Below are 57,671 nucleotides of genomic sequence, written 5' to 3'. Positions count from 1 at the left end.
ATTTATTATAGTCGATAAGACCTGTCTCTTTTACTACTCCGTAAAATAAAGGCTGATAGAGTTTACCTGAAAAGTTAACCGGAGAACCATGTGTAAGGTGACCACCGTGAGATAAATCGAATCCTAAAATTTTATCGCCAGCTTGCAAAACTGCCAACATAACCGCAGCATTTGCTTGGGCACCAGAGTGAGGTTGAACGTTAACCCAAGCGGCTCCAAATAATTGTTTAGCTCTATCGATAGCAATCTGCTCTACCTGATCTACCACCTGGCAACCGCCATAATAGCGCTTTCCTGGTAGGCCTTCTGCATATTTGTTGGTTAATACTGAACCTGCAGCTTCCATCACCTGCTTGCTTACGAAGTTTTCTGATGCAATAAGCTCTAGGCCATGTTCTTGACGGCTTAGCTCCTTATCGATGAGTTCAAAAATTTGGTTATCTCGTGTCATCCTTTATAATAGGTTTGTGTTTTTTTCGCAAAAGTAAGAAATTTATTGATAGCATAGGGATGTGAACAAATCTTTCGGCAAAATTCATTTTGTATTTATGTAATAAGCAAGGCTTTAACAAAATTTCTCTCGCAAATGCGAAAAATTATCCATTCATATTCTCCATTCTCGTTTTTAAAGCCCTATTCATTTCATCCATTATATAAAAACAGACAAAATATGACGTTCTACGATGTTAAATTTGTCTAATTAATACTATAAAGCCAAACAACCTTCATAATCAGTGATTTTTCCTCAAAATTTTAGGGAAAAAGACAAATTAATTAACAAAACAGAAACAGTTAATTAACAAACTGACATGAAAAGACATAATTGATGATTTTTTCCTTAACAAACTGAAGCACTTGAACCCATAAAACGCATAAAACATGGAAAAGCACACTATAATCGGTATCACACCCTTCGAAATCCCAGATGTTCCTTTAGTTTCAAGTCTTCATCAAGCAGACTTTTTCCCTGTACTGAGCCTTGGATATGATCAAGCTGAAGCCGAAGCAGCAATTCGGGAGGTTGACCAGCAGCAAATTAATTTTGGCGTATGCTTCTCTACAGCATTTACCAACCTGGCTTTGCCCCCATCCGTAAGTACAATTATTGCTCCTTTCGGGCTTACCGTAAATAAACATGCCTCTGCCAGGATCATTTATCAGGTATTTGATTTAGAATCGGCCCTACTGGCTCAAAAAAGCGGCGCCGACGGACTCATTATTAAGGGCAATGAAGGTGCAGGTAAAGTTGCCTATGAATCTTCATTTGTACTTTTCCAGAGGGTTATACAGGCCATTACCGAAATTCCGGTTTGGGTGCAAGGAGGTGTTGGCGTTCATACGGTAGCCTCACTAATGGCGCAAGGGGCAGCCGGTATTGTATTAGATAGCCAGCTGGTTTTATTTCCAGAGTGCAGTGCTCCCACAGAGATCAAAAATATTTGCAGCAAACTAAGCGGAACGGAAACCAAACTCATTGACGATTGCAGGGTTTTGGTTCGACCAAATTCGCCGTCATTACCGGATGATGTGAAGCTTGATGAATTAAAAAAATATTTTGGTGGATTTGATTTAGAAAAAAACTATCTGCCAATGGGACAAGATATTGCGCTTTCTATTGATTTAGTTACAAAATATAAAAAATTAGGTAAACTGGCTTATGGTATCAAGGAGGCCATATACGGCCACCTTAAGCAAGCCAAGGCCATTAATATTATACAGCCCAATAATCCATTGGCTACAGACCTGAACATTACCTACCCTATTGCACAGGGGCCTATGACGAGGGTGAGTGATGTTGCTCCATTTGCCAATGCGGTATCTGAAGCAGGCGCACTATCTTTTATTGCGCTTTCATTGCTTAAAGGAAGCTCGGCCAAAAACCTTATCGAAGAAACTAAAAGACTGGCTGGCGATAAAACCTGGGGAGTTGGCATTTTAGGCTTTGCACCGCAAGAGCTGCGGGATGAGCAGCAGGAATACATTCTGGAGGCTAAACCACCTGTGTTGCTTATTGCAGGGGGCAGGCCTTCGCAAGCAAAGCCTTTTGAAAAAGCCGGAATTAAAACGTTTTTACATGTTCCATCTGCAGCGCTTTTGGATTTATTCTTAAAAGAAGGCGCAAAGCGGTTCATTTTTGAAGGCCGGGAATGTGGTGGCCACGTTGGCCCATTATCCAGTATGGTGTTATGGGAAAAGCAAGTGGAACGACTTTTAAAGGAAGAAAATCCGGAAAGCATCAGCATATTTTTTGCCGGCGGTATTCACGATGCCTTTTCTACAGCCTTTATCTCTATCATGACTGCTCCCTTGGCCGCGAAAGGGATGAAAATTGGTGTTTTAATGGGCACTGCATATTTATATACCAAAGAGGCTGTAAGCACTGGTGCCATATTAAACAAGTTTCAACAGGAGGCCCTTCAGGCATCAGAAACAGTTTTACTGGAAACCGCTCCTGGCCATGAAACCCGCTGTTTAAATTCTTCTTTTGCTGATTTCTTTAATGAAGAAAAATTAAGGCTACAGGCACAAGGCATAGATAAAAAGGAAATCTGGGCTAAATTAGAATCGCTAAATGTAGGTCGCTTACGTATTGCAGCTAAAGGCATTGAACGGCGTGGCGACGAACTGGTGCAAATTAACGAGCAAGAGCAAACTGACCTGGGCATGTACATGATTGGGCAGATTGCACCAATGCACAAAGAAATATTCTCGCTGTTAGAACTGCATCAGGAGGTAGCTGAAGGCAATTTCAGGCACATTAGCAAGGCCTTACTTCCTGCTCCACCAGCCAATCCGGCTAAATCTCTTGACGTAGCTATTGTAGGTATGGCTTGTATTTTCCCTGGTGCAAAGAATCTGGAAGAATACTGGAAAAACATTATTTCAGGTAAAGATTCGGTAACGGAAGTACCTGATGAGCGTTGGAATAAAGCACTTTATTATAATCCGGAATCAACTGCCGGAGATATGTCGCACTCTAAGTGGGGTGGATTTATCCCCAGAATTGACTTTGATCCTCTTGAATTCGGAATTCCACCACAATCACTCGCCGCTATTGAGCCTACCCAACTATTAACCTTGCTGGTAGCTAAACAAGCCATGCAGCATGCCGGTTATGCCAATGGAGGGGTTGACAATGAAAATGTATCGGTTATTATTGGTGCCGAAGGTGGTAATGATTTAGCCAACAGCTACAGTTTTAGAGGATATTACAAACAAGTTTTCGGCGAGATGCCTGCTGAGCTGGATGCCGTACTTCCTAAAACTACAGAAGATTCTTTCCCGGGTATTTTAGCCAACGTTATTTCTGGTCGCATCACCAACCGCTTAAATTTAGGCGGAAGAAACTATACTGTTGATGCGGCCTGCGCTTCATCATTAGCGGCCATTGATCTGGCTTGCCAGGAACTGTTCTTAGAAAAATCGGACATGGTACTGGCCGGAGGTGCAGATCTGCACAACGGCATTAACGATTACCTGATGTTCTCCAGCACCCATGCACTTTCTAAAAAAGGAAGATGCGCTACTTTCGATACAGAGGCAGATGGAATTGCCCTGGGTGAAGGTATTGCGATGGTGGTTTTAAAAAGACATGAAGATGCCTTGAGAGATGGTGATACGATTTATTCCGTTATTAAAGGGATTGGCGGATCAAGCGATGGGAAGAGCCTGGGCTTAACGGCTCCACGAAAAAACGGACAAATCAATGCCTTAGAAAGAGCTTATCATCAAGCTGGTATTACGCCTTCGCTAATTGGATTGGTAGAAGCACATGGTACAGGTACCGTTGTTGGTGATAAAACAGAAATCAGTGCTTTAACCGATATGCTTAATCAATCGGGCGCTGTGGCTGGCCAAACGCACCTCGGCTCTGTTAAAACCCAAATTGGCCATACCAAATGCGCCGCAGGTTTGGCGGGGTTAATCAAAGCATCATTGGCTTTGTATCACGGAGTGAAGCCTCCAACCATCCATTTAAAAACACCCAATGCCATTTACAAACCAGAAACCAGCCCATTCGCCTTCAATACAGAAGCAGGTTTATGGTCAGAAGAAAAACGTTACGCCGGAGTAAGTGCATTTGGTTTTGGTGGTACCAACTTCCATGCAGTACTCGAAAACGGTACTGTACCGCAGCAAGCTACCATTCTACAATCGTGGCCAGCAGAGTTATTTGTTTTTAAAGGCGATACTTATGAGGAAGCCAGAACCCGTTTAAGTGCCGTTAAACAAATCTTGGAAATCAATGATCAGATTGAACTTAAAAATATCGCTTTCAGTTTAGCTACCGGAGATCAAAAACCGGTTCAACTGAGTATCATTGCAAGCAGTGCCGAAGATCTGGCCATGAAAATAGATCTGGTACTTTCTGGCGTAGAGAGTAAAGATACTTACCGCACACAAAAGAAAGCAGGTAAAGTTGCCTTTATGTTCCCGGGCCAGGGCAGCCAAAGGGTAAATATGGCCAGAGAACTTTTTGTGGTTTTCCCTCAAATGAGAAAACTCATCAAGGATTATCCGGCCTATGAAAAAATTCTTTTCCCAAGTGCTGTATTCGATGCCGACTTAGCTAAAGATCAAAAGGAGCGCATTAAGGACACCCGAATGGCGCAACCCTTATTGGGGATTGTTGACCTTGCCATTGCCAATTTCCTGCAATCCTTAGGCATCCAGCCTGATATGGTTGCGGGGCATAGCTATGGTGAACTTCCGGCATTGTGTTTTGCTGGTGCTTTTGAAGCCGATCAATTGGTAGCGTTAAGTGCAAAACGTGCTCAATCCATTTTGGATGCGGTAGAAAATGGCGATCCCGGAACCATGCTGGCAGTAAGCGCTAAACCAGAAGAACTTGCTCCATTTATGAATGGCTTAGCTGTATATCCGGTTAATTTCAACTCGCCTTTACAATGTGTGGTGGCTGGAACAACAGCAGATATTCAGAAACTTTCGGCATTACTTAAAACGGCAAAAGTTTCTTTCAGGCCCCTGGAAGTGGCTTGTGCCTTCCACAGCCCAATTGTTGCCAAATCAAAAGACCTTTATCAGGAAGTACTGTCTACCGTGCCTTTTAATGATTTGCAGATCCCGGTTTGGTCTAACACCACGGCAAAGCCTTATCCGCTAGAGGCTTCGGCCATTAAAACACGTTTAACCGATCATTTGGTAAAGCCCGTGTTATTCGTTGATGAACTGAATGATATGTACGAAGCAGGTGCCCGCATCTTTATAGAGGTTGGTCCAGGCAAAGTACTTTCGGGCTTAACCAAAGCTTGTATTGGTAAAGACGAAGTGATTTTACATACCGAAGATCAAGGATTAAACAAGGTTAGCCACCTTTTGGCCACGCTGGCGGCTTATATGGCTACCGGACGCCAAATCAATTTAGCGCAGTTATTTGAGGGCCGCTCTACCCAATTTATTAAACTCGATGAACCAGGCAGCTATAAAAAAAGCCCTGCTATTTGGTATGTGAACGGACAGCAAGCAGTTCCATCAACAGGCAAGCTTCCGGCGAATGGTGCATCACCTATTACCCAACCCATTGTTATGAAAACAAACGCTACCCATACAGAAAATACACAGATTAGTGGTTCTGCCAAAGATTTAATGATGCAGGAATATCTTCAAAGCATGAAAGCATTAATTCAGGCGCAAAGAGATGTTATGCTGTCTTTCCTTGGTCAGGTACCGAATGTAACGTTCAGTCAAGCTCCCGCTGTAACTCTACAGTCACCAGCCCCCATCAGCATACAAACGCCTGTAGTTGTCAATGAAATGGCAGTTGCCCAGGCACCAACCGCAGTTGCTACGCCAGTGCAAAAGGACTTCAAGTTGGTGCTCTTGCAAATTGTAAGTGATAAAACCGGTTATCCGCAAGAAATGCTGGGAATGGATATGGATTTAGAAGCCGATTTAAGCATCGACTCAATTAAACGTGTGGAGATTATTGGTGCCCTACGGAATGAACTGGGCGGATTCTCTGCGCTTAATCAATCTGAAGATAAGATTATGGAGCAATTGGCTGGTTTAAAGACCTTGAGCAGCCTAGTAACCTGGATTGCCGAAAATTCAGCTCAGCCTGCTACTGCAGTTGCAGAAGCTCCCGCTGTATCGGCTACAAAAGCAGAAACAACTGTAAAGTTTTCTGCCGATGAATTAAAAGCAGCCATATTGGAAGTGGTAAGTGAAAAAACCGGATACCCAAAAGAAATGCTGGGAATGGATCTTGATCTCGAAGCCGATTTAAGTATCGATTCTATTAAAAGAATGGAGATTATTGCCGCCCTGAAAGAAAAAGTAGGTTTTGGGGCTCAAAATGACCAAGCTGATGATTTAATGGAAAAGCTAGCGGCTATAAAAACATTAAATAGCCTGGTGAACTGGATTGCCGATGTGGAAACTGAAAGTGCGGAAGTGCTTACGGAAGCCAAAAAAATTATTGAAGAAAGTATAGAAGATCAGACTGTTCAGGAAAAGCTATCCAGATTACGTTTCGAACTTACCCCTGCAGCTCTTACCGTTACAGAAGCGGCTATTTTAAAAGGACAACGCTTTGCCATTACCGATGACGGTGCAGGACAAGCCATTAAAATTAAAAACCTGCTCGAGAAACATGGCTCTACTGTCGATATCATCAATTTTGATGATGCGTTAACAGATTATCAGGGGCTCATTATCCTCAACATGTTCGAAGCACAAAAGAAAGCGGGAATTATTGATCATTTCTCGATGATTAAAAAAATTAATTTTGAGGCTGTAAAATGGGTTTACCTGATTTCTGACACCAAGGGTTATTTTAACGATCAATCGGATATTTCTTTCTTGCGTAACTACCAGGGCTACTCTGGCTTCTTCAAAAGTTTAGATCGGGAATACGAGCAGGTAAAATGCCGTTTCATCAGTTTAGAAACTAAAATGTCGGCAGATGAAGTAGCCAACATGACTTTGAATGAAATCTTAAATCCTGATAAACCTTCTGAGATCATATATAACGATCACAAAAGACACATCATGGAATTAGTACCTAGCCAGTTGAGTACCACGAGCGATGATGAACATATCAAGCTGGATAAAAATGCGGTAGTTTTGGTTTTAGGAGGTGCGCAAGGTATTACTGCCGAGTTAACGATTCACTTCGCCAAAGATTATCCTTGTAACTACATCCTGGTAGGCCGCTCTGCTAATCCACTCTTATCTGCCAATGAAGCTACCTCTTCTTTAAGCAGCAAGGACGAGATCAGAAAATATTTAATTGACCTGGGCGAAATTAAAAAGCCTGCAGAGATTGAGCAGGAAACCAATAGGATCTACAAAAACAATCAGATTTTAAAAAGTATTGCCACGTTGCAGGAAGGAGGCTCTACTGTTGTTTACGAATCACTTGATTTAAGAGATGAAGCAGGCTTAACCCGACTGATTAATGATGTTTACCAGGAATATGGCCGAATTGATGGCGTAGTTCATGGTGCGGGCTTACTGGAAGACAAGCTATTTCAAAACAAAACCTCTGAATCTTTTGAACGTGTTTTCGATACGAAAGTAACGCCATTGAGAGTACTTGCAGAGCAACTTCGCCCGGAAACCCAATTTGTAATCCTTTTCTCGAGCATTGCCTCCGTTTACGGAAATCGTGGACAAACCGATTACGCCGCAGCCAATAGTGTAATGGATAAATATGCCTGGGCACTAAAACAACGCATAAAAGGCAAGGTGATGGCCATTAACTGGGGGCCTTGGAAAGGTGCCGGAATGGTCTCCCCTACGCTCGAAAAAGAATATCAACGCCGTGGTATAGCCTTAATTCCTTTAAAAGACGGAATGGAAACTTTCTTAAACGAGCTTAAATATGGTAAGGAAAGCCAGGTATTAATTATGGCGGGAAATACCTGGACTTAAAACGCTTCTAAACTGAACAGCAAATGAAGAAAGACGACGTAGCTATTATAGGAATGTCTTGTGTTTTCGCTGGTGCGAAGGATGTGGCAAGTTTTTGGGAAAATATCATCAATCGGGTAGATGCTACGCAAATAGTTCCGGCAGACCGAATTGATCCGGTTCATTTTGATAAAAATGTAACTGGCGTAGATCGTTTTTACTGTAACCGTGGCGGCTTTATTCCCGATTACGAGTTTGATCCGCAGCGCTTTGGGATTTTACCCCTGGCGGTTAGTGGTACAGAGCCTGATCATTTAATTACGCTAGATCTGGTTCATACAGCATTAGAAGATGCAGGCATTTTCGATAAACAGGTAAGCCTGGATAAAACAGGTATTATTATCGGCAAGGGTAATTATGCCGGAGCGGGAGCTACACGGGCAATCGAAATTGTACGTACGGGAGAGCAGATTTCCAGCTTACTGAAAGATTTAATGCCTCAGCTTTCTGCACAGGAAATTGAGAAAGTAAAGCACGAATATCAATTGCGCAAAGGCAGGTTTAGCGCCGATACGGCCATGGGACTTATTCCCAACCTTGTAGCCTCATTGGTAGCCAACCGTTTTAATCTGGGAGGCTCGGCCTTTACTGTTGATGCAGCCTGTGCAAGTTCTTTAATTGCTGTAGACCACGCCGTGCAGGAACTGCATACCGGAAGATGCAATATGGTTATTGCAGGGGGTGTACACCTGGGCCAGAATGCTGCTTTCTGGAGTATCTTTTCGCAGCTCGGAGCCTTATCCCGCCAGGAAAAGATAAAACCCTTCGACCAAAATGCCGACGGATTAATTATTGGTGAAGGTTGTGGTTTTGTGGTGTTAAAACGCCTGGAAGACGCACACAAAGATGGCGATAAAATATATGCCGTAATTAAAGGTACGGGAGTGAGCAGCGATGGTAGCGGCACCAGTGTAATGAGCCCGGCTGTAAAAGGACAAATTAAAGCCATTCAACAAGCCTGGGAAAACGCCGGTGTAGAAAGTAAAGACATTGGCTACCTTGAAGCGCATGGAACAGGAACGCCACTGGGCGACAAAACTGAAATTGAGACTTTAAAACAGTTTTTCGGTCAGGATGCAGGCTTAGCTAAAGCGGGGATTGGCTCAGTAAAATCAAATATTGGCCATGCCATGCCCGCAGCCGGCATTGCCGGTTTAATTAAAACAAGCCTGGCCTTATACCATGGCATTATCCCACCTACCTTAAATTGTGAGCACCCCATAGATCAACTTTCAGAAACCAGATTTGCAGCCGTTCAACAACCTATTGATTGGGATCAATCGGGTTTACCCAAACTGGCCGCGGTAAACGCCTTCGGCTTTGGGGGAATTAATGCCCACGTAGTGCTAGCAGCTTTTGATCGCCCTAAGAAAGATCCTGTTTTGGTTATCGCCAGACAAACGCATCAGGAATTAATCGAAGCTTTAGAGCACGAAGATTATAGTAAAGGTGAGGGCAATTATCGCCTTGCTGTGTTTAACCCTACACCTGATCGATTAAAAAAAGCGCTAAAAATTGCAGTCAAAAATACACCTTGGCGCAATAAACAAGATATATGGTACACCAATAAACCGCTGCTAACAACAGGTGGAAAAGTAGCATTTGTATTCTCGGGCTTAGATGGGCTCTCGGGAGGTGAAGTTGAAACTGTAGCCCAATATTTCAACATTGAAGTTGACGAAAAGGAAAATCAGGAAGGCTTATTAAGTGAGGCTTTAAAAGTATTAAACAAAAGCAGCGTTTTAGACCAGGCCTTAAAGCAGCTTGGGGTAAAATCAGACATGAACGCTGGCCATAGCTTAGGAGAATGGCTGGCTGCCAGATCTTCTGAACTGGCAGAAGAAAGTTCGGTGATGAATTTATTGAAGGTGCTCAACCCGGAGACTTTCGATTTAAAGGATTCCAGATTTATTGCTGTGGGTTGCGGACTCCAAATTCTTCAACCCATAGTAGAAAGTATCCCTGATTTATACCTTTCTAACGACAACTGTCCGCAACAGGTAATCTTGTGCGGAAGTCAGTCTGCACTTACGGAACTGGTGCCGATATTAAAAGCCAAACAAATTTTCCACCAGATATTACCCTTCCAATCGGGATTCCACTCTCCTTTCGTTGCCGATAAGCTGGAATTGATTTTGGATGGAATGCAAAATATGCAATTCCGGAAAACGACGACCCCACTTTGGTCGGCAACCACTTTGGAGGTTTACCCGGAAGGTTTTGAAGCCATCAGACAGCTAAGTGCCGAGCACCTCATTAAGCCAGTACGTTTCCGGGAGTTAACAGAAAAGCTCTATGTAGAAGGTGCACGGGTGTTTATACAGGTGGGTTCTGGAGGATTAACGGGTTTTATAGACGATACCCTAAAAGGAAAAGACATCAGTACCATAACAGCCAATGTACCTATCCGATCGGGAATTACCCAATTGCAACGGGTTTTGGCTGCACTCTTCATTGAAGGGAAGGAAATAGGCTTAGAATTTTTAGGAAATATAAAATCGAATCCCAATAAAAACAGCAAGGGTATTAAGCTCGAACTGGGATCACCCATTATTCATGATCTCCAAAGTTTAAAAGGGATCACCATTAAACAGCCACAGCCAGCTGCGCCAGTTAATTTCCCGGCACATTCCAGCAATCCTGTTTTACAGGCTTTCAATGAGAATATGGTAGAGATGATGAATATGCAATCAGAAATTATCCAGCTTTTTGAAAACCCTGCTCTGCAACCAGCCATTCAAAGAGATTTAGCCGTAGAAAAAACATTCCCGCCTAAGCGGATAAATTTTGAAAAGCTTTTGGATGTAAGCCTGGATAATTGCCCTTACCTGATAGATCACGCTTTACTCAGACAGCCTAAGGGATGGCCCACAGTAGAAGACATGGATCCCGTTATCCCCATGACCATGATTTTTGAACTCTTTGCGGAAATTGCACATGAGCAGTCTCCCGCAGAAAAAGTTCAGAAGATTATGAACATCCGTGTTTTTCAATGGATGAATGTAGTTAAGCCTTTCCGCGAAACGGTAACCGGAGAATGGAAGGATCAGCAAAAGGTTTACCTCAACCTGGAACGTTTTGCCAATGCAGAAGTACAACTGGTGGCAGAGTTAAGCACTGCTCCTACCCGCAATTTTGATATCGGAGAACCATTAAACATCGATCGGACTACCGAACAAATATACGATGCACACATGTTTCATGGCCCGGGTTACCAGGGAATAAAAAAATTAACCGCTGTGGGAACCAAAGGAATTACCGGGATTATTGCAGCAGGAAATGGAAAAGGCTCTTTACTGGATAATGCCGGACAGCTTTTCGGGCTTTGGCTACAGCTTACTTTAACCAAGGATAGAATTGCCTTCCCGGTTAAAATTCAGGAGATTGAGTTTTTTAGCGATCTATATGATCAAAAAGGCGATTTTCAATGTACTTGTGTGCTCACAGAAATTAACGATGAATTTGCTACGGCAGATATTGTGATGAAGCGCGATGGGCAAATCTGGGCCATCCTTTCCGGATGGCAAAACAGAAGACTGGAAATAGACGAACCTTTGTGGAACGTTTCCATGTCTCCACTGCACAACCGCTTATCAGCAGAGATTGCCCCTGGCGTTTTTATGTTTAACAATGCCTATACACGGGTAGTGTCCTGGGATTTCATTTTAAAACGCTATTTCAATCAAACAGAAAAGCAACATCATCAAAATTTATTACCCAATAAACGAAGAACCTGGATGATCAGCCGGGTGGCCGTTAAAGATGCGGTAAGAAATCTGCTCAATACCCAGAAACAGCAAGCCTGTTATCCCATCACTTTCGAGATTTACTCAGACGAGTTCCGTAAACCTTATGTTAAAGGTGGCCTCACGGATGGAATTCAGGTTTCTATTGCACATAAAGGAACAGATGCAGTTGCTATTGCCCGGCTGGATGAAGCGGTGGGCATCGACATCGAGTTGATTGAAGCACGAAGTCCGGCTTTTTTCGATCTGGTATTTACGGAGATTGAAATGCTCTTACTCGAAGGCCGGTATAAAACCGAGTGGGCAACCCGTTTTTGGGTAGCTAAGGAAGCATATGGAAAGTACTTAGGCAAAGGCCTTCAAGGGAACCCAAAAGCTTATACAGTTTCTCATATTGATGGCGAGGAACTAACCATTAACAACAAAGTAATTAAAACAATTAAACACCATAACTATATCATCGGATGGACACTATAACTACAGCAACTAAAATGAACAGTGAAGAGATTTTTAATCTCATGAAGCAATTTATCACTGAGGTGATCGGAGAAGAATTTGTAGAAGAGATGGATATCACTCCTGAAAGTTCTTTCACTAAGGATTTAGAGATGGACAGTATTGAAATTGTATCCTTCTCAGAAAAAATTAAAGCCCATTTTGGGGATCAGATTGATTTTACAGGCTGGCTTTCTGAAATGGATTTAGATCAGCTGATCAATCTAAACTTAGGGATGATCATTTCTTACATTGAAACATGCCAATCCTGAAAATAAACGATAGAGAGGTTCATATCCAGGAGCTGAACAAAGCTGCGGCAGAAACCGTAATTCTTGTTCATGGGATGTTTAGCAACCTTTCTGTTTATTATTTCAGCATTGCTCCAATTTTAGCTACACAATTTCACGTAGTACTATACGATTTAAAAAGCCACGGCATGAGCGAGAAAACCCTGCATGGTTACGATCTCAATAGCATGACCGATGATTTACTGGCTTTAATGGAGGCTTTGAACCTTAAAAAAGTTCATTTAGGCGGGTACAGTTTCGGAGGCCTGATTGCCTTAAAAATGGCCACCCGATTTCCTGAGCGGATTAAAAAACTGGCTGTTATTGAAGCTCCAGACCCCAGCGATGAAAAAGCCAGAGGTATTATTGATGAATATAGCCGTGAATTTTTAGAACATTATGTAGAAAACTTTACCGATACCACAAAGGTGAAAATGGGTAAAAGGCAGATGGAAAAGAACCACCGCATGTACGAATACCTCTTCTATCAAACCAGTATTAAACAGGATATGATTAATGAGCAGGACTTTTTTGGCGCAGGCGGATTAACCCGGGTTCCACATGAAACGTTTTTGCTTTATGGCTGGTTCTCCAATTGCCTGGATGCAGGCAAACTGCTCAATAAGAAGATCAAAAACTCACGCTTACTGGCCATTGAAGGCGACCATAACATTCCCATACAACATCCGCAGCAGGTTGCAGATGAACTTTTAATCTTTTTCAAACAACCGTAAATCTATTTGCTATGGCCAAATTCGCATTCATTGTACCCCCTTTAACCGGGCATATCAACCCTACGCTGAGTATGGGCGCAGCACTTTTGCAACGCGGACATCGGGTAGCCTGGATCACCCTGGATGAATCTTTAGCACAAAAATTACCAGTGGGAGGTGAATTGCTGCATATTCAATATGATCAGAATGATCAGCAAAAGAAAGATTCAGAAAAATACCTCGATATCATCACCAAAAAAATTGTTTACGGTATTGACAGCATTAAATTCCTCTATGAAGAGGTACTCATTCCCTTAAACAGACACAGCTATGAAGGTATTGTTAACCTATTAGATGAATTTAAGCCTGATTTGGTGATTACCGATCATCAGATGTTTGCCGGAGCCATTGCTGCAGTGAATAAAAACTATCCTTATGCCACCTCTGTAACTGCTCCGGCAGCTTTAAAAATCATGGACGAGCTGCCTAAAGTGCATGAATGGGAGGTTAATCAAATTGTAACCTTGCAAAAGGAACTAGGTCTTGAAGGAACAGATTCTATCGCTTGTTCTGAATTATTAACCCTAGTTTTTACTTCTCAGGCATTTTTTGGAGAGATGGAACTCTCAGACAATTTCAGCTTTATAGGCCCCGTGCTAAATAGCCGAAAGGTTGCCATCCCGTTTAACTGGGAAGAGTTCCACGCCAATAACAAACCTAAAATATTAGTGAGTATAGGCACTACCTTTGATCACGAGCATAAGAAAAGCTTCTTTGCCAAGGTAGTAGAAGCCTTTTCGGATGAAGACTTACAAGTGATTGTGGTTTCAGACCCTAACCTATTTGAAGAATGGCCCGCTAATTTTACCGTTCAGCAACAGGTACCACAATTAGATCTTTTGCCTCATTTAACAGCTGTGGTTTGTCATGGCGGCCATAATACCGTTTGCGAAACCCTAATGAACGGGCTTCCGATGGTGGTTATCCCCATTGCTTATGATCAAAGCCATGTGGCAGGTCGTGTATTTCGCGTAGGTGCAGGCGAACGCTTAAACTTCAATCGTTTTAAAGCCCATCACCTCAAAGAAGCTGTACACAAAGTGATAACTGAGCCCAGCTACCGGGCAGCTGCCGAATACATCAAACAATCGTTTATTGATGCCGGCGGAACACCTACTGCCGCAGATCTACTCGAAGCCTATGCCCAAAAAACTCCTTCTTTATTGATCAGTTAAATCTACTATTATGTCAAAATTCCTATTCGTTGTTCCTCCTTTTTTCGGCCATATTAGCCCAACGCTAAGTATTGGAGCCAGTTTGCTTGCCCGCGGACATGAAGTAAAGTGGTTGGGTATTACTCCCCTTGCTCAAGCCCATCTTCCAGAAGGTGGCGAGTTTATCTACCCCGAGGCCGATTTAGCAGAATACCAGGATGAAATCCAGCGGATTCTGAAACGTCAGGACGATGGACCAGCCTGCTCCGGCCCCGAAGTGATGAAGCTTGCCCTCGAAGAAACTTATGTTCCCTTTGCCAAAATGATGATGAAGGGCTTGAATAACTTTGTCGATCAATGGAAGCCCGATGTAATTGTGAACGACTGTATCACTTTTGCAGGTTCATTGTGTGCTATATTAAAAGGTATTCCAAATGTAACCACCACTCCTGTTCCTCCAGATGTTATGGGTGATACAGCCTCCAGTGCGCCAAAAATATTCGAGTGGCAACAGAACCTCATTAAAGGTCTTCAAAAAGAAGTAGGCATTTATGATGATGATATCCATATTCATTCACACGAACTCAATATGGTTTTTACCTCACAGGCGTTTGCCGGTTTTGAGGAAAAGCCTCCACATATGCAATTTGTAGGCCCCGTTAAAGGAAGACCAAATCTGGCTCCATTTGACTGGGAAAGACTTGCACAGGCCAAAACGCCCAAGGTTTTTGTTTCCCTGGGAACCTTATTAGTTGATATTAGGAAAGAATTCTTTCAGAAGCTGATTACGGCCTTTGAGCATGAACCCGTAACGATTATTGCAGCAACTAACCCTGATATTTTTGAGCAATGGCCAGATAATTTTATCGTCAATGGCTTTGTTCCACAATCTGAGTTAATGCCACACATGGACGCTGTAATTTGCCATGGCGGATTTAATACCGTTAACGATACCTTCAGCAATGGCCTGTCCATGTTAATTACGCCTATTGCCTACGATCATTTCCATACGGCCAAACTCATAGAAAAAGCGGGTTGCGGCGTAAGTATCCGCTACAAGCGATTACGCATCAGCGACTTGCGAAATACCGTTTTCGAATTGCTCGATAACCCTAAATATCGCCTTGCAGCAGAAAAAATTAAACAAACCTTTATTGATGCCGGCGGAAACGACAAGGCGGTACAACTATTGGAAGATTTTGCAATGGAAGCAGTGAAGGATGGATTGATTGAATGAATTAATTAGTGAATGAGTGAATGTTTTGGTACGATTGAGGGGCATTCTATCATTCAAAACTTAATCATTCTAAATTAATAAATGAGTGAAGGAAGGAATGAATGATTGATTGATTGAATGAATTAGTGAATGTTGGATTGGCCGATTGAGGGGAAATATTCTATCATTCAAAACTCAATCATTCAAAATTACAAATTAGTGAATGAATGAATTAGTGAATGAGTGAATGTTAGATTGACCGATTGAGGGGAAATATTCTATCATTCAAAACTCTATCATTCAAAATTACAAATGAGTGAAGGAATGAATTAGTGAATAATTGAATTAGTGATTGATCGAATGAGTGAATGTTGGATTAGCCGATTGAGGGGAAATATTCTATCATTCAAAACTCTATCATTCTAAATTACAAATGAGTGGATGAATGAATTAGTGAATAATTGAATGAGTGATTGATCGAATGAGTGAATGTTTGGTACGATCGAGGGGAAATATTCTATCATTCAAAACTCAATCATTCAAAATTAACTACTATGAAAAGAAAGTTATTTTTCGGCGAGCGGATGTTGTATGGCGATGGAAAAACGCCTTTCAACTGTGTTATACCCATTAAAATTCGGGGATATATTAGTGAAGCTTTGTTAGGCCAGGCCCTAAAACGTGTGCAAAAGAAACATCCCTGGTTAACAGCGGGCATCCGCCTGGACGAAAAAAAATGGCCCTGGATGGTAACCAACCTGACAGAAAAATTTCATATCCCGGTAAGAATTGTTGAACGATTAAATGACGATCAATGGCAAGTGGAATCTAAAAAGGAATGGGCTACCGCTTTTGAAGCCAGTAGTAATCCTTTGGTTCGCATCGTTTGGCTTCGTTCGCATACCCTTTCTGAGATTTTACTCGTGGTTCATCATTGCCTCTGCGACGGCACTTCTGCCATGAGCATCCTTAAGGAATTGGTAGTGTTGTTAGACAACCCCGAAGCAGATATCGGCAAAGAAATTCCCATTCAGAGCCTGGAAGATATTATCCCCGCTAAGGTATTATCCAGTTATCGCAGTAGAATTAAATCCGGGTTAATCGGTAAAATGACTACCATGGCCTTATGGCTGATTCCAATTAAAAAAATCCCTTTTGAAAGAAAGGAAGATTTTATTTTAAGCTGGAAATTCAACGAAGAAATAACCGCAGGTATCGTTCAATTCTGTAAAAAACACCAGTTTACAGTCAATACATTATTGAGTGCAACCTTACTTACTGCCTTTAAAGCAGTGAGAGGAGAAAAGGCATTTAATAAAATTTCGCTTCCTGTTGATGTCAGAAATTATAACAAGGCCATAAAAGCCGATCATATTTTTGCCTTCGGATTAATGATTGTTCTTTCGGCTTACCCAGAAAAAGACTTTCTAAGCAATGTAAAGTCGATCCAGCAAGATGCCAGCCAGAAACTTGCTAAGCTTAATCCATACAGCCTCATGCTAATGATGGAAGCTTGCCATTCGGCCTTAACCAATTTCACCAACCTGTTAAAGTATGGGAAATCAAGCAACGATTGTATGTTCTCTAATCTAGGCAGGCTAGACATTCCGCATCAGTACAAAAACTTTGAAATTGAAACCATATACAGTCCTTCCGTGATGGGGCCTCTGGGTAATACCACAACCTTGGTTGTCTCTACCTATCGCAATCAGCTGGATTTTTCATTTATGGCAAGTGAAGGCTATCTCCCACGTAATGAAGCCGAAGCCATTAAGGAAAAAGTAATGGAAATTCTTTTGGCACAAATTAAAATCCCTGCACCAGAACTTGAGCACGCATGAAAAGAAGATTAATTTTAGGAGAGAGAATTATGCACGTAGATGCCAAAACACCATTGAACTGTGTTTTTGGAGCGAAGGTTTCGGGCTATATTGACGATGTTAAGCTAAATACCGCACTACTTAAAATTCAACACAAACATCCATTGCTTCGCATGAAAATCGATCATAGCGGTAAAGATCCTTATTTCGTGCTGAATGAACAGATGGCGAAAATTCCTGTTAGGATAGTTACCCGCATGGGAGACTACGATTGGCAAAAGGAATCTAAAAAAGAATGGTATAAATTATTTGATCAGGAAGACCTGCCCCTAGCCCGCTTGGTTTGGTTAAAGGGTGATACTTTTTCTGATCTGCTATTGGTTTTACCGCATTGTATTTGCGATGGTACAACCATTCTCAATCTCATGCGCGAGCTGATGAGCCTCATTGATCATCCTGAACAAGAACTACCTTCTTATGCGTCCTTTTCATCTGTACGCGATTTGCTTCCGGCAGATTTTATGCACAACCGCATCAGTCACTTTAAAGGCAAAGTATTTTCGGCCATATCAAAGCTTTTCTTTTTATTCAAATCCACGAAGTACAAAAACATTGAACAGAATAATTACGTATTAAACTGGAAATTTTCAGAAGCGCATACGCAGGCACTCCAACTCCAATGTAAAGCAGAAAAAACGAGTATCCATGCAGCGCTTTGTATTGCCTTTTTAGAGGGATTTAAAACGGTTAAGGCTGAAAAAGCGCATGGTAAAGTAATCTCTCCGGTCGATATCAGAAGATTCGTTCCGGTGATTAAAAAAGACACTATGTTTGCCTTCGCTCCCATTGCAGAGTTAAAAATAGATCCAACCATTTCTGATTTTTGGGATAAAGCCCGAAAATTAAAGGCCGATTTAGAAGAAAAAATTGCTGAGATGAAGGTATTCGATTTATTAAACATGAGCGAATACTTCCACTCTTCTGTAAATAAAATGGTAAGCTTTTTAAAATCAACCGAAGGTTCTCACGATGTTACCCTAAGCAATATGGGCCGTTTAGATATCCCTGCTGTTTACCAGGATTTTAAAATTGAAACCATTTACAGTCCTACGGTAGCCTTTCCCTGGCGAAATGCAAATACCCTGGTAGTAAGCAGTTTTAACAACCAATTGGATTTTTCTTTCTTGTCTAATGCGTCTTTTCTAACAGAGTTTGAAGCCTGGCAAATTAAAACCGAAGCCATGATTGTACTCACCAACCATTTAAACAAACCTGTACATGCTTGAGGAAGTAGAAAACGAACAGTTGAAAAAGCAAAAGTGGCGACGCTTTTTGATTAAAAACCTTTTAATCTACCTGGCTCCCAATGTCATTTTCAATGCACTGATCCCCTATATTGTTTTTAAACAGCAGGGTAGCGTTCAGTTGCTGGATGGAAAGGAAAATCTCGTACGCTTCTTACTCCCCATGTCGCTGTTGCTACCTTTTATCCTCACCTTCGACATTTTAAAAAAAACCATTGAAGCCGCCTTAAAAAAGCAGTTTCACATGGAAGTAGATGAAAGCTTCCCTAAACGCCGCTTTATATTCAGGTTAGCAACCTGGCACGCCCTACTAACTTTCCTAACCGTTTCACTTTTTGTACTGAGTTTGCACTTATTCATGCCTCCAGGCTACCAATATGATATTACTATTTCCTCTCTCTTTATCGGAACATTAGCAGGGGTTTATTCCCTGCTATTTCCAGTTTTGTCTATAAATAAGTTGAAGAAAAGCGGACACCTGATTTAAAATTATCATTTAAACACAAAATCCATTAAGAAGGGGCCGAGCACACACAGTATTTTTATCCTGAGCATGCCGATGTAAAATCTACTAAGTCTTCGACAGGCTCAGACTGACAAATCTCAATCTCTTGTAGGTCGTAGCGAGACGCTACAACCAGTTGAAGCTCCATCATACTGCCTAAGAAACAGCGCTTACATTAAAATTATTATAACCACTACCAATCTTAATCTGTACAATCTGCTGCTGCAGCATCTCTAAAATGGCCAAAAAGTTATAAACGAAATGCACCTTGTTTTCTGAGTTCTTCAGCACCAAAGCAAAATCAATCTGTTTGTTGATATCAAGCAAATTAGCCATAAAATGCTTTTGCTGCTCAATGGTATAAGGGTATTGAACTACGGTGTGCTTTACCTCTTCGCTTCGCAAATCATATTTCTGCATGGTACGGTGATAAACCATCAACAGCTTATAAAGATCCAAAGATAAAAGCTCATCCTGATGGCTGGAAGATTCGGCTACAATATTCAGGTCCTGATCAATATTTCCCCTTCGCTCCTGCTGCATCCGCGATTGTTCAAAAACCCTGAGCTCCTCTGCGGCCGACTTGAATTGCTTATAGGCGATAAGTCGGGCAATTAAATCCTGCTCCGGGTTAACTTCATTCCCGGCTTCATCCAGTTCAATTCTGGGCAAGAGCATTTTAGATTTGATCCGCATCAAGGTAGCGGCCACTAAAATAAACTCACTGGCAATCTCTACATTGAGGGCTAACAATTGATGAATATAGGCGAGGAAGTCGTTGGTAATTTTCGATATCTCCACATCCTGAATATTCAACTCATCCCGTTCAATAAAGAAGAGTAAAAGATCAAATGGACCTTCAAAAATCGGGAGCTTGATTTCAAAATTTTCTGCCTGCATATCCTAATCGGCAAAAATACTTAAAATTGTTTACATGTTTACCATGGTCAGGAACAACAAAAACAGGCCTCAAACTTCCAAAAATCCATTATTTGTCTCTTCATTACCATAATGAAGCCCCATCCCTCAAGTACCTTCATTATTCTTTTCTATTTTAAAACAAAAATCCCTTACTTTGTATCTTGTTTTTTACCCAAAATTGAATGCAAGTAAAAGCTGGTCCCCTTTTATCTAAAATTAACTATCCTGCTGATTTAAAGCAATATAGTGAAACTGACTTAGAACAAATAAGCCAGGAGTTAAGGCAATATATTATTGATGTAGTGAGTGTTAATGGTGGGCATTTCGGTGCCAGCCTGGGTGTGGTTGAACTAACTGTTGCCTTACATTATGCATTAAATACCCCTTACGACAAGTTAGTCTGGGACGTTGGCCACCAGGCTTACGGCCATAAAATACTTACCGGCAGGAGAGAATTATTCCATACCAATCGTATTTACAAAGGAATTAGCGGTTTCCCAAAAATTTCGGAAAGCGAGTATGATACCTTTGGCGTAGGGCACTCCTCTACTTCTATTTCGGCTGCCTTGGGTATGGCTGTGGCTTCTCAAATTAAGGGAGAAACCAACAGGCAACACGTAGCCGTAATTGGCGATGGTGCCATGACTGCTGGTTTAGCTTTTGAAGGCTTAAACCACGCCGGTATTGAAAATAGCAATGTACTCGTTATCTTAAATGATAACTGCATGTCTATTGACCCTAACGTTGGTGCTTTAAAAGAATACCTCACCAGCATTACCATCTCCAAATCTTACAATCGCTTCCGCGATGATATTTCAAATGTATTGGTAAGCCTTTCTAAATTGGGCCCTAATGCACACAAATACGTTAAGAAAATAGAAAAAAGCATTAAAGGCACGCTTCTTAAACAGAGTAACCTTTTTGAGGCTTTAAATTTTAGATATTTCGGTCCTGTTGATGGCCACGATGTTAAGCGTTTAGCACAAACCATCAAAGAACTTAAAGACATACCAGGCCCTAAGCTATTGCATTGCGTTACCGTTAAGGGTAAAGGCTTTGCCCTGGCAGAAAAAGATCAAACCAAATGGCATGCACCGGGCTTGTTCGATAAAATTACCGGAGAAATCAAAAAAAGCATTCCAGATAAGCCACAACCTCCAAAATATCAGGATGTTTTCGGACATACCATGGTAGAACTGGCAGAGGCTAATGATAAGATTGTAGGGATTACCCCTGCTATGCCTTCGGGTTCTTCATTGAATATCATGATGAAAGCCATGCCTAAGAGAGCTTTCGATGTGGGTATAGCAGAACAACACGCTGTAACCTTTTCTGCAGGCCTAGCCGCCCAGGGATTGGTTCCTTTCTGCAATATCTATTCGAGCTTTATGCAGAGGGCTTATGATCAGGTAATCCACGATGTTGCCATACAGAAACTGAATGTAGTATTTTGCCTAGATAGAGCTGGATTAGCAGGTGCCGATGGCGCAACCCATCATGGTGCTTACGACATTGCCTTTATGCGTTGCATTCCCAATTTGGTGATTTCTTCTCCTATGAATGAAGAAGAGCTACGTAACCTCATGTTCACCGCACAACAAGAAGATATGGGGCCGTTTGTGATTCGCTATCCGCGTGGCAATGGTGTTATGCCAGATTGGAAAAGACCATTCAAAGCGCTGGAAATTGGAAAAGGACGTAAAATCTGCGATGGCGAAGATGTAGCAATCCTCACTATCGGCCACGTTGGGAACTTTGCTGTAGAGGCAACTGCCGAATTAAATACTGAAGGATTTTATCCTGCACATTATGATCTGCGTTTTGTAAAACCGCTAGACGAACAGCTGCTTCACGAAGTATTTACTAAATATAAACATGTAATTACTGTAGAAGACGGCTCCTTACCCGGTGGAATGGGATCTGCAGTTTTAGAATTCATGACCGACAATCAATACAACACCAACGTAATCCGTTTAGGTATTCCAGATCAGTTTATCGAACATGGGGAACAACCTGAGCTATGGGCTGAATGTGGGTATGATAAAGCCGCCATTATTGAAGCGGTGAAGAAAGTTGCCGTGAAGAGAACGACGAATAGTTTGGCAGGGTAATTTAGTCTGGAGTCTGTAGTCCTAAGTCTGAAGTCTGTGGAACGAAACTAGTTTGGAGTTGGGAGTCATTAGTTCGGAGTCTGCCTTACGAAATTAAAACATCTGAACCGAGTCATGATACTTGATACTTGATGCTCGATACTTGATACTTGATACTCTATACTCAATACTATTTACCAATCCTGTCCGTCGAGTTCCGCAGGAGTTCTACGGATTGTTTAATGGAGGAGAGTCTTGGACTCGGTTTAATTAATGTGAGTTATGAAACTCAACGGTATGTTGTAATCCGTAGAGGCGCTGCGCTTAACTCTACGGACAGGGTGGGTAATTTAGTCTGGAGTCGGTAGTTCGGAGTCTGCCTTGCGAAATTAAAACATCTGAACCGAGTCATGATACTTGATGCTCGATACTTGATACTCTATACTCAACACTATTTACACTAGCGTGCAGCAGGCCTTTGCTTCTTGTTCTTTATTCTTTGTTTCTCTTTCATGGTCCTGCGGATTTTCCATCCAGTCGGGTTTAGTTAAGACAGGCCAGTATTTTAAAGCACTTGAAGCCTGCGTCATCTATTTTCGTTAGTAGAATTTCACCTCACTTTGAATTGAAATATTCCTGAATCAGAAGTATTTCCTCTTTTATCTTTAGTGACTACTTTCCAATAGTAAGTGGTGTTAGCAGAAATTTTCACGTTTTCTAGCAACATGCTTTGTAAGTTGCCCGATAAAAGGCCGGGGTTATTGCTTGTTCCAAAATACACATCATATCCCGCAATGTCTTGGTCAACATCCATACCCTTCCATTCTAAACGGACTTGTCCTTGTCCAAAACCTACATCCTGACCTATAATTGGAAACACTACCTCAGCTGGAAAAGGTGCATAAGATGAAATTCCCGGTCCGGAATTATAGAATTTCCAAGTCTCGCTACTTATCTTTCTACTGTCTGAAACAGCATATGATACAACAAACCATGAATAGGGTGTATTTACATCCAAAGCGAAGGAAGTGGAAGTAGATTCGGTCTTTTTTGAAATAACCTTACCTGTTAAAAGATTTTTAACATTAACCTCATAAGCCCCTGTGTTATCGGTAGCCGACCAAGAGAAGGACACACTACTTTGTGAGGGTGTAAGGATCAAACCGGTTGAACAAGCTTCATTTCGAGCAGGGACGATTAAAGTGGCCGCTGTTGGTGGAGGAATTTCTACCTGTGTTCTTTTGCAGCTGAATAATGTAGACAATGCCAGGGCTATAGAGAAAATCCTTTTCATTATTGTTTAATTACCTTAAAATATGACTGTGAATTATCTGATTGAAGCTTTACAACGTACATCCCACTCGCTAAATGACCTAACTGTAGTTCAATCAAACCAGTATTTTTCTTAACGTCCAAGGTATGCACCAGTTGTCCGTCCAATCTTCTGATCTCAATTTTGCCGCTTTCTGAAGGAAAATACACATTTAAGATATTTGTGAAAGGATTTGGATATACAGACGGTCCTGTTGTTTTGAACACCTGCTCAAACACTCCCTGGCAAAGCTTATCTGTAGTAATGCTAACCCTATTATCCCCTTGCTGTAGTGGCACAATAAGTTCCGGACTTGATGTATTGAAGGTTCGATTATTCACAACAACATGGTAAGTATTTCCACCTGATAATTTCAAGTTCAATGATCTACTATCCTGGCTCATTATTGCATATACGGTTAAATCCTCTGGCTCAGTAATTACTACGTCGTAGCATTGCTTGTATTCGGGCTCTCCATTAACAGTGATGCACAACGAATAATTACCCGCACTCAGATTATTTATATTCAACTCATTTGTAAAGGAGTAATTGGTTTGGTTGGATACTCCGCGCAAAACTGCTGCATATGAGCCAACCTTCTCTGATGTAAGCAGAATACGTCCATTGTTACTTTGCCTACAAGTCTCTCCTACCAGGTTAACTTTAAAGTTATTTGCTGGCAGTGTGAATATCACTTTAACAACAATCTCATTAGAATAAACCTGTATTCCTTCATAACTAATAGCGCATTTATAGTTTCCCGATGTGTTTGCATTATAAGTTTTACTTAATGCACCATTAACAGGTACTCCATTTTTATACCAATTTACGCTCCAGCTCCCCTCAACTGATGAACTTAAGTTAACACTTCCACCAATAGTAAAGGTGGTTTGACCTTCCGCAGAAATTACAGGGACTGGTATGATTATAAAATTGGCATATTTGCCTTTTCCACTAGGAGTTGTAATTTCAATATCTCCACTAAGTGCATCATTTAGAACAACTTTAACGATTGTAGGTGAAATGACGCTAAAGTCGGTTATACTTTTCCCTCCAAATGTAACTATACTTGCGCCCGTAAAATTAGTCCCATACAGATAAATAGTGCTTCCCAGAGCTGCGCCCCTGGCACTTACCGATGTGATTACTGGAGGTGGAACTACAACATGAGTTAGGGCCAGGCTATAGGTTACAGACGGACTAGCATCACCGTATCGGTTATGTACCCTAACATAATAGGTTGCACCAATCGAAAGATTTGTCAGCACTGCGGTTTTAATTTGCTCATAACCAGCAATCCCTCCGCAGTAAATACTATTGAGCGCATTTTCAGTTCCACTATATACCTGAAGCATGAGTTCATCAAAACTAATTGGGTCTAATGAAACGTTATGTGCGGTACTCGTGGCCTTAAACTTATACCAAACATCTTTAGCATCAAAACCTGTTTGATAACAAGGTGGAAATGTAGAGGTAGCATACTCCAAGGAGTAATTAGCTTTGGCATTCATAGCCAAGGTTATAGCTCCCGAAGGCTCATCATTAGCTGGCATTGGCCAAGAGGTAACGTATGTATTAAATTCTGTTGATACCGAACTTCCATTCTTCAAATAAAGACGATAATAATAGGTTTGACCCGGAGTGAGTCCAACGAGTTCAGTGGTATTATTAGGAGAGTCTCGACAGAGTATTGATGTGAGGTTCTCACAAGATCCGCTAAAAAATTGTGCAATAAAAGGCATACCATTTATACTTCTGGAGATCACTTGGTGACGGGAAGCAGTAGCTGTAAATTTAAACCAAATATCTTTTGCAGATAGACTGGTACACGGTTCCATAGAAACGGTAGCGCCCAGGTTGTTAAACATTCTCATATGGGCTATTTCTCCTGCTATGATGTTAATAGCACCAGTACACTCATCGTTCTCAGGCCCTTTATTATCCTTCAAATCTAAATTAAAGGTTACCGATGGACTGGCATCACCATACCGATTGTGCACACGTACATAATACGTATTGCCAATTACCAGGTTAGTCAAAGCCGCTGTTTTAATCTGTTCATATCCTGCAATTCCAGAACAATAAATTGATGTGAAATTATCGGGTGTTCCACTATAAACCTGAAACATTTGTTCGCCGAAGCTCACAGGCGTTACCGAAAGATTGAGAGATGTACTGCCGGCCACAAATTTATACCAAACGTCTTTCGCATCATATCCTGTTGCATAACAGGGGGTGAAGGTTTGGGTGGCATAATCTAATGTTGCCTTCAGGGTACTATTCAAACTGATTAGATAGGCACCACCAGGTTCATCATTCGCAGGCATAGGAGGCGATGTAACATAGGTATTAAAGTCGGTAGAGGCGGGATTCCCATTTTTTAAGTACAGGCGATAATAATAGACTTGACCGGGAGTTAGCCCTACCAACTCTGTAGTTCCGTTAGGAGAATCGCGACATAGGATAGAAGTAAGATTTCCACATGATCCACTAAAAAACTGGGCAATAAAAGGAGCGCTGTTAATAGCCCTGGAAATAACCTGATGCCGGGTTGCAGTTGCAGTAAATTTAAACCAAATATCTTTAGCTGCCGAACTGGTACAGGCAGGCATAGACAAGGTGGCACCCAGATTGTTAAACATATCCATATGTGCTGTTACGCCGGCGATTCGTTCTATGGCACCACTACACTCATCGTTAACCGGGCCGGCGTTATCTTTTAAATCAAGCTTGAAGGTTACACCCGGATAGGCATCTCCATATCGATTGCGTACACTTACATAATATGTTTGTCCAATCACAAGATTATTCAATGAAGCCGTTTTAATTTGCTCATAACCCGCCACTCCCGAGCAAAAAATAGAACTTAAGTTTCCTGGCGCACCCGAAAAAACTTCAAACATGAGCTCATCATGGCTAATTGGATTTACTGAAAAATTCAACGTTGTATGCGTAGCTGTAAATTTATACCATACATCTTTAGCATCAAATCCGGTGTCGTTACAGGGTACGTAGCTTTGAGTAGCGTATCCAAGGTTAGTGTTCAATGTAGTATTAAGCGAAAGCACTATTGCCCCGGTTGCCTCATCATTTACTGGCGCAATTGGAGAGGTTACATATGTACTAAAATTGGCAGACAAATTACTTCCACTTTTGAGGTATAGTCGGTAATAATAGGTCTTTCCGGGCACTAAATTTGCCAGTTCTGTAGTGTTGTTTGGCGAGTCGCGACACAATATGGAGGTCAGATTTCCACATTCTCCACTAAAAAACTGCGCAATAAATGGTTCCCCATTAATACTCCGCGATATTACCTGGTGTCGTGAAGCAGTAGCAGTGAATTTGAACCAAATATCCTTTGCAGCAGAACTGCTACAAGGAGGCATTGATACTGTTGCATCAACATTCGAAAACAAGTCGGTGTAAGCACTCGCATCCGGAGTACGGTTAATCGCACCTGTGCATTCATCGTTAACAGGATTAGCATATACCCACCGAACGTTTAATAGACAACAAACGAATAGGGCAAGCACGAAGAAGTATCTTTTCATGGAGAGGTTAAAAGTTGATTTAAAGATAAATATAATCGGTTTATCAACCAAAATTTCGTTGGCTTAATTAAAAAACAGGCAAAAAGAATAGAGTTAATACCCCTGATAAGCTATCCAGTAGTAAAAGGTATACAACTACCAGAGATTGTTATACAAATAATGTGTATTTAGCTTCACATAACATTAAATTAACACAAAATACTATTTATCAATCGTTTGATTCAGTATATTTGTTCACGTGTTGAAGAACATGAGATCACTTGTCATCTTTTTTTAAGCTTTATCCCGTCGTTTATGCAGGTTTATCCATGAAATCTCAGGCCTCTTCGACATTTAAATAAAAAATTTAAATTAAGTCAAACTTTTTTCTTAATCATTTGTTTACCTAAAGCATCCCGTAAAAATTGATTATTATGGAAAATAAAATCTACACCCTATGACCGCTCTCAAAAAAACAATCGAAATCAGTAAACTGATCATTAACTTCTTAGGATTTCTATTCGACGAAGGTGTTAATAAAGATAAAATAGGTAAAAGATTGAACTAATCGTTTACCTACCTATCCCTGGTTAATCTGAAATGCATTTGTAAAGAATCGCTTTACGAAACTGGATTTTATTATATTTTTTGTCATCCCTGAGCTTAACTATATAAAATCTAGACAAGTTCTCAGAAAAAAGACAATCCACGACCTTGTCAATCCTGAGCTTGTCGAAGGACAATCAACTATCTTGTGATACTGAGCCTACTGAAGTAAGATCGGGATAATTTGTCAAAGAATTGTGATATTGGAGAAAAGTAAAATGTATTGTTCATCCTGAAGGTTAATTTATTTCATACAAATCAATACAAGGGAACTTTACCCTTCTATACACTCTTCGTCTCGCCGCCTTCGAAGTCACTTTCATATCCTAAAACCGCTTTAAGATTCCCTCCTGCGAGGGAATGACCACCGCCGAGGGTTATGCTCCATGCTAATTGCCGTTAATACAGAACTATCAATGCCTAGTAAGACCCCGGCCTAGCAGCATTTCGCAGGATAGGACAGTCGAATGCTTGCAGTTTCAAAGGGGTATCCACTCACCAAGGAAATAAGCAGCGAGAGCTGGCCTAAAGAGCAAAGGCCTAAGCCTCTTATTTCCGCCATCAGCATTAGGATGTTCTAGCCAAGAAAGGATGCAAGCCTTGGGTTTTGGGTACCTTTTTGCCAAGAAAAAGGTACGAGCCCTTCCGGCGGAGAGGAAAAGAGAAAAATTATTAGGTTGTAGCGAGACCCTATAACTAGAAAAGAGAGCTTCCGATATAAAAGCTGGAAAAGTATGTCGATGAATTTTGACATAGGAAAAAAGTAAAATGTATTGCCCTTCAACTACTTGTCCCGATTTCACATCGGGAAGCTCAGGGAGACAATATATTTTACTTTTCTATATTTTAAGCCTAAAAATCGTGATAAATATTTCTGAATGAGCTTCTTAACCCGATCGTAAATAAGCCTGCCTTATTTGCACCTAAGTCATTACGCTCTTGTCTTATCGTTCCTGCAACCTCAATACGTAAATTATACTTCGGATTAAGCAGATATCCTACCTGTCCCTTAACGTAATACAAATCGGTTGCAATACCTTGCCCTACGTGGCTACCATAATCTACAGCCCTTGTGGTATAGTCTTTAAAGATATCTCCACCATAATTCATGCCTTCAGGATCTAAACCATATCTCGAATAAATGGCTTGTCCCTGGAAATCGAATCGCTTATAACTGTAGCTTAAAATCCCTAAAAACTCCCTAAAATTAGCACCATATGGATGCGCTAAGGCCTGATTATAGTTGGAGTAGTTAGATAATCTATTGAAATGCGCGTAAGTATACGGACGGGCTGTATTAAACTCGGCAAGGTAATTTAAACCATTAACCTTGAATAAATCTGCCCCGCGGATACCAAATTGAATGGCCCACTTATTAGCCCAATAACCATTGCCTTTAAAAAACTCTTTGGCCGTAAATTCATCGAACATAAACTGCCCATAAAGACTGCTCTTTTTAAAGATCTCATACTTCAGGTTGAAACCTAAACGCATCTTATCCGGAGAAGTGGTATTGGTGTTCTCTACCGGACGTAAGAATATAAAAGGGTGAATGTAATTAAAGTCAAATCCGCGTTTACCCTCTACCTCCGCATCTGCCCAGGTTACCGCCTGAAAGAAACCAACAGAAAATCTCTTGGTTGCATTCCAATCAACGTAATGTGCTGCCATCCATTTACCTCTATCGCCTAATCTTCTATCGGTAGCTAATTTCTCGGCTCCTGGATCCAGCATATAGGCAAAAATGGTTTGATACTGTACACTTCCTAAGGTGGCTCTGGCCCTAAAAAAAGAATAATTAGAAGAAACATCAGAAAGGAGCATGGAGCGGTATCCATCTCCAATAAAGTTTTTGTCGTAACCTAACGCAAAGTTCAGGTGTTTATTAGGTGTGTACGAAAGCAATGCAGTTACATACGACCAATCCTGGGTGTTGGTGGCTAATTTACCATATCCCTGCCCTGGTACCACCTGATTTTTAACGATGAAGTTATTTACGTAATCTACAAACTTCCCCTGGTTCTCGTAACCATTCAGATAAAAAGAAAACTCTTTCCCTACATTTCCACCAACCTGAAAACCACGGGTATTTAACCAGGTAGTTCTTTTGCCACTTACATCTCTACCGATCTGGAAATCAGGAAGAAAATCTGCATAAACATCATAATCATCACCTTTGAATTGCAATAAATGCTCCTGAAACAATTTTCGGTGAACCCAGCTGCGTCTGTTTAAACTATCCGTTCCGTAGTTCATCAATGAGTCGAAACGGCTGGTTAAAGCCTGATCATCTGAGTAGAATCCTTTAATCGAAGAGTGAAATTTCGAATTCGGATCGTATACTGCAGAGTTGAATTTTTGATAGAACTGATAATCGTAAGGAATAATCCGGTTTGGGGTAGGATCCTGAGCCTGTACAGCCAAGCCACTAGTGGCCAGCAAGGCTAACAAAAGATATTTTCTCATCTAATAATTAGTCGTTTATTACTTTATCCAATTCCTCAAACACCGAGTTTTTACTCTTAAATTCAGGAACAAGTTTTTTCATATGGATAACCACCTCCCTATCGCTTCCAGATTTGGCAGATTCGATCAAATCGTATATTTTCTTCTCTACCTCTTCAAACACATATTCCCTTACCTTGCCAATCATGATTTTCTCATGGTGTGTTGGCAAAGTGTTTTCGTTATCGTTTAAAAGTTCTTCGTAAAGTTTTTCCCCAGGTCTTAATCCCGAGAATTCGATTTTAATATCAATATTAGGTTCCAAGCCCGATAAACGGATCATCTTTTTGGCTAATTCAATAATCTTAACCGATTTACCCATATCAAAAACGAAGATCTCCCCGCCTTTTCCCATACAGCCTGCTTCGAGCACTAGCCTGCAAGCCTCAGGAATGGTCATGAAATAACGGGTAATTTCCGGGTGTGTTACGGTAATGGGGCCACCCTTTTCAATCTGCTGTTTAAACCGTGGAATTACCGAACCATTTGATCCTAAAACATTACCAAAACGGGTAGTGATGAATTTAGTAATCGGCTTTATCTCCTGTTCGTTAATATAACTCAGGCCATTGCTAAAGATAAAGCCATCAGTACTTAAAGATTTATTCAGTGATTGCACATAAATTTCTGCTACCCGCTTAGATGCACCCATTACATTGGTTGGGTTTACCGCCTTATCGGTAGAGATCATTACAAATTTCTGCACTCCAAAACGCACCGATAAATCTGCAATCAATTTTGTTCCACCTACGTTGGTTCTAATCGCCTCAGCTGGATTATTCTCCATTAAAGGCACGTGTTTATAGGCCGCGGCATGATATACATAGTGAGGCTTATAAGTCTCGAACAATTTCTCCATCCGTTGCAAATCGCGTACATCGCCAATAAAGGCCACGAAGTTTTGTTGATTATTATGCTCCTGCAACTCTAAATGAATTTCATGAAGGGCACTTTCAGACTGATCACAAAGAATGATTAAACCTACTTCAAATTTCATTAACTGTCTCACTACCTCACTGCCTATAGAACCCGCAGCACCAGTAATCAGAATACGCTTTTTGCGCAACATGTTGCCAATACCTTCAATATCAATCTGAATCGATTTCCGGTTAAGCAGATCTTCAATATTTAACTTCTGAATCTGGGCAGGCTGAAGCTTACCATTCTCCCAAACATCGGGAGGTGGAATATTTAAAATTTTAATATCGTTTTCTAAACAGAGGTCCACTACCTGGTCTTTCCGATCATCAGGGATGGTGTAAGAAGCAAAAATAATTTCATCCAGCTCATGCTCCGCTACCAGATGCGGTAGTGTGCCTGCATCCAAAATCCGGATACCATCAATCGCCTTACCTACTTTACGAATATCGTCATCAATAAAAGCAACAATTTTCTTGTTAAAACTTCCATCGTGATCAAAAGTTCTTTTGGTGGCCAAACCTGCTTCACCGGCACCGTAAATGATTACCTTTTTCACATCCAGATTCAGATTTTTCACATACATGAAAAAGTACTTAATCAAAATCCGGTAAGTAATCAGCAACAAGAAACTGGTTAAACCATTTGTAATTAAAATGGCTACAGAGATTAAGCTGATTTTAAAGAAAGTGATATAGATGATGTTCAATAAAAAGAAAGTTCCATTACTGATGATCACCGAAAAAAGAATCCGGAAAGAATCCTGGGCACTGGTATATCGAATGATTCCGGTGTAAGTTTTGATGTGAAAAAATACGGCAATATTGATTAGTCCTAAAATCAGGAGATTCCGGGCCAATTCTGGAAGATCAACAGCTGCCAGATATAGGTTATGCCTTAAAGCATAAGCAAAAATGAGCGACATCGCACAAATAGACAAGTCTAGTACGAATATCACCCAACGGGGTACAATATTAATTTGAGTAAACAAGGTTCGATAGGGTAAAATTTGCTAAAGATAAGTTTTTTAATCAGCAATAGGTAACAATTCTATGATGATGAAGAAAAATCCATCGATATAGACCAATCCTCTTCAAACACACCTGGAATAGTAGCTAAACGCTCAACGGCCGTACAGGCGGCTATGGTAACTCCTGAGCCAATTTTAGCGCCGCCACCAACATAGGCATTGGGGTAAATGCTACAAAAATCGCCCAAAACAGCGTCGTGATCAATGGTTACGTTGGCATTCACGATAACGTGTGCGCCTAATATAACACCTGTTTGAATTACCGCTCCGGCTAAAATAACTGAGCCAGGACCAATAATTACATCTGGTGCAACTATAGCCTGTGGATGAATAAAAACACCTGATTTGTGTTGTACGCGAGCAGCAATGGCTCTTCGGATCTCGTTATTGCCGATACCAATTAAGACTTCGGCATCGGGAAAAACATGAGGATCGTATTGCAAAATGGGCAAGCCTTGAATAAAAGGCTGGGTAATGCGATCATCAAAATATCCCAAAATGGGTGGAGCGTTTAAATTTAAGCCGGCAGCCAATACCCTGGCGTGCCCTCCTGTTCCATAAATTATGCTATCAGCCATCACTTAACTTTAAGTTAAACAGATGTTCTTTACCCTCAATCTTTAAACGCAGGGACACAAAAACAACCAGACACAGCATTAACAAGAATAATGCCGATAACAAATTAGCCTGAATAACGAAAAGGATTAAAGCATTGATTGCGAGCTGAACAGCTAAATAAAGGGCAACTACGGCCAGTTGTGGCCATTTCTTTTCATTAGATAAAAACTGATAGAAATGAGAACGATGCGCCTTAAAAATATTCTCTTTTCTCATCACCCTGAAGAAAATAGTAGTCACGGTATCCAGGCCATACACTAACAAGAAAAGAATATAAACCGGATTTTGGGTTTTGAAAATCAACTGACCTAAAAGAAAGACAATGATAAAGGCAATGCTTACACTCCCAACATCACCGGCAAAACATTTTGCCTTTTTTCTAAAATTGAAATAGTTAAAAACTATTACAGCTATGATTACGGTAAGCAGTAACTGTACCGAGGTAAAATCAATAATATATTGATCGATGTAATACAGTGTTGCCAATAACAACAGGCTATACCCTCCTGTAATCCCGTTAATGCCATCCATAAAATTATAGGCATTAATGGTTCCGATCACGACCACAGCTCCAATTGCCGTAAAATACCAGGGAAAATAAATCACATCCAACTGGGTAAAAAGTAACAATACCGATAAGCCATGCACCACTAAACGAACTTTGTTGTTTAAGGTATGCATATCATCTAAAAAGCTGATCAATGCAATCAGGAATAGTCCGATACTGAAAAATAAATATTGAAAACCAAACAGAAAAAAGGCCAATAGCCCTGCAACGCCAAAAATAATCCCACCTCCACGAATGGTAACCGTAGAATGGGAGCTCCGATGATTCGGCTGATCGATGATATTATAATGATCGGCGATCTTGAAATAGACTAACTCAGTCACAAACAAAATAACGAGCAAAAATAATGCGTAAAGAACAGACATAGAGATTTATTTTAATTTTGCGAAGATAGGGAAATTTGATGTGATTTAATTGCAAAGAAAATTAAGTTTAGGACAAGATCATAAACAAAAAAGCAAGCATGAATCGATGAATTGATTCATGCTTGCTTTTTTCTAACACGGAGAAGGCGCTAAGCAAGTAAGCATTTGAACTTATGCGGTTCATAGACCTTACACCTTAAGCCCCACACCTTATACCTCAAGAATGGTGCTGTCCATAGTTTTCCACCATTGAAGCAGCTACTTGTTTAATTTCCTGTTCATCAGATTTCGGATAGATCAACAAAACGTTACCATCATCTACTACGATATAATTATCCAGTCCTTTAATTACAGCAGCTTTGCCTTTTGGCAATTGAATAATGCAATTCTGTGTTTGTTGGATATTAATTTCCGTACAACTTACTGCATTCTCCAGTGCATCTTTTTCAGCCACGGCATGTAAAGATGCCCAGGTTCCTAAATCAGACCAGCCAATATCTGCCGGCAGTGTATATACATTATCTGCATTCTCCAAAATCGCATAATCAATAGAAATATTAGGTGAAGTTGGGTAGAATTCCTTAATAAAAGCTTGCTCGTCTGGAGTATTGTAAACTGCTGTACCAGAGGCAAAAATTTGATCTATTACTGGCGCGTATTTTTGAAAAGCTTTCTGGATAGCCTTAGCCGACCAGATAAAGATCCCCGCATTCCATAAATATTCTCCACTGACGAGGTATTCTTGTGCTTTTTCTAAAGATGGTTTTTCTTTAAAGGCTGCTACTTTCCGAACACCTTCAGTATTCAATGCTGCATCCTCATATTGAATATAGCCATAGCCCGTATCTGGCCTGGTTGGCTGTATCCCCAAGGTAAGCAAAGCATCGTGAGTAGCTGAAAAGTTTAAAGCTTGCTGAACTTTATTTAAAAATTCCTCTTCCTTTAAAATCAAGTGGTCCGATGGTGCCACAACAATATTCGCTTCCGGATTGGTCTTTAAAATCTTATAGCTGGCGTATGCAATGCAGGGAGCCGTGTTGTTTCTACTAGGCTCCAGCAAGACCTGATCTTCACGTAATGAGGGAAGCTGGTTCAATACCAAACCCTTATAATGCTCATTACTTAAAATATAGATCTGCGTTGGGTCGCAAATTTTAGTAAACCTTTCGTACGTAAGTTGCAACAAAGATTTGCCTAAGCCTAATATATCTATAAATTGCTTTGGGAATTGGTTACGGCTCTTTGGCCAGAAGCGGGAGCCCACGCCTCCCGCCATAATTAATACATAGGTATTATGATTTCCAGTCATTATCTTTAATCTCCTGATATACTCGTGTTATACCCTCATCGAGGGATATTTTAGCTTTCCAACCCATTGCATGAAGTTTGTTCACATCCATCAATTTTCGTGGCGTACCATCCGGTTTGCTGGCATCAGTTAAAATCTCACCTTCAAAGCCAACAACCTTTTTCACCAATTTCGCTAGATCCAAAATAGAAAGATCATCTCCGACTCCAATATTTACCAACCCCGGCTCATTATAGTTTTCCATTAAAAAGATGCAAGCTTCAGCTAAATCATCCGCATGAAGAAATTCTCTTTTCGGGCTTCCTGTACCCCAAATGGTTACAGCAGAATCTCCATTTTGCTTTGCCGTAATAAATTTCCTCAACAGTGCTGGCAATACATGAGAATTATTTAAATCGTAATTATCATTCGGGCCGTACAAATTGGTTGGCATAACTGAAATAAAATTACAGCCATATTGATCCCTATAAGCATCACACATCTTGATTCCTGCAATTTTAGCAATGGCATAAGGCTCGTTGGTTGGTTCAAGCTCACCCGTTAAAAGATAATCTTCTTTCAAGGGTTGTGGGGCTAATTTTGGATAGATGCAGGAAGAGCCCAAAAACATGAGCTTGTTTACCGAATTCAGATAAGCCTGATGGATCACATGATTCTGAATCATCAGATTTTCGTAAATGAAATCTGCTCGGTAGGTGTTATTGGCGACAATCCCACCTACCTTAGCCGCAGCCAAAAAAACATATTGTGGTTTTTCGTGCTCAAAAAAAGCAGCAACTGCCTGACCATCTCGCAAATCTAACTCAGAAGAAGTACGTGTAATAATATTCGTGTAGCCGTTAGCTTCTAAGTGCCGCTTGATGGCTGATCCTACCATTCCCCGGTGGCCAGCTATATAAATTTTATCGCTTTTATTCATTATAGTGTTTTGCCTGCAGGAAGGCCTTATCCTTCCCGCAAAATGAGTTTACTCGAACTGATTTTTAACGCTGTATCCAGCCTCTTTTAGCATCAGCTCCTTTCTGAAGTGATCTACATCCGAGGCCATCATATCTGCAACCAGCCCAGCCAAATCATACTGCGGTTTCCATCCTAATTTAGTCTTAGATTTCGTAGGGTCTCCAATCAATAAATCTACTTCTGTTGGTCTAAAATATGTAGCATCAACAGCTACAACTTCTTTGCCGATCTCCAATTGATAATCAGGATTTGAGCAAGATACTACATAAGCTTTTTCCTCTACACCTTCTCCTTTAAATTCCAGTTCAATGCCAACCTCCTGGAAAGACATCTTAACAAAATCTCTAACAGAAGTAGTAACACCAGTAGCAATTACATAATCTTCAGGAACATCTTGCTGTAAAATTAACCACATAGCCTCTACATAATCTTTTGCGTGCCCCCAATCGCGTAGTGCATCAAGGTTACCTAAATAAAGCTTGTCTTGAAGACCTAAGGCAATTTTAGCTGTCCCCCTGGTTATTTTTCGGGTTACGAAAGTTTCTCCTCTTAGCGGACTCTCATGATTAAATAAAATACCATTACAAGCAAACATGTTGTAAGCCTCACGATAATTTTTTGTAATCCAGAAACCGTATATTTTTGCTACGCCATATGGTGAGCGAGGATAAAATGGAGAATTTTCATCGTAGAATCCCTGAGCATTTTTGTTTTCCGGCATACCGCCAAATAACTCTGATGTTGATGCCTGATAAACTCTGGTTTTCTTTTCTAAACCTAATATTCTCACAGCCTCTAATATCCTTAAGGTACCAATACCATCTACATTAGCCACATATTCTGGCGAATCAAAAGAGACTTTAACATGACTCATCGCACCTAAGTTGTAGATTTCATCGGGCTGTACTTCTTGTACAATCCTGATCAAGTTTGTTGAATCGGTTAAATCCCCATAATGCAATTTGAACCGAACATTACTCTCATGTGGATCTTGATATAAATGATCTATACGATCAGTATTGAATAATGAGCTACGACGTTTGATCCCATGAACTTCATATCCTTTTTTTAATAATAAATCTGCTAGGTAGGCACCGTCTTGTCCTGTTATACCTGTGATTAGGGCTTTTTTCATCGTTATACTAATTCAAACCCCTTTAGAATAGGAGTTGGTTTCCAATTTAGTTCTTTTTTTGCTTTTGTGTCGTCAAAAGTCAAATCAGTTAATATTTTATTTAATTTTTGCGTATTGATAGGGGCTTTTGACCCCACTATATCTCCAATAAGTGCTAGTGGTTTAGCAATCCAGTAAGGAATGTTTACCGGTCTTTTTTTAGATAATTGCATTGCAATATGAAATGCTAATTCACTGAAAGATGGATGATAACCATCTGTTAAGTTAAAAATCCCATTTATTCTTGAGGCATAGGGAATAATATTAGCTACATCCTGTGCCAATACCATGCTCTTCTTCGCTTCTCCGCCAGCAATATTAACATAATACCCTTTGCTAATCCCCGCAATCATTGCACCTAAATTACCCGGAGCATTACGCCCAACTAGCAATGGCAATCGTAATATTGTGCATCTTATGCGGTTGGCCTTGCACCAGTCCAAGACTAAACGCTCGGCTTCAATTTTACTAAGCCCATATGCATCTTCTGCATTTAAAGCATGATTCTCAGAAATCATTTCACCTGAATTTGCGCCATAAACAGCAACAGTGCTAATAAAAACAAACGCGCTAGGGAGTGCCTTTGCTTCCATTAGTCCATTCAAAATATTTTGAGTACCTTGTACATTTACTTTGAAAAAATCCTTTCGCTCTACTTCTGTTTTCGGAACTGAATGAGCCTTCCCGGCGCAATGCACAACAACATCCACATTAGTCAAGGCAGGTACCCCAATACTGAAATCGAAAACGATATTGGCTTCTTTTCTTCCAATGGTAATAACATCCCCTTCTTTTTCCAGAACTGCTAAGATATGCTTTCCTAAAAATCCTGAGGCTCCCGTCAATAGAAATTTCATTAAGTTATGTTAGTTTTTTTAGCGTACCTTGATTAATACGGTGCCTTCTTCGATCAAAGAACCATCCCCATTTGTTAAAATAATAAATTGCTGATTGAATACCTATTTTAGTTAGCCGCCAAGATTTATGAGATCCTTTCTCAAAATGATGGTATATGGTAGCTTTCGGATAAAAAACAGTTTTAAAACCTCCGTCAATAATTCTTCTGCATAAATCAGCTTCTTCCCCATACATAAAAATGCCCTCATCAAACATACCAACCTTTTTCAACGCGGCTATCCTCAAAAACATAAAACAGCCCGAAAGGTATGGAACTTCCATAATTTTGTCATAGCCCGTAAATTTCAATTCAAAAAGTTGGTTTCTTTTTTCAACCATATTTTTGAATGGATTAAAGCGCCTGCCAATCCAATCGTAGGGAGTGGGCAGTAATTTACAAAGGTATTGGACTGAACCATCAGGGTAAAGTACTTTCGGCATAATATTTCCAATATCTTCTCGGTCTCTCACAAAATCTAACAACTCGAGCATAACCCCTTTTCCAAAATATACATCGGGATTTAAGATTAAGTGAAAGTCAGAAGCGGTCGTATGAGCTAACTTTAGAGCAATATTATGTGCTGCACCAAAGCCTGGGTTGGCAGGATTGTGAATATATGTTACATGACTATCTTGAATAATGTCTTGAAGCTCATTGGTTCTTGAGTTGTCGATTAAGTAAAGGTGTTTCTCAAAATCATCGGCCAAAAAACTATTAATAGCTTCTAGCAAAACGTCTCTCTCATTATGATATAAAACTATACTACCTGTAATTCTCATTAATTAATGTTGGTTTACTTTAATGTATATAACTTAATTTCATTCCGGTTTAACGGAAAATCTTGAGGATAAACTTAATTGACGAAAATGCTATTAAAAATGGCAAAGAAATAAATATAATATTATTAGTCTTTGCTTGTTTCATAAACATTTTCATTTCCCCAGCTCGCATCTTACGCTTACTTCCACTTAAGCCTCCTTCTGTCAATAATGGCCTGCTAAGTTTGACCAACGGTAACTCCAGATATAATGCTGGCAATTTCTCGCTGAGTCGTAGCCAAAGGTCATGGTCTTCAGCATATTTCATACTTTCATCAAACCTTACCTCATCAGTATTTCTCACAACTACGCTAGGTGTAACAAATCGATTCCTTAAAAGTATACTAGTATAGCCGAATCTCTTTGTTTTGATATTCTCAAATTCTGGAATTACAAAATTTTCTTTAGTAAAGCTATTTGTTTGATAGCCATGACCAACAAGTGAAAAATTTTTATCTAAAAACATAGAAACAATATTCAATTTTTCAGGATGCCAACAATCATCAGAATCCAAAAACGCAATCCATTCACCCTTAGCAATAGCCATACCACAGTTTCTGGCGGATGAAACGCCACCATTCTCTTTATTGATTACGATCAAGTTACTTCGGTGTTTCGTCAATTTGTAATCTTGTAAGATTTGAAGCGTATTGTCTTTAGAACCGTCATTAATAACTATTACTTCTAGTGCAGGCAGTGTCTGTTCAAATACAGAATCTAACGCCTGAACAATAGTTTGCGAAGAATTATAGGCAGGTATTATTACCGAAATTATTTTATTCATAGCCTGCTTTTAAAAAATTTGTAAATTTTTCGAGTGTTGCTTCAAACGTGTAATTTTTTAAAAAGACGTCACGTATACCTGATAATTTATCACGTTGAAAACTTTCGATTGCGTTCGCAAACTCTGCTGGAGTATTACATCGAAATCCAATTTGACTGATATTTACATCGTAACCTTCAAAGGATTCATTAGTACCAATTATAGGACGATTGTACATTAAAGCTTCTGCAACCTTAGTTTTCATGCCTGAACCGTGGAAAATAGGAGCTATAACCAAATCAGCTTTGTTATAGAACTGTTGAATACTATCTACTTTACCAATAAAGTTTACCGCCCTTGTGGCTTTTTTAGGTTTATGAAGTTCAAATCCATTACCCACAACAAAAACTACTATATTGCGCTTCACTATAGGCATAACTTTTTCAATAAACCATTCGATACCGAAAATATTCGGAGGGAAATAGGATCCTACGAAAAGAAGAATTAATTTGTCATCGGTTGACGGCGGATTTGACTGTTCGATTTGATAGTCATCCACAAAGGAGGTAGGCAAAATAAGTTCAACCTGCCTATTGTAAAGATGTTTGATTTCATCCGCGTCCCTGCGATTAAGTGTTATGGTAAAATTGGAGTAACAAGCTGCCTGTTTCTCAGCTCGCCTCACCAGTGCTAACGTAAAATAATGATATAGCTTTTTGGAGACTTTGATCAGCTCTCTGAAATATGACTGTTCTACATTATGAAAAAAAGTAATTATCCGGATGGAAGGATATTGCGTTTTCAAATTAGCAGCAAAATTTCCAAACATAGAGTTATCTAGAAAAATTGTATTGATCTCTTTTGAACTTACAATTTCACTTATTCGTTCCAAATCTACATTAGAGACCAAATTAAATTTAAAGAACAGCGAAATCCAATTAGATCGTATGTCCTTGAGTGCAATATCGATTCTGATTCTCTGAGCGCTCTGACTGTTCTCCTTTATCATTAAATAATTTCTATCTGAAATAACCGCTGCGCCAGTTGCTTCAGGATGATTAGCATTAATAAATAAGGTGTTTCCTAAAAGCATAATTTATAAGGTGTGTAAAATGTCCAAAAGCTCATGATGTTTGAGTAAAATTTCGCAAATGCATAAAGAATAAGGATTATATAAACACAAACGCGGATATATTTTTGAGATGAAATCTTAATAAAAAGAGGAAGAATGAGGAACTCTGAAATATCAAAATATGCTGACATCCTATTCAATACTTGTATAACGGGTGTGAATATCAAATAGATTAAACTCCCAACAACATACATGTTCAGAAGAAGTCTGAAATTTTTATTCTTCTCTAATCTTTCATAAAAAATCAACGACGGGAGTAAAACAAAGCATCTTCTAACAGTCCCTAAGATGTATGACACTTTGGGGTCAATACTACTACCAGTTGTGCTATTGCCTAATTCTTTAATTTCGTCATAAGCAGTTAACTTGGTAGCAATGTGACCGTCTCCACTCATCAAATAAGCAAAAAGAAAATTGTTGCTTCCGGTAAAAGATATAAATATGCCTACTGCGAAACCAGCAACTATTATAAGAACAAGTCTACGCCTGGTTATTGTGATATACATTAGTGGTATTGCAAAGAACGAAATAATTGCAGAAGTATGGAAAAAAAAAGCAATCGTAGTAACTACTAGAAACATAATCAGATTCCTATCAACAAGGAATACCAGGCCAATAACAGCAAAAGAAAGTGCAAGTGATTGCCTATTTCCTGATACGTCTCCAAGTTGATTAGCGTAGTAAAATAATAAGGTTAGAAAGATAAAGTTTAGATTTGAAACCCGACTAAAGCCATATAGCTTAAGCGAGATCATAAAGAAGCAAAAAAGCAGTAAGAAAACAGTATAAGATTCAGAAACCTGCTTAACCGTAAATGATAGAAGGGCATATAGGTATTCATGTTGGCCATTGACAAAATCATCGTAAGAATAATTGCTATCAAAGTAGTAAAAGTAATTATCCCAATCAGTACCAGTTTCCCATCTTAAGCCACCAACAAGAATTAAGATCACACCTATTGCCACAACACCAATAGCTCTACTTGATTTATCGATTTTCAGAAAATCAAACAAAGTAAAGAACAATAAAATGAAGAATAATATGAAATATATCAATTTATATTACAATAAAATCTGGATGCAATATTGCCAATGTGAATCTTTGTCAATCTCTAATTTTTGGTTCTCGCAAATAGCTTTTATCAAGCAAGTATAAATGGTTTTCGACCTTTGAATACAATCTCAATAACCTTACCAGCATGAAGAACCTATTTGCGCCCAACAATTTAAACCCTAAGGCTAAAAATTTATTCACAAGAATCAATTTTCTTTCGACACCCCCCACATTGGCCACGGTACTCTTGTCGCTACTAGCCAAATTTTCAACTAGAACCTTTTGTTTTTTTAATGTAGTGAAAAGTTTTCCCGTTGAAAGGAAAGGATTATCTTTCACCATCCCATCCTCCTTCCATCTCCTGTATAACTTTCGATATGTCTTAGATATCGGTGTACCATCAGAGAAGTAGTTGTAAGAATAGTTTAGCTGAATGAAGTCTTTTAGTGTACTGTCTTTCAATACTGTACTATATGTGTCAAAGATATTTTGAAGATCAGGAAAAATTTCCAAATTAGGTATGTTACCCTGTTTAACTTCATCATTTAAAAGCGCGTTATAATTGAATCCTGAGAAATGCACAAATTTCAGACTATCATTTGTTTCTTCACCTCTTATACGATTTTGGACATGTAGCATATTGTCATACTGGATAAGCTTCCGCTCGTAAAAATTCCAAGGTGCGAAGTTTAGCCCTAGATCCTGAGAAATATGAATTTCATTTGGAAAAAATGATGGCAAGAAATCCATCCATTTCTGGTCGGTGAAAAAGTTCTCCATCCTATTTACAAAACACCTGTCCTCAAGTCTTTTATCCCACCAATCGAGCATATTATTAGCAACATCACCACGTTTTAGTCCCAAAAAGCCAAGGTTAAACATGCCAGTAAACAGGAATCCGCTTTCGGCTAAATTACCGCTATAATTGGTTTCAATAGTCGTAATATGGGGTGTTAGCAGAATATGTTTTTCCCGAAGAATTTCCAAAATACTGTCAAGGGAATTAAATACTAAAATATCAGGATCAAAGTAAATGCAGGTGTCAGGCTCAAAATTCCTAAATAAAAACTTGAAGCATGAGGGTTTGATTGAGGTACAAAATTCTGTAAGGTCGTATTTAAATGACATCTCATTCCAAAGATCATCATTAATGCCAAGCACCTCTCTAGCTACAAATGCATTGTTTGGTAACCCATATGCTGAATCTGATTGGTCAAATTCATCGGCAACTAAAATAAAAAACTCTACTTCTGGATGATGATGCTTCAATGACTTTTCAAGTACTTGTGCAAGACCAACATAATTTTTGGCACAAATGGTAAACGCTATATGCTTCATCTTAATATTCTGAAATTTTTAACCATTCTTGAGGATAAACATCTGTTGACAGATCATCGTTCAGGAATTTAGTAGGGGATATAATTATTTTTTCTGGATTCTCGTTCAACCATGCTCCCCACCAACTAAACGTACTGTTTGATATCACATTATGTTTGCATTTACTCATTAGATACATATCTTTCCAAGAATCTTTACCGCTATTATGATCGATATAGGTTACCCTTTCTATTCTCAGATTTTCTTTGACCCATTTTAAATCATTTGAAAACACATAAAAGTGAGCATCCGGCACCTTTTCTATCATTGTTGCGATAGCCTTTTGGAAATAAGCATCGGTACAAACCCTACCAAATAGTTTTAGATTCTCTTCATTCATGTAATCCCCTCTACGCACATGTAATGCAACAGACTGGCCATTAACTATCTTTGAAAGCAAAGCGCGATTTTGCTCGTCGTCTAACTGTTTAAATTGGAAAGCACGCTTCACTTCAGTTCTTGCTTCAGAGAAATACAATTCAGAATGCCACCCCCCAACGTAGAAGGTTATACCTTTGGAAGGTGACAAATATTCTCTTTTAAAGCTGTAGTCATAATTTTCATTTACAATTTTGAATTGAAATTTGCTGAATAAAAATTGAATCGGCTTTATAATTTTTTTCTCAGTTAATAAAATTCGATAGGTAAGATACAACAGCCTTTCCCTTATATTACGTTTCCAACTGACACTAAAAACAGAATCCAATTCAAAACCATTATGATCTGCGCAAAATGAGATCAATTGTGTCGATTGATCAAGTTTTTTCTTCTGCAAAAACAACGCATATTGAGACATTTGGTTACCTAAACCGTTAAAAATTACGACAACATCCATACTATCCTTTTAATTTTCTTATTATAGCATTGCTGACTGACTGAATATTTGCTAATGTTCGAATCAACAAATCTTCTCGATAAGTAAAATTCTGATTCCCATGCGTGATAAGCTTATCACTAATCTGCGAAATATCATAATGTTCAGTAAGCACTTTCTTACTTTCAGCGCTCATACTTCTGAAGGTGTCTTCTTTCAAAGAAATAACTTTCTCTAAAAGAGATTCAAAATCAGGATATTTTTTTGTTGCATTAAAGATTTCCCCAATGGTTTGATAATTCTCATGAAAAAATCCGACTGCATTGTCCTCCCTTTGATAAGCTACTGCTGTTATAACAATTTTATTTAAGTTCGCCGCATCTAGAACGGTTGTGCCCATACCAACGTAGCAGTCACACATTCTAATATAATCCTCAACTTGTATATATGGCACTTGGGCTAAAATTGTGATTTTAGAACGAATAGAAGGTTCGAGAAGAGTCAATTCGTTCTTTACTTCGGCTTCATCTCTACCATATCCAATTATCGTAAGGCTAATATTCTCAAATTGTTGGCATAATTTACTAAAAGATCGAATCAATCCTAGAACATAACCTTTGAATGGGAACTCATAGCGAGTAATTGTCAATATATTAAACTCACGATTCTTCTGCTTGGTTAAATTGTCATCATTAATTATTAATGGAAGCCGTAACAATTCGTATTTTGTAGATTGAGGTAAACGATAGAACTGGAAACATTCATTTGCACATGTTTCATCCATGAATAATATATTTCTTTTTTTGAGAAATACTCTGATCATGAGCCTTGCCAAAAGAGTGAGTTGTTTCGGTCCGTAAAAAGTTGAATGAGGGTGAACGATATGAACGAGATGACGGAAAGTTACACCATAGCGCTTATACGACAATTCAACATAGCACTTCAAAAATTCGGGCAAAAAATGTGTAATTACAAGTGGTTTCTCGTGTTTATCAAAACTTAGAGAGGCTACTTCCGATTCGAACTTGTTAGAAGATATGTTATAAATATAATGTTCAAATTGAAAACTTTCAACATCTCGCTTTACATTTTCATGTATTGGTGCTTCCGTTAACAGCACCGTACGATAATGTGCTGTAGCAAAATGCTTTATTAGGCGAAGTATTAGCGTCTCAGTCCCACCGAGACCAAATTTAAAACAAAAAAATAATATCGTTCTAGAATCTTGCATTATGTATGTTTATAAAATAAAGTTTTCCGAAACAATGCAAGCATAATTATTAAATACACAAAATAATTTACAGCATATGCCTGAACAATGCCTAACACTCCTTTCTCACTCATTAACAGGTACGCTGTGGCAAGGTAGAAAATGGTAAAAAATACTTCAGTTATAATGAATGCTCTAGTCATAGCTTTCGCAATCATAAGATATGCCAGTAGCCAACTGGTAATTTTGAAAAAGTCGCCCAACAGTTGCCATAAAAACAGTTTTTCCATTTGCAAAAATTCTGTTGAGAATAAAAGCTTAATTACCAGAAACCTCCCAATATATAATATTGAAAAACCTGCTATCAAAACCGGGACAATAATTTTGAATGAATTTATAATTTCTTTCCTAATGATCTGGATGTTGTTTATTTCTGATAGTCTGGGCAGGTAGTAGACCGAAAATGACGTAGTGATTACCAATAAGTACATATTCGAGATTCGAGACATAGCTTCCCACCAACCTGCTTCCGTAGCAGATATATTGGCTATGACATGCCCTCTAAGGATAATTTGTGCTACTGGTGCGGTTGCGGCGGTAACAAATGTCATTAAAGAATAATGCAGATATTTGAGTAATGTTTGTTTATCTACCGGCTGATTAAAATATTCTTGCTTTACCCAGGGTAATTTTCTAATCATAATCAACGATATCAAAAACATTACGCTTTGAAAAGTGACTGCGCTTATGAGCGCACCTTTGAGACCTAAAAAATATACAAACGATAATGTAAAAATCAAGCCACCTAAACTGCCAATAATATTAACAACTACAAAAAGCTTAAATTCCTTATACCCATTTAACACAGAACTAATCAACCCGTTTAGGGCATATAGGAAAACTGTTGCACCAAAAATGACAAAAATGTACTTATAGTCATTACTTAGCATGATCTTACGACTCAAATATCCGCTTAGGACAATCATGAACAATCCACAAACTATTGAACATGCAAGCGTAATCTTCAATGCGTTGGATAACAACTTAATGATATCACTATTTGAATTTCTATACTCCGATATATATTTTGTTATTCCAGTATTAATACCTCCCGACGCTACAACCATTATAATTGTTGCAAAGCTATTAAGTTGTCCAAGTAAGGCTATCCCACTAGGGCCAATAATCACTGCTACAACTTTCACGCTGACCAATCCAGTCAACATCTTAACTAGGGTAGAAACCGCTGTGAGCGAAAAAACCTTAAAAATTCCGCCACTTTGAAATGTTAGATGCCGCTTTAATTTGCTCACCATTGGTTTACAGCAGCTATTACAACATCTATCTCTTCGGATGTCATTACCGGACTGATAGGTAGACTAACAACTTGGCTATGAATGGACTCAGATATGGGAAAATTTAAATGATTGAGTTCCTTATAGGCATCCTGTTTATGTGGCGGGATGGGGTAGTGAATAACAGTCTGTATACCCTTTGCAGTAAGATATGACTGAAACTCGTCTCGGTCATCCACTCTAACTACAAATAAATGCCAAACATGACTTTCATGTGTATTCACCATTGGCAATACGATCTTTGTATTTATTATTTCACTCAAATACCTATTAGCAACGAGCTGCCTTTTTGCCGTTTCCTCATCCAAATGCTTCAATTTCACTGACAGTAGAGCCGCTTGTAGTTCATCGAGGCGACTATTTATCCCTTTAAATTTATTTTGGTATTTGACATGAGACCCATAATTCAGAAGGGCACGCAGCGCATCTGCTAGTGCATGATCGTTAGTGGTAATGGCTCCAGCATCGCCCATGGCACCTAAATTTTTCCCAGGATAGAAGCTAAATCCTGCCGCGTCTCCAAAATTTCCAGCCTTAATTCCATAATCATCCTGGGCACCGTGCGCTTGTGCGCAGTCTTCAATAACTTTCAAACTATGTTTATTTGCTATTTCCAAAATAGATTTCATATCACACAATTGCCCATAAAGATGAACTGGAAGTATCGCTACGGTACGTTCGGTGATTGCTTGCTCTAACTTTTCTGGATCAATGTTGTAGGTATCAATATTTGGCTCCACTAATACTGGTACGAGATTATTAGCAGAAATAGCCAAGATACTGGCAATATAAGTATTCGAGGGAACTAAAATTTCATCGCCATCTTTGAACAGACCAAGTTCTTTATAGGCTCTTATGATAAGCATGAGTGCATCAAGACCATTCGCAACCCCAATACAGTGATGAGTACCAGTGAAACTCGCAAAATTTCTTTCAAAAGATTTGAGTTCATTGCCCATGATATACCACCCCGAATCAAGCACGCGTTCGAAAGCTTGTAAGAGCTCCACTTTATGATTTTGGTTTATTTTGTATAAATCTAAAAATTTTATCATTTCTGTATTGGTTTGAAACTTTCTAAATAATATTGTTTACCCGTCTCACGATCTTTTAGGTTAAGATCCAGCAAGATCGAATCATCAGTTATGTAACCGCGATGCCGAGCTGGATTACCATACCAAAGTGTGTAGGGAGGAATATTTTTTGTTACAACGCTACCTGCTCCAATAAATGCCATTTCACCAATCTCAACACCTGCAACAATGGTAGAGTTTGCTCCAACAGAACTTCCCTTCCTTAGTAGCGTTTTTTTAAATTCTTTTGGATATATTTTTGATCTGGGGATTAAATCATTCGTGAAGGTTACATTCGGCCCTATAAAAACATTATCCTCAATTTTTATTCCATCCCAGATTTGGACACCTGATTTGACAGTTACATTGTTGCCAATGTAGACATCGTTCTCGACAAAACAGTTACAATTGATATTACAATTTGCCCCAATGACCGCATCTTTCAATACGACAGTAAATTGCCAGATGTACGTATCTGAGCCTATGTTTTCCGATTGCACATCAGCTAGTGGATGAATTCTAGTTCCCATTTATGTAGCTTACATAGTTTTCATAATCACGAATATAATCAGTCTCATCATACACATGAGACGCTAGGACAAGACATATTGCCCCTGATGAAAAGTTAATTTCGGAAGCCCAGATACCTGGAGGTATATGCAAGCCGACATAAGGCCTATTCAATTGAACTATTCGCTTGGTCCTACCATCATCCAATAAAACTTCGAAGCTACCACTTGCAGCTATTAGGAACTGATGACAATCCTTGTGTGCGTGGGCACCTCTAGATTCACCTCCAGGAATATCATATAAATAAAATATACGCTTTACTGCAAAGGGAATTTCTATATTATTATGAACCGGGGTAATATTTCCAGCTCGATTTACAATTTTCGGAAGTTCGAAAAGTGTACAGTGATAAGTGGTTGCTTTCATCTAACTGTTCTTTTGAATTAGAAATTCGTCAAAGTCCCGTTGATAATCGTCAGCATTATAAGATGTTGAAGCTATAATTAATCCTAAAGCATTTGTAGAAAAGTTTTCCATGTGCCTCCAAATACCTTTGGGCACAAATAGACCAGAATAGGAGCGATTAAGAGAAAAACGTGTTTCCTCGGCACCATCATGGAGAACAATATCAAAACTTCCACTTAGCGCTATGATCAATTCCTGATTTTCATAGTAGCTGTGTCCTCCTCGGACTTCTCCGCCGGGTACATCATATATCCAATACATCCTCTCCACTGAAAATGGGATGTGCTTATTCTCTTCAATGAAGGAGAGATTACCACGCTCATCAAAAATTTTTGGGAGGTTAATTATTCGTACTCTTTCCATCATTTCCTATATTAAAGCATCCTTAAACATTCTTTGCCCAACCATTATAATAACTGCTAACAAACTAAATACAATTCCTCCCAATATTAGATATTTAAGTTTGCTCGCTTTTTCCTTAAATAATGGATAAACTGGTTGATCGATAATTTCAAGTAGTGGTGTTTCTTTCATTAAGGAAACTTTAGACATCTCTAAGTTTTGTACCAACGATCCTAAAATAGCCCGATTTGTTTCAGCAGAGAATTGAGCCTTCTGTACAGGCGCAACCCGCTGTGTTTGACGGGTTGGATTTAAGTTGGGGGTCGCATCTGCAACCGAAGCCGCAGTATATATTGCACCGTTCATTACCGCCCTGACAGAATCTGTTTTTCGCTGGATTATATTGACATTTTGTAGAGACTTTTTTGTTTTGGTCTGGAGGTAGAATTTGTTGACATTATAAACAATATTATCATTAAATAACTTAGCAAAAGTCTCATCTGGTGATTTCACATCAACCTTGATAATACTTAACTTCTTATCAAGCTTTCCAACGGAAAGGCTATTTTTAGCGATTGCATTTATAATACTTGTTATCACACTATCTCTTAGCCTGTTGGGCACGAGGAATGATTTCTCTAACGGTATGTAATCTGACGCAAATGATATCCTTGCCAACTTTGGGTCTTTTGCCCATTCCTCGTTCAACTTATTATAGCTGATATATCGCTGCAATAGGTTCGTTGATTTACCATCTATATTTACATCTGTCAAAAGAGTCTTTTCAATCATCTTTCTCGACCTATACAATTCGACAATATTATCTCCCTGGAAAATACTTGCTCCTGCACCTAAATCCACTCCGGCCATGGAAGCTAATCCTGCTAAGTTTCCTAATCCACCGCCACTACCTTTATCATCTTCGAGTACAAAAGTAGTGGTTGCAGTATATTGTATCGGCTTAAAATATGCGAAACAAAACCCTGACACGGCACCGATAATGCCAGCTAAAACCAAAAAATACCATCTTCTCAAAAGGTAGTGGCACCAGCTCCGAACCGAATTAAATAACTGTTTAAAAGTCATTTCCTGCTCTTGCTCCCTTTCAGAGGTTTGAATGTCATTTATCATTTAAATTATTGTAAGTTCATCAAATCGCAGTTTTCTCATGCTAATGCCAAATAAGATTTCCTCACCTTAAAAGACTCACTAATATAGCGCCTAGCGAAGCTACGGCTGTCCCGATTCCAATCCAGCTCTGTGCAGTCAATCTTTCACGATCGGCCTTTTTAGGTACCAAAATTTCTGCACCAGGCTTAATTACTGGATTGTTATTGAAAAATAAAAATTTACTTACCCCAGCAGCAGAACCATTCGCATACTTAACATAAACACCACCTTTGCGCGCCTTGTCTGTGAAGCCGCCAGCACCACTGATGTACTGTCGTAAGCCCTTTCCAGGTAAATAAACAATGCTATTCGGATTAAGCACCTCACCAGTTACCTTAACCGTCTGTAAAGTGCGAGGTACGCGAATAATATCACCATCCTCCACAATCAAATCAAATTTAGATAGTGGATCTTTTAAGATTTTAACCAGGTTAATACCTACTAAATCACTTTGAATGAGTTTCTGCTCTACTTCTGTTGCGAGTGTATCCTTTGATCCTGCCTCCTGTGCTCTCTTTAAGCCCAGAAACTTCTTATCTTCCTCTTCTTTATTATTGATCGCATTTTTATCTCTTGGGTTCACTTTCTCTGCACCAGGTCTTTTCAAAGAAGCGCCATCTGCATATGCTGACGAAGTTAATCCACCTGCACGGCGAACTAAATCAGAAATACGTTCATTTTTATTCAAAATGGTATAAACACCTGGATAAACCACTTCACCTTCTAACTTCACTTGCTTTTGTACTGCATACCCCTCGGCATTACGCACAGAAACAATATCGAAAGGTTTAATCACAAAGGGCTCGCCTTCAAGCTTCAAATCTTCGTTTACATTTACTATAAACACTTCTGCTGTTTGTGCAGTTGCAGATGTCGCCTCGCTATTTCTTACCCTTCTGGAGATTTCGATCCTGTTAGGTGTAGCTCCTTCTTTAAAACCTCCGGCGAGTTGAATCACTGATTCTAAAGTCATGCCCTCTGCAAATTGAAAACTACCTGGTGCACGCACTTCTCCCTGAATGCTCACCTGATATTCATCTCGTAAATCAAAGATAGAAGAGATGGTAATTTTATCTTCACGCTGTAAAGCAATATCGGTTTGTGTCCCTGCGATAATCTTAGCCACGTCAAAAGAAATTAAGGCCTGAGTATTATCAGGGTTTAATCGGTTAATATAACCGCGGTTTAAAAATGCATCTTCCGTTAAGCCATCAGCCTTATTGATCAACCCGCGCAAAGTCAAGCCCTTGTCTAACTCATAAACTCCAGGACGAAATACCGATCCCAAGATTTCTACACGGTTAGCAAAACGATCCAGAATCGCTTCCACCACATATTTATCGCCATTTTTAGGCGCGTAAGTAGGGAAATCTACAGCAGCAATATCATTAATTCTACGGTCGCGGTCTGTGTTTTGGAAAGCCTTGATTTTGGCCGTATACGCTTGCGTTGTAAAACCACCCGCAAAATCGATTACGTTTTGTAGCGTTTCTCCTTTTACCACTTCATAAAGTGCCGCTCTTTTTACCTCTCCACTAATCTCCACACGATCATCATACACTGGAATGTTAATCACATCCTGATCCTGTAAACGGATATTGGTTTGTTGGATTCCTTTTAGCAGGAAGTTATAAATATCTAATGTGGCAATGATTTTATTGTTACGAATGATCTGGATTTTACGAAATGACCCGTTTTGAGCAGGCCCACCAGATGCATATAATGCATTGTAAACCGTAGCTAAAGAAGGCAAGGTATATGTACCAGGTTTAGTTACATATCCGGTCATGATAACTTTGATACTGCGAATATTGCCCAGGTTAATGGCTAAGCTTGTTCTGCCCGAGCGTAACGAAGGATAGGTTTTGGCCATTGCCGTACGAATTTTAGAAGTAGCCTGATCAATACTTAATCCGCCTACGGCAATTCGTCCTACATATTGAAGATTAATGATCCCTTCCGGACTAACTTCTAAATTGTAGCTGGCTTCATTATCACCTGTTAAATCGATGACTAACTTATCGTCCGGACCAATAACATACCCCTTCGGAGTGGCCATGCGAAGGTTAGGTTCAAATGTGATATTACCATTTCTGAAAAGCTCTGATCCAAAGATTTTAGGCCCAATCTCACTGTCCTCTTCTTTCTTTTCATTATTGATTTCGCCACCAGCTGTAGTTTCACTCATTTCTCTACCCGTAACCACTGGTTTTTGTTCTACCTGTACCGCAGAGCCTTGCTTTCTCACTTTAGCTACACGCGCTCTTAGCTTCTGGATTTCATCCGTCTTCATACCTTGTGCAGCAGCCATTTGTTCTAACTGGGCATCGTTATAACCCACAGATTCTGCTTTTTTAATCATTTGAAGGATCTGGGCATCAGAGAGTTCATCTACCTTAACACTGGAGTAATTCTGTGCAAAAGATGAAAGCTGAACGAAGAGACTGAGAACGATAAGGGATAGAAATAATTTTATGCTTTGTTTCATAGGTTTCCGAAATAATCGGCAGGTATTACTATTCAAAATAATTTAAGGTTGTGAATCCACCTTTATTAAGGTATTCATCCTTTTTCATTAACTGGAGATCAGAAATCACCATATCCTGCACCAGCGCAGGCAAGTTGTATTTAGGTTGCCAGCCCAATTGAGTTTTAGATTTTGTTGGGTCGCCTAATAAAAGATCCACTTCTGTAGGACGGAAATATTTAGGATCAACGCGAACAACTGTAGTGCCTAAAAATAATTTATGCTGATCTAAGCCTAAGCTTTTCAATAATTCTACATCTAAGCCCACAATTACACCTTTTTCGTTTTCATCTTTGCCGCTAAACTCAATTTCTATGCCAAGTTCGGCAAAGCTCATGCGAACAAAATCACGTACTGCGGTAGTCACTCCTGTCGCTATAACGAAATCTTCTGGTTTTTCTTGTTGAAGAATTAACCACATGGCTTCAATATAGTCTTTGGCATGGCCCCAATCGCGTTGTGCTGAAAGATTACCCAGGTACAAACAGGTTTGCAGACCTAATGCAATCTTCGCTGCCGCCCGTGTAATTTTACGGGTTACAAATGTTTCTCCTCTTAAAGGACTTTCGTGATTGAATAAAATACCGTTACAAGCAAACATGCCATAAGCTTCACGATAGTTAACAGTGATCCAATATGCATACATTTTGGCCACTGCATAGGGCGAACGTGGATAAAATGGAGTGGTCTCACTTTGTGGAACCGCCTGCACTAAGCCATACAACTCTGAGGTAGAAGCCTGGTAAATTTTGGTTTTGTTATTTAAGCCTAAAATCCGAATGGCTTCCAGCAGACGTAAAGTCCCGATACCATCGGCATTGGCTGTATATTCTGGCATTTCAAAGCTCACGTGAACGTGGCTCATGGCTGCCAGATTGTAAATCTCATCAGGTTGTATTTCTTGTATAATGCGGATCAGATTGGTAGAATCTGTAAGATCACCATAGTGCAATTTGAAATGAACATTTTGCTCATGCTGATCCTGGTACAAGTGATCAATTCGATCGGTATTGAAGAGAGATGAACGCCTTTTCAGGCCATGAACAAAATAGCCCTTCTTTAGCAAAAACTCTGCTAAGTAGGCACCATCCTGACCAGTAACTCCTGTTATTAGGGCAACTTTCATATTTAGTTAATAGATTATGTATTAAGCAAGCAAAGATATATAAATAATTGGTTTGTAATAAAATTGTTTGTTGAATTGAACAAGGTTGGTTATTAATTGGTAATCTCTCGCTTTTTCTGATGTGGCTTACATGGTCAAATAACGATCTTCTTAAGTAAGGGATCCTTCGTGCCTCAGGATGACAATGAAGCAAAGGTTGTTTTCACCATGTAAGCCATGTAAGCACATCTTAAGAACCACCCCCGCCACTTCACCAGCCTATACACCCCGTCCTTGAAAAAAGGTGGGGAGCTAGAGCCTTGATGCCTACGGGATTTCGGACTTGGCGTTCTCTTATGAATGGCAAAGCCATCTTGGTGCGCTCTGCGTTAAAACTTTGCGCACTTTGCGGTTCAACAATAAAACAAAGGCTATTTTCACCATATAAGCCATGTAAGCGCATCTTAAGAACCACCCCCGCCACTTCACTAGCCTATACACCCCCCCCTTGAAAAAAGGAGGGAAGCTAGAGCCTTGATGCCTGCGGGATTTCGGACTTGGCGTTCTCTTATTAATGGCGGCACTATCCCTGCGTGCTCTGCGTTAGAACTTTGTGCACTTTGCGGTTCAACAGTAAAACAAAGGTTAAATTTTGCACCATTTTAGCCATGTAAGCACATCTTAAGAACCACCCCCGCCACTTCACTAGCCTATACACCCCCTCCTTGAAAGAAGGAGGGGAGCTAGTAAGTCGATGTGCTCTGTCGTTAAATCTGTTCAAAACACACCCACTACAATGCCTCAATCCACGTTTTTCACAAATTAAAAAATATCCAGAACAAAATGAACAAAACATTGTTAAGGAGAAGTCTATTTTTGTCTGTTCGTTAATACAAAAAATCATAATTACTGACAAAGTTTTAGCTTAAAGTGAACTCTATGAAATAATTAGCGAATTATTTATACTTTTGACCTAAATCCCAAAAAATCCTAAATGAGAAAATTAATTATGTTCATCGGTTTGATGAGCGCATCCTTATTCGCACTCGCACAGTCAGCATCCGACTATAATTATTCCATTGGCGTTAGAGCTTACAGCTTAATGCAACTTCCAAAGATTTTAAACCAAACCAATACTCAGGACTATACCAGTATGTTAGCCAATGGTGCCATGATTAAATTCAACGATAATCAGGTAAGCTATAGAATTAGTGGTAACTATTTTAGAGATGATATTACTTTTGATAACACTTGTGCAACCTGTGAAATTGGCAAAGGAAAGGTAACTGATTATTCATTTAAAGTGGGCTTCGAGAAAAACTTTACTTATTCGAAAGTACAGCCTTATTTTGCATTTGATATCGGCTACCGTTCTAATCGGTTTACCGGTACCACCTCACCTAAGAGTGGCCTTACGGGTGTATCTGAAAAAACGGTTGATGCCAATAAGAACGGATTGGTAATGGCTCCTGTTTTAGGTATTAAGGTTAATATCATTGATCAAATCACCTTGTTTGCAGAAAGCAGCCTAGACTTTTATTATTCTTACGAGAAACAAGATATTAGTGAGCCTAATGGCATTGCCAGAACGGTAAACAGTTACCGGAAGTGGGAGTTTTTATTGAATCCAGTTTCTGCAGGAATTCAGTTTAATATTAATAGAAAGAATTAGTAGTCTTCTTTTTCGTTAGGCGAAAAAGAAGGGTTGCGTGTTGTGGGTTATGTGTTACGGGACTGGGTGTTTAGCTAATCGCAAAAACCCTTCAAAATCCGTCATTCCCGCGCAGGCGGGAATCTTAATGCGATAGAAAAATTTCTAATCATCCCCCTGCCCCCTTCAAAGGGGGACTAGATCTTAATCAAGATTGTCAAACCCTGAGCCAGTCGAAGGGCACATCACAATTTCCACGCAATATCCCCATTACCCTAAAGATCCTGAAACAAGTTCAGGAGGACGTGAGCAATGCCATTAACTTAAGGAGAAAAATAAAATGGATTGTCATCCTGAGCCTGTCGAAGGGTAATCCATTTTAGTTTTCGACTTATTAAGAAGGTCTTCGACTACTTGTCCCGATTTCACATAGGGAAGCTCAGACAGACAGCATTTAGCTTAAGTTAACAGCGTTGAGGACGTATGTATGAGCGCGCAGGCAGATACCTTAGTGCGATGGAAAATTTCTAATCATCCCCCTCCCCCCTTCAAAGGGGGACTAGATCCTGAGAGAGGTTACAATCGGGCATCTACTAAACTCCGGTCAATGAAAGATTTGGTATCAAAAATAACAGCGTCATTGGCCTTAAAATAATTGTAGTCGATCGTTAGAAATTCCTGGTGGGATACCGCTAAAATCACGGCATCATACTGTCCAAATTGCGTTCTATCAATTAGTTTGATACCATATTCAGCCTTAACCTCTACAGCATTTGCCCAGGGATCGTGCACATCAACCTCAACACTGAACGATTTTAATTCTTTGTAAATATCTATTACTCTCGTATTGCGGGTATCCGGACAGTTCTCTTTAAATGCAAAGCCTAAGATTAATGCACGGGCACCATTAATCACTTTGTTTCTGGCTACCAACATTTTGATGATCTTGTTGGCTACGAACATGCCCATGTTATCATTCACCCGTCTGCCAGATAATATTACTTCAGGCTTGTAGCCCAGCGCTTCTGATTTATGTGCCAAATAATAAGGATCTACCCCGATGCAATGACCACCTACCAAGCCTGGTTTGTAGTTTAGAAAATTCCATTTGGTGGCGGCGGCAGCTAACACATCAGTCGTATCAATTTCCATCCGATCGAAAATCAATGCCAGCTCATTTACAAAGGAAATATTAACGTCGCGTTGTGCGTTTTCTATGGCCTTAGAAGCTTCTGCAACCTTAATACTCGGGGCCAAGTGCGTGCCCGCAGTAATAATGGATGCATAAAGCGCATTAACCACTTCAGCGATTCCTGGCGTAGAACCAGAGGTGACTTTTTTAATCTTAGTTAGTGTATTCACTTTATCGCCCGGATTAATCCTTTCAGGGGAATATCCGCAGAAAAAATCCTGGTTGTATTTCAAACCAGATATCCGTTCTAAAACGGGTACGCAATCTTCTTCCGTACATCCGGGATAAACCGTCGATTCATAAATCACCACATCACCTTTTTTGAGTACAATACCCAGCATTTTACTGGCCTCTAAAAGTGGCTTAAGATCTGGTCGCTTGAGTTGGTCTATAGGCGTAGGGACGGTAACAATGTAATAATTACAAGTAGCAATATCAGGTAAGTTGGCAGTAAGTTGAAGTCCGATAGCATACCCCTTCTGCTTGATTACTTGCTGAAGATCATCCAAATTAGCCTCATGGGTATTATCCTCCAGTGCTTTGAGTTCAGCAACACGAAATTCATTGGTATCAAAACCGATTACGTTGTATTTCTTGGCGAATTCTATTGCTAAAGGAAGTCCCACGTATCCTAGTCCGATAACGGCAATTTGATTTACTTGCTCCATATTTTTTAGATGATCGCCAAAGATAATGATTAAGCACTAAGGTTGGTAAAAGTTGTAAGTAGTAGGTTTAAGTCGTAAGTCTAGACCGAGCCAACCTCCAAATAAAACCTCCTGTATTAAATTAGTCTGCTAGGGTGTTTTAGATGGTAAAAATTTGTGGTTGAGAACAATGCACTAGCGTTCTGACCGCAACAACACTGATCTTTATCGAGTAGGAAGATAGGGATTAGTTCCCTACCTGTCCTCTCACACCACTGTACGTACCGTTCGGTATACAGCGGTTTGCTAGAATAACTTCGTTTGGTGTGTCGTTTTCCAATAGTAATAATTAGCGAATCCATCTAATCCCAGACCAGTGAAGAACTTTTTGTCCAGAGTTGTAAGTAGTATTGGGCTGTTTGCAG

General features: G+C 39.7%; 39 protein-coding genes (1 of these 39 running past the window's edge). 11 read left to right on the top strand and 28 right to left on the bottom strand.

The window, feature by feature from the left end; all coding sequences use genetic code 11:
- On the bottom strand, positions 1–451 hold the beginning of the coding sequence (gene glyA, locus BMX11_RS18165; protein WP_090886887.1) for a serine hydroxymethyltransferase. Its footprint begins 821 nt before the window's first position; only the first 451 of its 1,272 coding nucleotides appear in the window; its start codon is at positions 449–451; its stop codon lies off the left edge, out of view.
- Positions 452–879: 428 nt separating this feature from the next.
- Here glyA and BMX11_RS18160 point away from each other — a divergent pair, with 428 nt between their 5' ends.
- The 9 genes from BMX11_RS18160 to BMX11_RS18120 all read left to right on the top strand — a co-directional run bounded on the left by BMX11_RS18160 (position 880) and on the right by BMX11_RS18120 (position 19,220).
- A complete protein-coding gene (locus tag BMX11_RS18160) occupies positions 880–7,896 on the top strand; it encodes a type I polyketide synthase (protein ID WP_090886885.1) in 7,017 nt (2,338 codons plus the stop codon).
- A 23-nt stretch (positions 7,897–7,919) separates the two neighbouring features.
- Positions 7,920–12,158, top strand: coding sequence for a type I polyketide synthase (locus BMX11_RS18155; protein ID WP_090886882.1), 4,239 nt, complete (start codon positions 7,920–7,922; stop codon positions 12,156–12,158).
- Positions 12,146–12,448, top strand: a complete 303-nt coding sequence (locus BMX11_RS18150) for an acyl carrier protein (protein ID WP_090886880.1) — start codon at positions 12,146–12,148, stop codon at positions 12,446–12,448. Before BMX11_RS18155 ends, BMX11_RS18150 begins: the two co-directional genes overlap by 13 nt.
- Positions 12,436–13,200 carry an alpha/beta fold hydrolase gene (locus BMX11_RS18145; protein ID WP_090886878.1) on the top strand — a complete coding sequence of 255 codons (765 nt, stop codon included), beginning with the start codon at positions 12,436–12,438 and terminating at the stop codon, positions 13,198–13,200. The genes BMX11_RS18150 and BMX11_RS18145 overlap by 13 nt, the downstream gene beginning before the upstream one ends.
- 11 nt (positions 13,201–13,211) lie before the next feature.
- Complete coding sequence (locus BMX11_RS18140) at positions 13,212–14,414, top strand: glycosyltransferase (RefSeq protein WP_090886876.1); 1,203 nt, start codon at positions 13,212–13,214, stop codon at positions 14,412–14,414.
- 10 nt (positions 14,415–14,424) lie between these two features.
- A complete protein-coding gene (locus BMX11_RS18135) occupies positions 14,425–15,630 on the top strand; it encodes a glycosyltransferase (protein WP_090886874.1) in 1,206 nt (401 codons plus the stop codon).
- Positions 15,631–16,163: 533 nt separating this feature from the next.
- Positions 16,164–17,450, top strand: coding sequence for a condensation domain-containing protein (locus BMX11_RS18130; RefSeq protein WP_090886872.1), 1,287 nt, complete (start codon positions 16,164–16,166; stop codon positions 17,448–17,450).
- Positions 17,447–18,715, top strand: a complete 1,269-nt coding sequence (locus tag BMX11_RS18125) for a phthiocerol/phthiodiolone dimycocerosyl transferase family protein (RefSeq protein ID WP_090886871.1) — start codon at positions 17,447–17,449, stop codon at positions 18,713–18,715. The genes BMX11_RS18130 and BMX11_RS18125 overlap by 4 nt, the downstream gene beginning before the upstream one ends.
- Positions 18,708–19,220, top strand: a complete 513-nt coding sequence (locus BMX11_RS18120; protein WP_090886869.1) for a hypothetical protein — start codon at positions 18,708–18,710, stop codon at positions 19,218–19,220. The genes BMX11_RS18125 and BMX11_RS18120 overlap by 8 nt, the downstream gene beginning before the upstream one ends.
- 174 nt (positions 19,221–19,394) lie before the next feature.
- Here BMX11_RS18120 and BMX11_RS18115 read toward each other — a convergent pair whose 3' ends face one another.
- The gene (locus BMX11_RS18115) at positions 19,395–20,138 is read right to left on the bottom strand and encodes a segregation and condensation protein A (RefSeq protein ID WP_090886867.1); all 744 of its coding nucleotides are present in this window, start codon (positions 20,136–20,138) and stop codon (positions 19,395–19,397) included.
- A gap of 203 nt (positions 20,139–20,341) precedes the next feature.
- Here BMX11_RS18115 and dxs point away from each other — a divergent pair, with 203 nt between their 5' ends.
- A complete protein-coding gene (gene dxs / locus BMX11_RS18110) occupies positions 20,342–22,270 on the top strand; it encodes a 1-deoxy-D-xylulose-5-phosphate synthase (protein ID WP_090886865.1) in 1,929 nt (642 codons plus the stop codon).
- 589 nt (positions 22,271–22,859) lie between these two features.
- Here the strand turns inward: dxs and BMX11_RS18105 are convergent.
- From BMX11_RS18105 to gmd (BMX11_RS17985), 25 genes are all read right to left on the bottom strand, one after another.
- Complete coding sequence (locus tag BMX11_RS18105; protein ID WP_090886863.1) at positions 22,860–23,543, bottom strand: hypothetical protein; 684 nt, start codon at positions 23,541–23,543, stop codon at positions 22,860–22,862.
- A complete protein-coding gene (locus BMX11_RS18100) occupies positions 23,543–27,112 on the bottom strand; it encodes a T9SS type A sorting domain-containing protein (protein ID WP_090886861.1) in 3,570 nt (1,189 codons plus the stop codon). Before BMX11_RS18100 ends, BMX11_RS18105 begins: the two co-directional genes overlap by 1 nt.
- A gap of 1,437 nt (positions 27,113–28,549) precedes the next feature.
- The gene (locus BMX11_RS18095) at positions 28,550–30,163 is read right to left on the bottom strand and encodes a gliding motility protein RemB (RefSeq protein WP_090886859.1); all 1,614 of its coding nucleotides are present in this window, start codon (positions 30,161–30,163) and stop codon (positions 28,550–28,552) included.
- Between the two features lie 7 nt (positions 30,164–30,170).
- A complete protein-coding gene (locus BMX11_RS18090; protein WP_090886857.1) occupies positions 30,171–32,111 on the bottom strand; it encodes a polysaccharide biosynthesis protein in 1,941 nt (646 codons plus the stop codon).
- Positions 32,112–32,170: 59 nt separating this feature from the next.
- A complete protein-coding gene (locus BMX11_RS18085; protein WP_090886855.1) occupies positions 32,171–32,728 on the bottom strand; it encodes a PglD-related sugar-binding protein in 558 nt (185 codons plus the stop codon).
- Positions 32,721–33,701: an MraY family glycosyltransferase gene (locus tag BMX11_RS18080; protein ID WP_090886853.1), complete on the bottom strand. Its 981-nt coding sequence runs from the start codon at positions 33,699–33,701 to the stop codon at positions 32,721–32,723. Before BMX11_RS18080 ends, BMX11_RS18085 begins: the two co-directional genes overlap by 8 nt.
- A gap of 217 nt (positions 33,702–33,918) precedes the next feature.
- Entirely contained in the window at positions 33,919–35,010 is a 1,092-nt protein-coding gene (locus BMX11_RS18075) for a mannose-1-phosphate guanylyltransferase (RefSeq protein WP_245738706.1), read from the bottom strand.
- Positions 34,994–35,929 (bottom strand): GDP-L-fucose synthase family protein, encoded by a 936-nt coding sequence (locus BMX11_RS18070; protein WP_090886851.1) that lies wholly within the window; start codon positions 35,927–35,929, stop codon positions 34,994–34,996. The genes BMX11_RS18075 and BMX11_RS18070 overlap by 17 nt, the downstream gene beginning before the upstream one ends.
- Before the next feature lie 48 nt (positions 35,930–35,977).
- Complete coding sequence (gene gmd, locus BMX11_RS18065) at positions 35,978–37,105, bottom strand: GDP-mannose 4,6-dehydratase (RefSeq protein WP_090886849.1); 1,128 nt, start codon at positions 37,103–37,105, stop codon at positions 35,978–35,980.
- Between the two features lie 2 nt (positions 37,106–37,107).
- A complete protein-coding gene (locus tag BMX11_RS18060; protein ID WP_090886847.1) occupies positions 37,108–38,001 on the bottom strand; it encodes an NAD-dependent epimerase/dehydratase family protein in 894 nt (297 codons plus the stop codon).
- Positions 38,002–38,005: 4 nt separating this feature from the next.
- A complete protein-coding gene (locus BMX11_RS18055) occupies positions 38,006–38,821 on the bottom strand; it encodes a glycosyltransferase family 2 protein (protein WP_090886846.1) in 816 nt (271 codons plus the stop codon).
- Between the two features lie 49 nt (positions 38,822–38,870).
- Entirely contained in the window at positions 38,871–39,644 is a 774-nt protein-coding gene (locus tag BMX11_RS18050; RefSeq protein ID WP_090886845.1) for a glycosyltransferase family 2 protein, read from the bottom strand.
- Positions 39,637–40,716 (bottom strand): glycosyltransferase, encoded by a 1,080-nt coding sequence (locus BMX11_RS18045; RefSeq protein WP_090886843.1) that lies wholly within the window; start codon positions 40,714–40,716, stop codon positions 39,637–39,639. Before BMX11_RS18045 ends, BMX11_RS18050 begins: the two co-directional genes overlap by 8 nt.
- Positions 40,707–41,768, bottom strand: a complete 1,062-nt coding sequence (locus BMX11_RS18040; protein WP_175474610.1) for an EpsG family protein — start codon at positions 41,766–41,768, stop codon at positions 40,707–40,709. Before BMX11_RS18040 ends, BMX11_RS18045 begins: the two co-directional genes overlap by 10 nt.
- Positions 41,769–41,859: 91 nt before the next feature.
- Complete coding sequence (locus BMX11_RS18035; RefSeq protein ID WP_090886839.1) at positions 41,860–43,146, bottom strand: glycosyltransferase family protein; 1,287 nt, start codon at positions 43,144–43,146, stop codon at positions 41,860–41,862.
- A 1-nt stretch (position 43,147) separates the two neighbouring features.
- Positions 43,148–44,020, bottom strand: a complete 873-nt coding sequence (locus BMX11_RS18030; RefSeq protein ID WP_090886837.1) for an alpha-1,2-fucosyltransferase — start codon at positions 44,018–44,020, stop codon at positions 43,148–43,150.
- 1 nt (position 44,021) lies between these two features.
- Entirely contained in the window at positions 44,022–45,230 is a 1,209-nt protein-coding gene (locus BMX11_RS18025; RefSeq protein ID WP_090886833.1) for a glycosyltransferase family 4 protein, read from the bottom strand.
- A complete protein-coding gene (locus tag BMX11_RS18020; RefSeq protein ID WP_090886831.1) occupies positions 45,230–46,525 on the bottom strand; it encodes an O-antigen translocase in 1,296 nt (431 codons plus the stop codon). The genes BMX11_RS18025 and BMX11_RS18020 overlap by 1 nt, the downstream gene beginning before the upstream one ends.
- Complete coding sequence (locus tag BMX11_RS18015) at positions 46,519–47,619, bottom strand: DegT/DnrJ/EryC1/StrS family aminotransferase (protein ID WP_090886829.1); 1,101 nt, start codon at positions 47,617–47,619, stop codon at positions 46,519–46,521. The genes BMX11_RS18020 and BMX11_RS18015 overlap by 7 nt, the downstream gene beginning before the upstream one ends.
- Positions 47,616–48,167, bottom strand: coding sequence for an acyltransferase (locus BMX11_RS18010; RefSeq protein ID WP_090886827.1), 552 nt, complete (start codon positions 48,165–48,167; stop codon positions 47,616–47,618). The genes BMX11_RS18015 and BMX11_RS18010 overlap by 4 nt, the downstream gene beginning before the upstream one ends.
- A complete protein-coding gene (locus BMX11_RS18005; protein WP_090886824.1) occupies positions 48,157–48,573 on the bottom strand; it encodes a sugar 3,4-ketoisomerase in 417 nt (138 codons plus the stop codon). Before BMX11_RS18005 ends, BMX11_RS18010 begins: the two co-directional genes overlap by 11 nt.
- Positions 48,574–48,978: a sugar 3,4-ketoisomerase gene (locus tag BMX11_RS18000; protein WP_090886822.1), complete on the bottom strand. Its 405-nt coding sequence runs from the start codon at positions 48,976–48,978 to the stop codon at positions 48,574–48,576. It lies immediately after the preceding gene.
- A 3-nt stretch (positions 48,979–48,981) separates the two neighbouring features.
- Positions 48,982–50,085 carry a GumC domain-containing protein gene (locus BMX11_RS17995; protein ID WP_090886820.1) on the bottom strand — a complete coding sequence of 368 codons (1,104 nt, stop codon included), beginning with the start codon at positions 50,083–50,085 and terminating at the stop codon, positions 48,982–48,984.
- 61 nt (positions 50,086–50,146) lie between these two features.
- Complete coding sequence (locus tag BMX11_RS17990) at positions 50,147–52,612, bottom strand: SLBB domain-containing protein (RefSeq protein ID WP_090886818.1); 2,466 nt, start codon at positions 52,610–52,612, stop codon at positions 50,147–50,149.
- Positions 52,613–52,640: 28 nt separating this feature from the next.
- Positions 52,641–53,777 (bottom strand): GDP-mannose 4,6-dehydratase, encoded by a 1,137-nt coding sequence (gene gmd, locus BMX11_RS17985; protein ID WP_090886816.1) that lies wholly within the window; start codon positions 53,775–53,777, stop codon positions 52,641–52,643.
- 973 nt (positions 53,778–54,750) lie between these two features.
- Here gmd (BMX11_RS17985) and BMX11_RS17980 point away from each other — a divergent pair.
- Positions 54,751–55,428, top strand: coding sequence for a hypothetical protein (locus BMX11_RS17980; protein ID WP_090886814.1), 678 nt, complete (start codon positions 54,751–54,753; stop codon positions 55,426–55,428).
- A 555-nt stretch (positions 55,429–55,983) separates the two neighbouring features.
- On the opposite strand, the gene BMX11_RS17975 is transcribed toward BMX11_RS17980, so the two are convergent.
- The gene (locus BMX11_RS17975; protein WP_090886812.1) at positions 55,984–57,267 is read right to left on the bottom strand and encodes a nucleotide sugar dehydrogenase; all 1,284 of its coding nucleotides are present in this window, start codon (positions 57,265–57,267) and stop codon (positions 55,984–55,986) included.
- Positions 57,268–57,671 lie beyond the last annotated feature (404 nt).

This window comes from Pedobacter rhizosphaerae, from assembly GCF_900111155.1.
GTDB classification, from domain to species: Bacteria; Bacteroidota; Bacteroidia; order Sphingobacteriales; family Sphingobacteriaceae; genus Pedobacter; species Pedobacter rhizosphaerae.
The sequence above is the reverse complement of the archived record's forward strand: the minus strand, read 5'-3'. Positions and strand labels throughout refer to the sequence as shown.

Bases quoted from the DNA above. Each gene is read 5' to 3' on its own strand.
- BMX11_RS18010 (WP_090886827.1), bottom strand. From the start codon at position 48,167: ATGGGAACTAGAATTCATCCACTAGCTGATGTGCAATCGGAAAACATA.
- BMX11_RS18125 (WP_090886871.1), top strand. From the start codon at position 17,447: ATGAAAAGAAGATTAATTTTAGGAGAGAGAATTATGCACGTAGATGCC.
- BMX11_RS18155 (WP_090886882.1), top strand. From the start codon at position 7,920: ATGAAGAAAGACGACGTAGCTATTATAGGAATGTCTTGTGTTTTCGCT.
- BMX11_RS17980 (WP_090886814.1), top strand. From the start codon at position 54,751: ATGAGAAAATTAATTATGTTCATCGGTTTGATGAGCGCATCCTTATTC.
- BMX11_RS18145 (WP_090886878.1), top strand. From the start codon at position 12,436: ATGCCAATCCTGAAAATAAACGATAGAGAGGTTCATATCCAGGAGCTG.
- BMX11_RS18000 (WP_090886822.1), bottom strand. From the start codon at position 48,978: ATGATGGAAAGAGTACGAATAATTAACCTCCCAAAAATTTTTGATGAG.
- BMX11_RS18105 (WP_090886863.1), bottom strand. From the start codon at position 23,543: ATGAAAAGGATTTTCTCTATAGCCCTGGCATTGTCTACATTATTCAGC.
- BMX11_RS18015 (WP_090886829.1), bottom strand. From the start codon at position 47,619: ATGATAAAATTTTTAGATTTATACAAAATAAACCAAAATCATAAAGTG.
- BMX11_RS18055 (WP_090886846.1), bottom strand. From the start codon at position 38,821: ATGAGAATTACAGGTAGTATAGTTTTATATCATAATGAGAGAGACGTT.
- BMX11_RS18100 (WP_090886861.1), bottom strand. From the start codon at position 27,112: ATGAAAAGATACTTCTTCGTGCTTGCCCTATTCGTTTGTTGTCTATTA.
- BMX11_RS18150 (WP_090886880.1), top strand. From the start codon at position 12,146: ATGGACACTATAACTACAGCAACTAAAATGAACAGTGAAGAGATTTTT.
- BMX11_RS18130 (WP_090886872.1), top strand. From the start codon at position 16,164: ATGAAAAGAAAGTTATTTTTCGGCGAGCGGATGTTGTATGGCGATGGA.
- BMX11_RS18050 (WP_090886845.1), bottom strand. From the start codon at position 39,644: ATGAATAAAATAATTTCGGTAATAATACCTGCCTATAATTCTTCGCAA.
- BMX11_RS18020 (WP_090886831.1), bottom strand. From the start codon at position 46,525: ATGGTGAGCAAATTAAAGCGGCATCTAACATTTCAAAGTGGCGGAATT.
- gmd (WP_090886849.1), bottom strand. From the start codon at position 37,105: ATGAAAAAAGCCCTAATCACAGGTATAACAGGACAAGACGGTGCCTAC.
- BMX11_RS18060 (WP_090886847.1), bottom strand. From the start codon at position 38,001: ATGAAATTTCTATTGACGGGAGCCTCAGGATTTTTAGGAAAGCATATC.
- dxs (WP_090886865.1), top strand. From the start codon at position 20,342: ATGCAAGTAAAAGCTGGTCCCCTTTTATCTAAAATTAACTATCCTGCT.
- BMX11_RS18140 (WP_090886876.1), top strand. From the start codon at position 13,212: ATGGCCAAATTCGCATTCATTGTACCCCCTTTAACCGGGCATATCAAC.
- BMX11_RS17975 (WP_090886812.1), bottom strand. From the start codon at position 57,267: ATGGAGCAAGTAAATCAAATTGCCGTTATCGGACTAGGATACGTGGGA.
- BMX11_RS18115 (WP_090886867.1), bottom strand. From the start codon at position 20,138: ATGCAGGCAGAAAATTTTGAAATCAAGCTCCCGATTTTTGAAGGTCCA.
- BMX11_RS18120 (WP_090886869.1), top strand. From the start codon at position 18,708: ATGCTTGAGGAAGTAGAAAACGAACAGTTGAAAAAGCAAAAGTGGCGA.
- BMX11_RS18075 (WP_245738706.1), bottom strand. From the start codon at position 35,010: ATGACTGGAAATCATAATACCTATGTATTAATTATGGCGGGAGGCGTG.
- BMX11_RS17990 (WP_090886818.1), bottom strand. From the start codon at position 52,612: ATGAAACAAAGCATAAAATTATTTCTATCCCTTATCGTTCTCAGTCTC.
- BMX11_RS18035 (WP_090886839.1), bottom strand. From the start codon at position 43,146: ATGAAGCATATAGCGTTTACCATTTGTGCCAAAAATTATGTTGGTCTT.
- BMX11_RS18005 (WP_090886824.1), bottom strand. From the start codon at position 48,573: ATGAAAGCAACCACTTATCACTGTACACTTTTCGAACTTCCGAAAATT.
- BMX11_RS18070 (WP_090886851.1), bottom strand. From the start codon at position 35,929: ATGAATAAAAGCGATAAAATTTATATAGCTGGCCACCGGGGAATGGTA.
- BMX11_RS18025 (WP_090886833.1), bottom strand. From the start codon at position 45,230: ATGCAAGATTCTAGAACGATATTATTTTTTTGTTTTAAATTTGGTCTC.
- BMX11_RS18160 (WP_090886885.1), top strand. From the start codon at position 880: ATGGAAAAGCACACTATAATCGGTATCACACCCTTCGAAATCCCAGAT.
- BMX11_RS17995 (WP_090886820.1), bottom strand. From the start codon at position 50,085: ATGATAAATGACATTCAAACCTCTGAAAGGGAGCAAGAGCAGGAAATG.
- BMX11_RS18095 (WP_090886859.1), bottom strand. From the start codon at position 30,163: ATGAGAAAATATCTTTTGTTAGCCTTGCTGGCCACTAGTGGCTTGGCT.
- gmd (WP_090886816.1), bottom strand. From the start codon at position 53,777: ATGAAAGTTGCCCTAATAACAGGAGTTACTGGTCAGGATGGTGCCTAC.
- BMX11_RS18045 (WP_090886843.1), bottom strand. From the start codon at position 40,716: ATGCTTTTAGGAAACACCTTATTTATTAATGCTAATCATCCTGAAGCA.
- BMX11_RS18080 (WP_090886853.1), bottom strand. From the start codon at position 33,701: ATGTCTGTTCTTTACGCATTATTTTTGCTCGTTATTTTGTTTGTGACT.
- BMX11_RS18085 (WP_090886855.1), bottom strand. From the start codon at position 32,728: ATGGCTGATAGCATAATTTATGGAACAGGAGGGCACGCCAGGGTATTG.
- BMX11_RS18135 (WP_090886874.1), top strand. From the start codon at position 14,425: ATGTCAAAATTCCTATTCGTTGTTCCTCCTTTTTTCGGCCATATTAGC.
- BMX11_RS18030 (WP_090886837.1), bottom strand. From the start codon at position 44,020: ATGGATGTTGTCGTAATTTTTAACGGTTTAGGTAACCAAATGTCTCAA.